Source organism: Embleya sp. NPDC056575, from assembly GCF_042793325.1.
Classification (GTDB): domain Bacteria; phylum Actinomycetota; class Actinomycetes; order Streptomycetales; family Streptomycetaceae; genus Embleya.
In genome coordinates this window covers 72,192-129,037 of record NZ_JBHTVA010000011.1, presented here as the reverse complement: position 1 = coordinate 129,037, position 56,846 = coordinate 72,192, and the positions used below count along the sequence as shown (strand labels likewise).

The following is a 56,846-nucleotide window of genomic DNA, read 5'->3' as shown; positions in this document are numbered from 1 at the left end:
CGCCGGTCGCATCGCCCGCGCCCAGGGCGCGGCCGACGATCGCCTGGGCGGCGATCGCGAGGGCGTCGAGGGCGAAGGCGAGGAAGGTCCACACCTGCCAGGCGACCTGGTGGGTGGCGATCGAGGTGTCGCCCATCCGGGTCGCCGCCACGGTGGCGCCGATCAGGATCGCGCGCAGGCTGACGGTGCGCACGAACAGCGGTGCGCCGGCGCCGGCCGACGCGCGGATGCCGGCCAGGTCGGGGCGCAGCGAGGCGCCGTGCCGACGGGCGCCGCGCACGACGGTGACGAGATAGACCGCGGCCATGCCGGTCTGGGCGATCACCGTGCCCCACGCGGATCCGGCGATCCCCCAGTGCAGGCCGTACACGAAGCCGAGGTTGAGCAGCAGGTTGGCGGTGAAGCCGAGGACCGCCACCAGGAGCGGGGTGCGGGTGTCCTGGAGGCCGCGCAGCACGCCGGTGGCGGCCAGCACGATCAGCATCGCCGGCACGCCGAGCGAGCCGATGCGCAGGTAGGTCACCGCGTGCGGGGTCGCGCTGTCGGAGGCGCCGAAGGCGGCGACGATCCACGGGGCGGTGACCAGGCCGACCACCGTCAGCGCCAGGCCGAGCAGCGCGGCGAGCCAGACGCCGTCCATGCCCTGGCGGATCGCGGCGCGCGGGTCGCCGGCGCCGAGCAGCCGGGCGACGGCGGCGGTGGTCGCGTAGGCGAGGAACACGCACAGGTTGACCAAGGTGGTCAGCATCGCGCCCGCGACGCCGAGTCCGGCCAGCTGCGGGGTGCCGAGGCGGCCGACGATCGCCGAGTCGACGAGCACGAACAGCGGCTCGGCGACGAGGGCGAAGAACGCGGGCACGGCCAGGCGCAGGATGTCGCGGTCGTGTGCCCGGGGCCGGGGGGTGGGGGCGGGCGCGGTGTCGGGTCGCGGGTCGAGCGGCTGTGGATCGAGTGATTGTGGATCGGTCGCCGGAGGGTTCGTCGGCGAGGAGGGGGTGGACGGCACCCGTCCACGGTAGTCATCCACAGGTAAGGGTCACAATGCCGTTCTGCTCATTACCGGCGAGCGCGGGGCGTACGCGGGTGCACACGTGGGGCGATAGCCGCATGATTCGCCCAACAGTTTTTCACATACACAGCCGGTGGATAGAGAAGCCGCAGGTCAGAGCCGGTTTGTGGACATGATTGCGAAGCGTTGACGGCCGACTGCGCACAGCTTGTACACAGCTGGACCCGTCCCTCTCCACAGGTTGTCCACAGTTATCCACAGGCCCTGTGTATGACCGCCTTGGCCGGTCGGGGGTCCACCCGTACGGTGAAGGGCCGCATGCCGCGTCGTGCGGCGATTCTGTCGGCCGTGTGGCGTATGAAGGACACGGTGATTGCGGTGCGATCTCGCGCGAGCCTTGTCGAAAGGAGACCCCGGGCATGAGCGTCTCCGAGTTCGAAGAGGCCCGGCCCGAACCGGCACGCGAAGGATTCGAGCGGACCCCGCCGCAGGACATCGCGGCCGAACAGTCGGTCCTCGGCGGCATGATGTTGTCCAAGGACGCGATCGCCGACGTCGTGGAGAACCTCAAGCCGGTCGACTTCTACCGGCCCGCCCACGAACTCGTCTACAACGCGATCCTGGACCTGTACGCCCGGGGCGAACCGGCCGACGCGGTCACCGTCGCCGCCGAGTTGACCAAGCGCACCGAGATCGGCCGGGTGGGCGGCGCCCCGTACCTGCACACCCTGATCTCGTCCGTGCCGACCGCGGCCAACGCCGAGTACTACGCGCGGATCGTGCGCGAACAGGCGGTGCTGCGCCGCCTGGTCGAGGCGGGCACCCGGATCGTGCAGATGGGATACGCGGCCGACGGCGAGGTCGACGACATCGTCAACAACGCCCAGGCCGAGGTCTACAAGGTCACCGAGCAGCGCACCACCGAGGACTACGCCCCGCTGGCCGACATCATGGAGGGCGCCCTCGACGAGATCGAGGCGATCGGCTCCCGCGGCGGCCAGATGTCCGGCATCCCCACCGGCTTCACCGACCTGGACTCCCTCACCAACGGCCTCCACGCCGGCCAGATGATCGTCATCGCCGCCCGCCCCGCCATGGGCAAGTCGACACTGGGATTGGACATCGCGCGCGCGTGTTCGATCAGGAATGGGCTTTCCAGTGTGATCTTCTCGTTGGAGATGGGGCGCAACGAGATCATGATGCGTCTGTTGTCGGCGGAGGCGCGGGTCGCGCTGCATCACATGCGGTCGGGGAGCATGACCGACGACGACTGGACCCGGCTGTCGCGCAAGATGGGCGAGGTCACCGCGGCGCCGATGTACATCGACGACTCGCCGAACCTGTCGATGATGGAGATCCGGGCCAAGTGCCGCCGGCTCAAGCAGAAGCACGACCTGCGCCTGGTGATCATCGACTACCTCCAGCTGATGCAGTCGGGCGGCTCGCGCCGGGCCGAGAACCGCCAGCAGGAGGTCTCCGAGATGTCGCGAAACCTCAAGCTCCTGGCCAAGGAGCTGGAGGTCCCGGTGGTCGCGATGTCCCAGCTCAACCGTGGCCCCGAGCAGCGCACCGACAAGAAGCCGATGGTCTCCGACCTTCGTGAAAGTGGTTCGATCGAGCAGGACGCCGACATGGTCATCCTGTTGCATCGTGAGGACGCGTACGAGAAGGAGTCGCCTCGGGCCGGGGAGGCGGACCTGATCGTGGCCAAGCACCGCAACGGCCCGACGGCGACGATCACCGTGGCGTTCCAGGGGCACTACTCGCGCTTCGTGGACATGGCCCAGAGCTGAGACCCGGGTCGGTCACGGGGGTGGGGTGAAGGCCCTGCGGGTGTGGATGAGGAGTTCGCGGACGGCCGGGTTGTGGGTGTGTTTCCAGACCAGGGCCAGCAGGGCCGGGGTTTGTACGTCGGTGATGGTGCGGGCGAGCAGGCGGTCGGCGTAGCGGGCGGCCATGGATTGGCTGAGGACGCCGACCGCCAGGCCGCGGGCGGCGAGGTCGGCGATCGCGTCCGCGGCGCTCGCCTCCAGCGCGATTTCGGGGTGCAGGTCGTGGGCCGCGCAGGCTCGGTCGAGGACGGTGCGCAGGCCGGTGCCCGGGGGCATGCAGGTGATCGGGTGGGCGGTCAGGTCGGACAGGGTGATCCGGGAGCGGGCCGCCAGCGGGTGGTCGGGCGGGAAGATCGCGACGAGGCGTTCGTTGATGATCGTCATCGCCTCCAGGTCCTCGGGCGTGGCGGCGGCGACTCCGATCAGGGCCAGGTCGGTGACGCCGGTGCGGACGTCGTGGGTGAGGGAGTCGGAGTTGTCCTCCTGGAGCGCGATCTCGACCCCGGGATGTGCCCGGTGGAAGGCGGCCAGGGCGTCGAACAGCGGGGTGATGGTGCAGCCGATGACCATGCCGATGGTGACCCGGCCCCGGATCAGGTCGGTCACCTCGCCGACCGCCTGACCCACCGATCCGGCGGCGGCCAGTGCGGCGCGGGCGTATTCGAGCGCGGCCTTGCCCGCCACGCTGAGCGTGACGCCGCGCGCCGAGCGCTCGAACAGCTCGGCGCCCAGTTCGCGTTCCAGCTGTCGGATCTGCGCGCTGACCCCCGACTGGCTGATGTGCACCCGCTCGGCCGCCCGGGTGAAGTTGCGCTCCTCGGCGACCGCGACGAAGTATTCGAGCTGCCTCAGTTCCATGACTGTGGATGCTAGTTCCGGGTATTCCGATCCGGCGGATTTCTGGCAGGGCCCGAGGCCGGCCGGGGCGGGTCGGCGATGGTGCCGCAGGTCGCGCCCGCTCGTGTTCGGTGTCGAGGGCCTGGTGGTGCCGTTCATCCGGGAGCCGATCGACAACGCCGGCGGCTCGCTCTGGTACGGCTTCGTCCACATCCGGGACGCGACCGGATGCCGGTCGTACCCCGCCCCTCCGACAGCCGCCGCCCGCCGGGACGCCCTCCGCCCCGGCGTGCGGCGGCGTGCGTGGCCGGGCCACCGACGGGCGGCGGGTGTACCGGGGAGGCGGCGGCGGTCCACGGGCTCCCTCCCCCGGAAGGCCGCGGACCGCTCGCTTCCCCTACGGCGGATCCCGGGGCACGGGGTCTGTTCGGGGCCCGCCGCATGGATGTGATCGTGTCCGGCCGCGCTTGGTGTGCGGTGGGTTCGTGCTTGGTCTTCGTGCCGGGTCTTCGTGCGAACCCGAGTGCGAAGACGTTCATCCCCGGGCACGAGATGTGTCTACTCCCGTTGGAGTAGGAGGTCGTGGAGGCGTCTGCGAGGGCGGTGCACGGCTGTAGTCCCGGGGGCGGAACTTGTGCTCCGGGGCCCGATTTCGTTTGAAGTGGCCGGCGCCGCCTGCCTACCGTCGAAGCTGACACCACCAGCGTTCTCTCGGTTCGTGCGGCGATCGGCGCGCCTTGTGAATCGGTTCACAAGGCGTCTTCGGGGGCCGGTCACACCGCGGGATCGCCCACGCGACCGAGGAGAGATCAATGTTCGGACGACTCGGCAGGCTCGTCGTCCACAACCCCTGGAAGGTGATCGCGGCCTGGCTGATAGCCGCGATCGCCCTCGTCATGTTCGCGCCGAAGCTGAGCGACCTGACCAACCAGGACCAGTCGAGCTTCCTGCCCGGCAAGTACGAGTCCGTACAGGCCCAAGACCTCGCCGAGAAGGCCTTTCCGCAGTCCACCGAACAGACCGCGTTGCTGGTCTTCAAGCGTGCCGACGGCAAGAACCTGACCGAGGCCGACAAGAGCACGGTCAAGGAGATCACCGGCAGGCTGGGCGCGGCCGGCGTCGAGCATGTCAGCAAGGTCGAGGCGGGCGCCGCCAAGGACCGGATCGCCCTGGGCACCGCCTACATCAAGGGCGAACAGCAGGACAAGTTCGTCAACGAGGCGCTGAAGAAGCTCCGCGACAAGGCGAAGCCGATGGTCGACAAGACCGACCTCAAGCTCGGCTTCACCGGCAGCGTGGCGATCAACGTCGACAACGAGGACGCCTTCAAGAAGGCCGAGACGATCGTCGGCGTCGTCACGATCGTGCTGATCATCGTGCTGCTCCTGGCGATCTACCGCAGTCCGATCGCGGCCCTGCTGCCGGTGATCATGGTCGCGCTGGTGTCGATGGTCGCCTCGCCCGTGATCGCCATCGTCGGCAAGGCCACGGGCCTGCAGGTGGACCAGTCGCTGAACACGATCCTGATCGTGGTGTTGTTCGGCATCGGCACCGACTACATCCTCTTCCTGCTCTTCCGCTACCGGGAACGACTGCGCGCGGGCGACGACAAGAAGGAGGCGATGATCGTCTCCGTCGAGCGGGTGGGCGAGGCCATCGCCTCGGCCGCCGGCGCCGTGGTGATCGCCTTCGGCGCGATGTTGCTCGCCACGTTCGGCTCGTTCAAGTCGATGGGCCCGGGTCTGGCCATCGCGGTGATCGTGATGGCGATCGCCGCGTTGACCCTGGTGCCCGCCGTGGTGTCGCTGATCGGCCCGAAGGTGTTCTGGCCGTCCAAGTCCTGGCAGCACCAGCCCAAGGGCACCGCCTTCCACCGGATCGGCGGCCTGGTCGGGCGCAAGCCGGTCGCGGTGGCCCTGGTCGCCGGCGTGGTCATGGTGGCCTTCGCCGCCGGCGCGCTGAACTTCAAGGCCGACTACGACCAGCTCGGTCAGCTGCCCGGGGACACCGAGTCGGCCAAGTCGATGAAGGACATGCAGCTCGACTTCGCGGCGGGCACGCTCAACCCGACGCAGATCTACCTCGAGAGCACCGACGGCAAGCCGATCGACAAGGGCGCGGCGGAGCGCTTCGCCCTGTCGTTCAAGGGCGTCGAGGGCGTCGGCGACCTGAACGAGGCCGGCGAGGACGCGAACGGTTCGCACGTCAAGGTCAGTGGCGACGGAATGTCCGCCGAGATCGCCATCGTGCTCAAGGAGAGCCCGTTCGCGAACAAGGCGCTGGACAGCATCGACCCGCTGCGCGACTTCGCGCACGCCCACCGGCCGGAGGGCACCAAGGCGATGGTGGGCGGCCAGACCGCGGCGTTCACCGACATCCGCGAGGCCACCAACCGCGACCTGTCGGTGATCTTCCCGGTCGCCGGTCTGCTGATCGCGCTGGTGCTCGGCCTGCTGCTGCGCAGCGTGGTGGCCCCGTGGTACCTGATGTTGGCGGTGGTCCTGGGCTTCATCTCGACGATCGGCGCGACGGTCTTCGTCTTCCAGACGCTGGCCGGCAACTCCGGCGTGATGTTCATGCTGCCGGTGATGATCTACATGTTCGTGGTCGCCATCGGCACCGACTACAACATCCTGATGGTCGCCCGCCTGCGCGAGGAGGCCAAGGAGGGACACGAGCCGAGGCAGGCCGCGGCGCTGGCCGTCGAGCACGCGGGTCCCTCGATCGCCGCCGCGGGTGTCATCCTGGCAGGGACGTTCGCGTCGCTCATGATGGCGGGCATCGACATGATGACCCAGATGGGCTTCGCGGTCTCGGTCGGGATCTGCATCTCGGCGTTCGTGATGTCGATGTTCCTGGTGCCCTCGGTGACCGCCCTGATCGGGCACGCCGCGTGGTGGCCGGGACACGGCGACCGGGCGACGGGGCGGGTCGGCCGGGGCGACGAGGACAGGAAACCGGTGTTCGCCGGGGACCGGTGACCCGGTAGGACCGAGGAGAGCAGATGGCCGTGGAAGGCCCCGCGCGAGTTGCCGTGCGGGGTCTTCCCGCGTCCGGGGCCGGAACCGGCACCGGCACGGGCACCCGGGCAGTCGAGTCGGTGGAGCCCTGGTTGTTGCCGCTGCCCAAGTCGTTCTCCCGGCGCCTGAGCTGTCGGCCGTGGCTGGGCGAGGTGCTGCTGGTCGCGCTGGTGCTGCTGTGTGTGATCGGCGGCGCGATCGGTTCGACCAGGCGGCAGGACACCACCGGCAGCCCGGACGCGTTCAACCTGGCCATCGGCGCGCTCACCTGCCTGGTGCTGCTGGGCCGGCTGCGCTGGCCGCTGACCGTGCTGGCGCTCACCGAGGCGGGCCAGATCTTCTACCTGGCCGCCGACGGCCTCGACGGGCCGATCCTGATGCCGACCATGGTGGCGCTGTACACCGTGGCCGCCCGCGGCCAACTGCGCCGCTCGGTGCTGATCGCCTCGGGCGTGGCCCTGCTGCACACCGCGATGCGGATAGGACTGACCCCCGACGGATTCCTGTCCCCGGAGAAGTACCTGTCCGGGATCTGGATGTACCTGCCGGTCGCGATCGGCGAGGCGGTCCGCGCGAAGCGGGCCTACTGGGCGGAGGTACAGGCCCGTCTCGCCCGCGCCGAGCAGGAGCGCGAGGACGAGGCCCGGCGCCGGGTGACCGCCGAACGTATGCGCATCGCCCGCGAGCTGCACGACGTGGTCGCGCACAGCATCGCGATGATCAACATCCAGGCCGGCGTGGCCGCGCACGTCATCGATCGCGACGTGCCGCAGGCCAAGGAGGCGCTGGTACACATCAAGGTGGCCAGCCGCGACGCGCTGGCCGAACTGCGCACCACGCTGGGCGTGCTGCGCCAGGACGGCGACAACGACCTGCCCACCGAGCCGACCCCCGGGGTGGACGACGTGGAGTCGCTGGTGGCGTCCTACCGCAACGCGGGGTTGCCGGTGCTGCTCGAGGAGTCCGGCCAGGACCGGACCCCGTCCGCGCCGGTGGGCCTGGCCCTGTACCGGATCGTCCAGGAGTCGCTGACCAACGCGATGAAGCACGCCGGCGACGGGGCCACCGCGATCGTGCGGGTGGTCTACGGGGAGCACGCGGTCGAGGTCGACGTGCTCGACGACGGTCGCGGCACCCCCGAGCCGGGGCGCGCGGGCGGCGCCGACGGCACCGGCCACGGCCTGCTCGGCATGCGGGAACGGGCGGTCGCCGTGGGCGGCTCGCTCGCGGTGGGCCCCGGCCCCAACGGCGGGTTTTCGGTACACGCGGTGCTGCCGCACCACAAGGGCGCGCCGCCGGCGCGCCGCGAAGGAGAGTCCTCATGACGGTGCGCGTGCTGATCGCGGACGACCAACTGCTGGTGCGCTCGGGCTTCAAGGTGCTGGTCGGCAGCGACCCGGAGCTGGTGGTGGTCGGCGAGGCGGCGAACGGCACCGAGGCGCTGGCGCTGGCCCGGGAGACCACCCCGGACGTGGTGCTGATGGACATCCGGATGCCCGGCATGGACGGCCTGGAGGCGACCCGGCGGATCGTGCGCGACGACGATCTCGCGGGGGTGCGGGTGCTGGTGCTGACCACGTTCGAGGTCGACGAGTACGTGTTCGAGGCGCTGCGGGCCGGGGCCAGCGGATTCCTGGTCAAGGACACCGATCCCGAGGACCTGCTCAAGGCGATCAAGACCGTCGCGTCGGGAGACGCGCTGCTCTCGCCGGGCGCCACCCGCGCCCTGGTGGCCCGCTTCCTGTCCCAGCCCGAGCCCAAGGTGGCCGCCCCGGACCGTCTGGAGGCGCTGACCGACCGCGAGCGCGAGGTGTTGTCGCTGGTCGCGGCCGGGATGAGCAACGACGAGATCGCCGAGCACCTGTTCGTCTCACCGCTGACCGCCAAGACCCACGTCAGCCGGGCGATGGTCAAGCTCGGCGCGCGCGATCGGGCGCAACTCGTGGTGATCGCCTACGAGTCGGGGATGGTTCGACCGGGACGCGGCTGACTTCCCGCGTCCCGGCGCACGTCAGCCCAGATCGCCCGCGAGCAGAGTGTGGATGCCCTCGACGTTGGCCCGCAGGAAGGCCGCGAGGTTGGCGGGCACCAGCCCGACCGAGGCCAGTCCGGCCGGGGTGAACGGCACGCGCACGATGTCGTACTCGCCGTTCGGCTCGTCCACCTCGGGCCCGTGCCGCAGCGCGGGGTCCATCGATTCGAGCCGGCAGGCGAAGAAGTGCTGGACCTTGACCCCGCCGGGCTCGGGCACGGTGTCCACGAACGCGGGCACCGGTCGGCCGATCTTGCCGCCCAACTCCTCGAACACCTCGCGCCGCAGCGCCTCGGTGACCGTGGTGTCCTCGGGCTCGACGCCGCCGCCGGGGGTGATCCAGTACGGGGAACTGCCCGGCTTCGTGCGTTTGATCAGCACCATCCGGTCCTCCTCGTCGAGGAGGATCGCGCGTGCCGTCCGCTTCACCACTGAGCGCATCGTCGTGCCTCTGCTTTCTCGCCAGGCGTTGCCCCCCGTCTGAGACTTGCTTTCCGACGGAGCGGCCGGTTTATGCCTGTCTCACCCCACGCGAAGGGATCATGCCCAGCGCGCGGCGCGCGCGATCAGCTCGCCGTGCAGGTGCGCGATGTGCGGTTGGCTCAGCGTGCCCTCGCGCACCGCGAGGAACACCGTGTGCAACGGCGGCAGTTCGGGCTCCAGGAGGGCCACCACCGCGCGCCGGTCCAGCGCCTCGGCGCACAGGTAGCGCGGCAGCACCGCGATGCCGTGCCCGGCGCGCACACACTCCAGGACGGCGCGCAGGTCGGGGACCGTCACCGCGGCGGGCGCGGTGGGCTTGGCGTCGAACACGGTGGACCAGTAGCGCCGGATCAGCGGCTGCTCCTCGGCCTCGCCGACCAGCGGCACCCCGTCCAGGGCGGCCGGGCCCTGCGCCCGGATCCGGCTCTGCGGCAGCCGCGAGGCCCAGTTCGGCGCACCGACCAGCACGTACTCCTCGTCGGTGAGCGGTGTGCCGACGATCCCCCGGGCGCGCGGGCGCACGTCGGAGATGACCAGGTCGTGCCGGGCCGCGGCGAGCCCGGCCAACAGCGTGTCGCCGGGACCCAGGGTCACCCGTAACCGCAGGCCGCGCCGGACCAGGTCGGCCAGCGACGGCAACACGCGCAGCGCGGTCAGTTCGGTGGGGCCGCCCAGGTGCACCGTGCGCCGCATCGGGTCGGTGCCGCGCAGCTCGCGGGCGGCGATCTCCTCGATCGCGTCCAGGTGCGGGGCCAGTCGGCGGGCCAGTTCGTCGGCGGGGCCGGTGGGCGCCACCCCGCGCGGCAGCCGTTCGAACAGCTGTTTGCCCACCTGCTTTTCCAGGGTGCGGATCTGCGCGGTTATCGCCGGTTGCGACAGTCCGAGCGACGCGGAGGCCCGGGTGAAGGAGCCCGCGCGGTGCACGGCCAGGAAAGTGCGCAACAGCGTCAGGTCCACGGGTCCCCCGTCTCGCGTCCCCCGACCACTCCCGAGAGCCGGGGACATCACGTGATCTTGCCCGAAGTCGCAGGTCAGCCCGGGGAGGCGGCGTCCAGGGCGCGCAGCACGTCGGCGACGAGATCCGCGGTGTCCTCGCAGCCCGCCGAGAATCTGACGAACCCCTCCGCGACATCGTTCCCGGCCCAGCGCGCACGTCGCTCGGCCATGCTGTGCACGCCGCCGAAACTGGTGGCGTCGGCGACCAGTTCGAGGGCGCCCAGGAAGCGACGAGCGGTGTCCGCGTCGGCGAGCGTGAAGCTCACCACGCAGCCGAACCGCCGCATCACACGGGTGGCCACATCGTAGGACGGATCGCCCTTCAGCGCGGGGTGGCGGACATCGGTGACCTCGGGGCGAGCGAGCAGCGCCTCGGCCACGGCCAGCGCGTTGGCGCCCTGCCGATCCACCCGCAACTGGAGGGTGGACAACGAACGATGCGCCAACCAGGCCTCCATCGGCCCGGGCACCGCACCGGTGAGCGAGCGCCAGGACCGGACCCGCTCGGCCAGGTCGGCGCTCGCGCAGGCGACGTAGCCGAGCAGCACGTCGCTGTGCCCGGTCAGCGCCTTGGTGCCGCTCGCCGCCGAGATGTCCGCACCCAGCGCGAGCGGGAGTTGGCCCAGCGGCGTGGCCAGCGTGTTGTCCACCGCCACCAGCGCGCCCCGGGCGTGTGCGAGTTCCGCCACGCGGCGGATGTCGCACACGTCCAGACCCGGGTTGCTCGGGGTCTCCAGCCACACCAGCCGGGCGCCGGGCAGGGCCTGTTCCAGTTCGTCCCCGGCGGTCGGCACGGTGCGCACCTCGACCCCGCGCGCGGCCAGGTGCGCGCCGACCGTGCGGGTGGCGGGGTAGCCGTCGGAGGGCAGCACGACCACGTCGCCCGGCCCGGTGAGGCCGAGCAGGACGGCCGAGACCGCGGCCATCCCGGACGCGAACGTCACCGTGTCGGCGGCGCCCTCCAACGTGCCGATCGCGGTCTCCAGGGCGGCCCAGGTGGGGTTGGCGTAGCGCCCGTACTGGTAGGGCCCGGCCGGTTCGCCGGGCAGGTGGTAGGTGCCGGCGAACACCGGCCCGGGCAGGAAGGGGTCGCCCGGGGCGTGGCCGGGGCTGCCCACCCGGACCGCGCGGGTCCCGTCGCTCCATTCGTCGGTCATCACGACTCCCTCGCTGCCTGTTTCACGTGAAACCTCATGCCGAGCCATCGTGGCGGACGGCCGTCAGTCGCGGTCCAGGATCATGCTCAGGAACCAGCTGACCAGGCCGATCACCAGGGCGCCGAGCAGGGCCGCCCCGAAGCCGTCGATGTGGAAGTCGAGATCGAGCTTGTTGGATATCGCCTCGGTCAGCCACAACATCAGCGCGTTGATCACGAACGTGATCAGGCCCAGGGTGAGTACGAACAGCGGCAGGGAGAGCAGCTTCACGATCGGTTTGATAATCGCGTTGACGATCCCGAAGATGAGCGCGACGAAAATTATCGTCTTGGCCCTGGTGCCGGCCGAGGCACCGTCGGCGAGATCGATTCCGGACACGAACCAGCCGGCGAACCAGATGGCCAGTGCGTTGGCGACAAGTTTGATGAGCAGGCTTTTCATATCTTGATGCTGGCACTCGGCGGGCCTCTCCCGCTCGTGCCTGGACGATAAGTCTGCTCGTGTCGGTAAGGAGTTGGTCACATGAAGGTCTTCCGCCTCGACGACCTGGACGCGGAACGCGCCTTCGAACAGGGCGCGTATCTGAGCTTTCTGCGCGAGCGGAACTTCTCGATGGGCCTGTACGCCCTGGAGCCGGGCGAGAGCGACACCCAGAAGCCGCACGGGCAGGACGAGGCGTACGTGGTGATCAGCGGCCGGGCCACGCTGACCGTGGGCGACGAGTCGACCGCCGTCGCCCGCGGCAGTGTGGTGTACGTGCCGGCGAAGGTGCCGCACCACTTCCACCGGATCACCGAACCGCTGCGCGTGCTGGTGTTCTTCTCGCCGCCGGAGGCGTGAGCGGGCGACCGGCCGTCCCCCTCCCGCAGGCGGCGCCTCCGCCCACCGACCGAGCGGTGTACGACAATCGCATCTCGGGATCCGACGACGGGAAGTACATCCGATGGCACTGCGCGACGAACTCTGGGCGTCGATCGAGGACGTCTACGCGGCGATCCTCGACCACCCCTTCATCCACGGACTCACCGACGGCACGCTGCCGCGCGAGGCGTTCCGGCACTACGTCGTGCAGGACTCGCACTACCTGCGCGACTACGCCAGGGCGCTCGCGGTGTGCGCGGCCAAGGCGCCGGACGAGGCGACGACCGTACAGTTCGCGCGGGACGCGGCCGGGGCGATCGCGGCCGAGCGGTCGCTGCACGAGGGCTTCATGATCGACTTCGGCAGCTCGGTGGCCGACGCGACGGCGACCGAGCCGGTGTTGCCCAGCACCCGCGCCTACGTCAGCTACCTGATGGCCACCGTGCACAACGGCTCGTTCGCCGAGGGCGTGGCCGCGGTGCTGCCCTGCTACTGGATCTACGCCCGGGTGGGTGACGCGCTGCTCGCCAAGGGTTCGCCCGACGAGTTGTACGGGCGGTGGATAGCCACCTACGGCGCCGAGGAGTTCCAGGAGACGGTGCGCGCGGTCCTGGATCTGGTGGACCGGATCGGCGAGGACCTGTCGGCGGGCGAACGGGCCCGGATGCTGGAACACTTCGCGACCACCGCGCGCTACGAGTGGATGTTCTGGGACGCCGCGTGGCGAGGCGAGCGCTGGCCGGTCTGAGCACGGGGTACGGCGGAGCGCGGCCCGGCGCACGTCGGGCCGCCGTCGCGCGGAGCGGAACCGGCCTTCCCGGGTAGGGCGTGTCCTCCCGGGGAATGTGCTCCCCTGGTGTGCACGTCTCGCGTGGGTTCGCGTGACTTGGGGGTTGGACGATGGAGACATGGCCGCGGTGGGCGCGCATCGGCGTTCCGGTGGTGGCGCTGGTGCTGCTGTGCTGGTTGCTGATCTGGCTGTTCTCGGCCTTCCTGATGGTCCTCGTCAAGGGTGTCGTGGGGTTGTTCGTGGTGATCGGCATGGTCGTGCTCGCGCGTACGGCGGTGGCCGGTCGGGGACCGCGCGATCCGCTGGAGTGAACCCGGCGCTGGTCGTGCGGTCGGCGGTGTGCCAGGGTGGGGGCGCACCACACGGAGATACACGGGAGCTCGGGGCACCGGGCTGAGAGGGCGCTGAGGCCGCGCCGACCGCAGAACCTGACCGGGTAATGCCGGCGTAGGGAGCCTTTCCATGACCTCGCACGACACTTCGCTGCCCGCCGCCGGCATCGCCGCCGCGCAGACGGTCACCAGCGGTCCGATTTCCCCCGCCCACCACCGCGGCTACGTCGCCGGATCGCGCGAGGACCTGCGCGTCCCGGTGCGTACGGTGCACCTGACCAACGGCGAGACGGTTCGCCTGTACGACACGTCCGGCCCGTACACCGATCCCGCCTTCGAGGTGGACGTGCGGCGCGGTCTGCCCGCGTTGCGCGAGGGGTGGATCGACGAGCGCGGCGACACCGAGCGCTACGACGGCCGGATCGCCGACCTCACCCCGGCCGGGCTCGCGGTGCCGGGCGCGGGGGTGCGTCCCCGGCGGGCCGCCGGATCCGAGGCGGTGACCCAGCTCGGCTACGCCCGGCGCGGGCTGATCACCCCGGAGATGGAGTTCGTGGCCGTCCGCGAGGGCCTGACCCCCGAGGTGGTGCGGGACGAGATCGCCGCCGGGCGGGCGGTGTTGCCCGCGAACATCAATCACCCCGAGATCGAGCCGATGGCGATCGGGAAGAACTTCCTGGTCAAGGTGAACGCGAACATCGGCAACTCGGCGGTGACCTCCTCGATCGAGGAGGAGACCGACAAGCTGGTGTGGGCGATCCGCTGGGGCGCGGACACCGTGATGGACCTGTCCACCGGCAAGGACATCCACACCACGCGCGAGTGGATCGTGCGCAATTCGCCGGTCCCGATCGGCACGGTGCCGCTGTACCAGGCGCTGGAGAAGGTGAACGGCAAGCCCGAGGAACTGACCTGGGAGCTGTACCGGGACACCGTGATCGAGCAGTGCGAGCAGGGCGTCGACTACATGACGGTGCACGCCGGTGTGCTGCTGCGCTATGTGCCGCTGACCGCGCGGCGCAAGACCGGGATCGTCTCGCGCGGCGGCTCGATCATGGCCGCGTGGTGTCTGGCGCACCACCGGGAGAACTTCCTGTACACGCACTTCGCCGAGCTGACCGAGATCCTGCGCGCGTACGACGTGACCTACTCGCTCGGCGACGGCCTGCGTCCGGGCTCGATCGCCGACGCCAACGACGCGGCGCAGTTCGCCGAGTTGGAGACGCTGGGCGAACTGGGCCGGATCTCCCGGTCGATGGACGTCCAGGTGATGATCGAGGGCCCCGGCCACGTGCCGATGCACAAGATCAAGGAGAACGTCGACCTCCAGCAGCGCATCTGCGACGAGGCGCCGTTCTACACCCTGGGCCCGCTGACCACCGACGTGGCGCCCGGCTACGACCACATCACCTCGGCGATCGGCGCGGCGATGATCGGGATGTGGGGCACCGCGATGCTCTGCTACGTGACGCCGAAGGAGCACCTGGGCCTGCCGGACCGCGACGACGTCAAGGCGGGCGTGATCGCGTACCGGATCGCCGCGCACGCGGCCGACCTGGCCAAGGGCCACCCGGGCGCGCAGGCGTGGGACGACGCGCTCTCCGACGCCCGGTTCGAGTTCCGCTGGCAGGACCAGTTCGACCTGGCGATGGACCCGGACACGGCGCGGGCCTATCACGACGCGACACTGCCGGCCGAGCCGGCGAAGACCGCCCACTTCTGCTCGATGTGCGGGCCGAAGTTCTGCTCGATGCGGATCTCCCACGACATCCGCGCCGAACACGGCGACGGCGCGGCGGTCGTGGCGGTCGACGCCGAGGCCGAGGCGGGCATGCGCGCCAAGTCGGCGGAGTTCGCCGCCTCGGGCAACCGGGTGTATCTGCCGCTGGCCGACTGAGTCGCGGCGAGGGACCGCGGATCCCGGTATCCGCGGTCCCTCGCCGGACACACGCTAGGAGATCGCCCGGAGTCGGCCGGTGCCCGACCGGCGCAGTTGCTCGAGGCTCGTCGCCGTCGCCTCGTCCGCCGGCAGGAAGACGACCAGCTGCTGGTCGTCGCAGGCGAGTTCGAGCGTCTCCCGGTTGAGTTCGAGTCGGTGGCCCGAGGGGTGGTCGAGGCGGAGTACGCCGCGTGCGGGCACCACGTGTCGGTTCAGGCGGCTGGTGAACTCGGGTCCGGCGAGGGGCCCGAGTTCGTTGGTGATCCACTGGGAGCCCTCGGCCGAGGGGGCGAGCCAGAGGTCGAAGGCCTGCTCGTCCGCGACGACGTCCCAGTCGACGAAGAAGGTCCGGGCGGCGGGGTCGGTGAACACGTAGCGGGTCAGGTTCGGGGCGTCGGCGTCGAGCAATCCGCTCGCGCCCATGACCGACGCGTATCCGGCGGTGTAGGCGAGCACGTAGCCCAGGCGGTTGCTCACCGCGGCGATGCCCGGTTCGAGGAGGCGAAGGGTCTCGCGAATGGTCGGGCGCACCTCCCGGGCCGGCGGCGTGGGCGTGGGCCGGGGATGGGCGGAGCATTCGCCGCCGCTGATCTTCGCGAGGTAGCGCAGGTGCACCCGTTCCGCGGGGTCGAGGCTGAGCGCGTCGGCGAGCGCGTTCACGATCGACACCGAGGGATTGCGGTCCCGGCCCTGTTCGATACGGGTCAGGTATTCGACGCTGATGCCGGCTCGCGCGGCGAGATCCAGGCGCCGCAGTCCCGGCGACCTGCGTCGGCCGCGGTCGGGCAGGCCCAGTGATTCCGGTTGCACGCTGTCGCGTTTGGTGCGGATGAAATCCCCCAACGGCGTACTCATGCCGCGAGCATAGGCCGCCGATCGCCGCCGGTGGAGGGCTCAGCGTGGCTCCCCTGGGGCCGGCCTGAGCGCGGTCTGGTTGCCCCCGCGGCGCGGCCGGATCGTGGTGGGCATGGAGAACAAGCCCAAGTTGCTGATCATCGTCGGAAGTGTTCGCGAGGGCCGATTCGGCCCGGTCGTGACCTCGTGGTTCACCGAACAGGTGAGTGCCCACGGCGGATTCGAGGTGGATGTCGTCGATCTGGCCGAGATCGACATCCCGTTGGCGCTGCCCGCGGCATCGCCCAAGGCCCCCGCCGACGAGTACCCCCGTCCGGCCGGGATGGCACCGCTGACGTCGGCCCTGGCGAGTGCCGACGCGATCGTGCTGGTCACGCCGGAGTACAACCACAGCTATCCCGCGTCGTTGAAGGCCGCCATCGACTGGCACTTCACCCAGTGGACGGCCAAGCCCGTGGCCTTCGTCAGCTACGGCGGCGCGGCGGGCGGCCGGCACGCGGTGCTGCACCTGGAGAACGTGCTGACGGAGCTGCACGCGGTGACCATCCGCGACGGCCTGGCCTTCCCGAACTACTTCCTCACGTGGCGGGACGACCGCCCGACCGATCCCGAGGCCGCAGGCTACGCCAAGGTCCTGCTCGACCAGTTGTCCTGGTGGGCGCACGCGCTCCGGTCGGCGCGGGAGACGACTCCGTATCCGGCATGAGGCGGGACGACGGCGGCCCGGGATCCGGGCCGCCGTCAGGCCGGTCCGGGCGGCTCCGCCTCGCCGGCGACGACGACGCCGTGTTCGTACGCGAACACCACCGCCTGAGCCCGGTCGCGCAGACCCAGTTTGGCGAACATGCCACCCACGTGGCTCTTCACGGTCGCCTCCGTGACCACGAGGTGGGCGGCGATCTCGCTGTTGGACAACCCGCGGGCGACCAGGAGCAGGGCCTCTCGTTCGCGCGGGGTCAGCGCCGCGAGGAGCCCCGGCGGGGACCGCAGCGGGTCGGTCCGGCCGGCGAAGTTCTCGATGAGGCGCCGGGTGATCGACGGCGAGAGCAGCCCCTCCCCGGCGTGGACCACGTGGATCGCCTCCACCAGGCGGGCGCGCGAGGCGTCCTTGAGCAGGAATCCCGCGGCGCCCGCGCGCAACGCGCCGAAGACATACTCGTCCAGGTCGAACGTGGTCAGGATCAGTACGCGCGGGGGCGGCGAGATCCCGGCGGCGTGCAGGCGGGCGGTGGCCTCGACGCCGTCCATGCGCGGCATCCGGATGTCCATCAGGATCACGTCCGGACGCAGCACGGTGGCCAGTTCGACGGCCTCGTCGCCGTCCTCGGCCTCGCCGACCACGTCGAAGTCGTCCCGGGTCTGCAGGAACAGGCGCAGGCCGGTGCGGATCAACTCCTGGTCGTCGACGATCAGCACGCGGATGCTTCCGGCGCTCACGCGCGATCCCCCAGGGGCAGTCGGGCCGCGACCCGGAAGCCGCCCTCCGCGCCGGGCCGGGCCTCCAGTTCGCCGCCGAGCACGCCGATCCGCTCGCGCATGCCGACCAGGCCGTGGCCGCCCGGGGCGGGTTCGGCCGCCGGCGCGCCGTCGTTGACGATCGTGACCCGCAGATGGGTGGCGCCGAAGTCGAGGGTGACCGCGACGCGGGTGGGACGGGCGTGCTTGAGCACGTTGGTCAGTGCCTCCTCGACGATGCGGTACACCGACAACTCGACGCCGCCGGCGAGCGGCCGGGAGGTGCCGGTGACCTCCAGGTGTGCGGGCAACCCGGCCTCGCCGAACGAGGCGACAAGCGTAGGCAGTCGGGCCAGTGAGGGTTGCGGGTGCATCCGCACACCCTGGTCCGGCTCGCGCAGCAGCAGCAACATCCGGCGCAACTCGACCAGGCTCTGCTCGGCGTTGCGCTCGACCCGCTCCAGCGTGTCGTCGGCCACGTCGGGCGCCACGCGCAGCACGTCGCGCGCGCCGCGTACGCCCACCAGCGTCACGGTGACCGAGTGGGCGATGATGTCGTGCAGTTCGCGGGCGATCGCGGCGCGTTCGCGCTGGGCCGCGATCACCGAGAGTTGCTCGCGCTCGCGCTCCAGGTGGGCCGCGCGTTCCTCCAGCGCGGCGGTGTAGCGGCGCCGGGTCTGCGCGTAGGTGCCCAGGGCCCACGCGATGACGGTGACCGGGAACGAGACGATGTCGGCCGCCATCAGGAACACGGCCGTCGGCACGAGGGCGGCCACCGACGCCCGCCGCTCGCGCAGTTCGGCGATGGTGAACAGGGCCACCAGCGCCGGCGCCCCGCCGGGACTGGCGCCGGTCGCCACGAGCAGCGCCTCGACGGCGCACACGGCCGGGAGCACGACGAGGGGTGCGAGTCGTCGGGCGAGCAGGAGCGCGCCACTGCCCACGATCAGGACCACCCGCAGCGGCCGGACCGCGGTCGAGTCGTCGAAGTTCAGGTTGAGTTCGACGACGAGGGCCACCACCGCGACGACGGCGTCCAGTACCGCGAAGCGGCGCGCGTGGAGCCATGCGCGCGCCGCCCGTACGGACCGGGGTATCGCGATCACGCCAGGTCACGCCGACGCTCGCCGGCGACGGCCGCGACCACCAGCACGATCGCCCAGGCGCCCAGCACCACCGCGGCGGCTCCCGGCGACAACGCCGTGCCGCGCGACGCGCGGGACAGCACCTCGGCGGCGCCGAACGGGGTGTAGGTCACCGCGGTTTCGGCGACACCGGAGATCAGCGGCAGCACCGCGAAGTTCACCAGCAACACCACGACCACCCCCACGACCGGACCGCGCACCATCGCGCCGACGGCGGCCCCCATGATCGCAGAGAGCACGAAGGCGACCAGGTTGCCCGCCGCGACCGAGGTCACCTGGCCGGGGGTGAGGTCGGCCCCCGGGTGGTCGGCGAGCAGGGGCAGGCCGAGGCCGACCGACACGGCGACCAACAGGGCGGCGATCGACAGGCCGGTCAGCGCGTAGGCGCCGATCCTGGCGAGCAGGAGTGTGCCGCGGTCGCGCCCGGCCACCAGCGCGGCCGGCGCGGCGGTGCGGTGGCGATACTCGCCGGCCGCGCCGACCAGGCCCCACACCATCAACAGGACCGGCAACCCGGCCAGGGCCTGCTCCTTCTCGCCCACCTCGTCCAGCCGACCCGAGCCGACGGCGACGATCAGCACGTTGAGCACCGCGTACCCGATGCCGCAGGCGACGAAGGTGTGCAGCGAGCGGGTGGTGAGCGTCTTGAGCAGCTCGCCCCGGAGCAGGCGGCTCACGCGCGCCGTCCTTCGGTCAGGTCGAGGAACACGTCCTCCAGGGAGGTGGTCCGCGCCGTGATCTCCTCCAGTGGGATACGTTCGCCCAGGGCCAGGCGGGCGACCTCGGCGGCCGGGAGCGCCTCGATCCACAGGCCGCCGCCGGGCGCGGGCCGGACCCGGGCGCCGGCGCCTTCGAGGAGTGTGGTCAGCCGCCCGGGCTCGGCGGTTCGTACCGAGAGCGCGCCCTGTTCGAGCTCGCCGATCGGGCCGGTGTGGATCAGCCGACCCCGGTCGATGACGACCACGTCGTCGACCGTGCGCGCGGCCTCGCCGAGCATGTGGCTGGAGAGCAGGGTGGTACGGCCGCGCGCGGCGCGTTCGCGCAGCAGCGTGCGCAGTCGGCGGATGGCCTGGGGGTCCAGGCCGTTCACCGGTTCGTCCAGGACCAGGACCTCCGGATCGCCGAGCAACGCGGCGGCCAGTCCCAGGCGTTGGCGCATACCCAGCGAGTAGGTGCCCACCCGCCGCCCGGCGGCCTGCTCCAGTCCGACGATCTCCAGCACCTCGTCGACCCGGGCGCCCGGCAGGCCGGCCAGGAGCGCGGAGGCCCGCAGGTGGGCCCGGCCGGTGCGGCCGGGATGGGCGCCGCACGGCTCGATGTGCACGCCCAGCGCGCGGGCGTCGCGGGGCACCGGACCGCCTCGGAAGGTCACGTGTCCGGCGGTGGGCCGGGCCAGTCCGACGATCGTCTTCAGCACGGTCGTCTTGCCCGCCCCGTTCGGGCCGAGGAATCCGGTCACCACCCCCGCCCGCACGGTGAAGGAGAGACGGTCGACCACGGTGGTGCGGCCGTAGCGTTTGGTCAGTTCGTGGACCGCTATCGCCGGGGTGTGTGGGGGCGTCGAAGTCATGCCGAAAGCATCGGCGCCGCCGATCTCCCGGTCTTCGGTCGAAGGACCGAACCCGATCTGCCACTTGCGGAGGAGTGTCGGGGTGGGGCGGCGCGGTCAGTGTGGGGCCGGGATCAGGACGACCTTGCCGGTGATCGTGCCCGACTCGGCCAGGGTCATCGCCTCCGCGGCCCGGGTCAGCGGGATGCGGGCGGCCACCTGGGGGGTGATGGTGCCCTCGGCGAGCAGGGCCAGGACCTCGGTCAGGTCGGCGCGCAGGCGGGCCCGGAACGCGGCCGGGCGGCGCTTGCCGGCCCAGATGTTGTAGAAGTGGGTGCGCCGGCCGTTGGGCAGCAGGTTCCACCACAGCAGGCGGGCGATCAGCCCCAGCACCGGGAGCCGGGACGAGCCGGGCCGGTCCTTGGTGGCCGCCGTTCCGTAGGAGACCAGCGTGCCGCCCCGGGCGAGCAGTCGGAACGAGTCGACGATGCCGTCCCCGCCCACGTGGTCGAACACCGCGTCGACGCCGTCGGGGGCCGACTCGCGCACCAGGGACGGCAGATCGGGCGCGCGGTAGTCGAGCGGGACGGCGCCGAGCGCGCGTACCGCGTCGTGGTGGCGCGGGGACGCGGTGCCGATCACCCGGATGCCCGCGTGCGTGGCCAGCTGGACCAGGGTCGAGCCCACGCCGCCGTTGGCGCCGTGTACCAGGATCGTCTGTCCCCGGCGCACCTTCGCCACGCGGTGCAACATCTGCCACGCGGTGATCCCGTTGACCACCACCGTCTCCGCCTCGGCCGGGTCGACCTCCTCGGGCACCTCGACCAGGTCGGCGACCGGGAGCACGATCCGGCTCGACCAGCCGCCGACCTTGGTCAGCGCGGCGAAGCGGCGGCCGACGAGGGAGGCGTTCACCCGGGGGCCCACCCGCGACACCGTGCCGACGAGGTCGTAGCCGGGCACGAACGGGAAGGGCGGCTGGTCGTAGTACTTGCCCCGGCGCATCTGCTGCTCGGCGAAGGACACCCCCGACGCCTCGACCGCGAGCAGCACCTCCCCGGGGCCCGGCTCGGCGACCGGGCGCTCGCGCACCTGCAGACCCGAGGGGTCGACGACGCCCGGGAGCACGATCTCGGTCGTGGTCTCGGCGGGGGGCCGGCCCTGGGCGTGGGGCGTGGACACGGACGTGGTCTCGATCGCACTGGTGGTCATGGCATCTCCCGGACTAGTGACTCTCAATCACCTTCGTTATAGCCTCTAACTTAGTGCATTCCTGTAGTCCGTCAAGGTTTCCCGTGAAACACGTCGACTGGGCCCTGTCCGCCGGACAGGGCCTAGATCGGCGCCGACCAGGTCACCGTCGTCCCGGACCCCTCCGGCCCCGGGCCGAAGTCCGCCCGCCCGCCCAACTCCTCGGCCCGGCCCGCCAGATTGGCCAGCCCGCTGCGCCGACCGCCCGGCGCGATGCCCACCCCGTCGTCGGTGACGGCCAGGGCGACGGCGCCGCCGGCCACCACCAGGCTCACCTCGACGCGTGACGCGTGCGCGTGGCGGGAGACGTTGGACAAGATCTCGCGCAGCGCGGCGAGAAGTTGCTCGGCGACCTCGTCCGGCACGGTCGAGTCGACCGGTCCGACGAAGGTGACCGTCGGATCGAAGCCGAGCGCGGGCGCCGCCGCGCTCGCCTCGCGCAACACCCGCCCCCGGACCCCGGTCGCCCCTTCGCGCGGCGGATTCTGCAGCGCGAAGATCGTGCCGCGCACCTCGCGAATGGTCGCGTCGAGTTCGTCCACCGCCTGATTGACCCGGGTGATCACACCCGGCACCTTGGCCAGCCGGGCCGCGCCCTGGAGCATCATCCCCGTCGCGAACAGCCGCTGGATGACCAGGTCGTGCAGGTCCCGGGCGATCCGGTCGCGATCCTCGAACACCGCCAGCCGTTCCCGATCGCGCTGCGCGCCCGCCAGCATCAGCGCGATCGCGGCCTGGCCGCCGAACGCCTGCGCCATCGAGCGCTCGGTCGCGTTGAACGGCACCGCGCCGACGCGCTTGTCCAACTCCAGCGCGCCGAGGATGCGATCGCTGGCGATCAGCGGTACGAACAGGCCCGGACCGAAGCAGCGCGACTTGGCCACCATCACGTCGGGGTCGGTGCTCATGTCCTCGATGAAGATGCTGCGCCCGGCGTTGATCGCCTCCGCGAGCGGGGTGCCCTTCTCGATCACCGTGCCGCCGAGGCCCGCCAGGTCCTCGCCGGAGGTGACCTCGATCAGGTAGGAGCCGTCGGGCTGGGGCAGGTACATCGCGGCGAAGTCCGCCTCGGCCAGGCTGCGCGCCCGCTCCGCCACCACGACCAGCGCCTCGTCCGGGTCCTGCGCGGTCAGCAGCGCCGTGGTGACGTCCGCCGAGCCCATGATCCACTTCTCCCGGCGGGCCGCGCTCTCGAACAGGCGCGCGTTCTCGATCGCGACGCCGGCCGCCGCCGCGAGTGCCCGGACCACCTGCTGGTCCTCGATGCCGAAGTCGGGTCGACCACGCTTCTCGGTGAGGTACAGATTGCCGAACACCTCGTTGCGCACCCGGATCGGCACGCCCAGGAACGAGTGCATCGCCGGATGGTTCGGCGGGAAGCCGTAGGAAACCGGATGCCGGGTCAGATCGTCGAGGAGCAGCGGCTCGGGATGGTCGATCAGCAGGCCCAGGATGCCCCGGCCGTGCGGGAGTTCGCCGATGCGTTCGCGGTCGGCCGGGTCGATGCCGACGGTGATGAAGTCGGACAGGTTGTTGTCGCCGCCGATCACGCCGAGCGCGGCGTAGCGGGCGTCGGCCAGGTCGGCCGCGGCCTCGACGATCCGGCGCAGCGTGGTGTGCAGGTCCAGGTCGGCGCCGACCGCGATCACCGCTTCGAGCAGGCCCTGGAGCCGGTCCCCGGTGGCCGTGGCCGCACCGAGCCGCTCGACCACCCCGGCGACGATGTCGTCCAGGGCGAGCGGGGTCGACGCGGGGGGTCGGTGGTCGGAGCGCTGGGTCCGCTCGGGGTCCTCCGGGCTGTCGCCGCCGTTCGCCATGGGTAGAGCGTACGGGTGTGAATCGGCCGGAAAGGTGTCAAACCGCACGGACACGCGTAAGGATCCGCGGCCGACCCGTCCCGCGCCGGCCCGGGACGTCGGGGTGGGATGTCCCGCTCAGGCGCCCGCCGCGACCGGCGCCGCCGCGTGCTCGCGGTCCAAGAGCGTGCGGAACTCCCCGGGCGCGGTGCTCAGTTCCGCCCACGTGCCGCGCTGGCGGACGCGCCCCTCGGCCAGGACCACGATCTCGTCCACCGCGTCCAGACCGGTGAGTCGGTGGGTCACCAGGAGGGTGGTCCGGCCCCGGGTGGCGTCGAGCAGGTCGGCGGTCAGCGCGTCGGCCGTGGGCAGGTCGAGGTGTTCGGCCGGCTCGTCCAGGAGCAGGATCTCGAAGTCGGCGAGCAGCGCGCGGGCGAGCGCGAGCCGTTGCCGCTGGCCGCCGGAGAGCCGGGCGCCGTGTTCGCCGACCATCGTGTCCAACCCCTCGGGCAGGCCGTCGACCCAGTCGAGGAGCCGGGCCCGGGCCAGCGCCGCCCGCATCGCCTCCTCGTCGCAGTCCGGCCGGGCCAGCCGCAGGTTCTCCCGCAGCGAGCTGTCGAAGACGTGCGCGTCCTGGGCGCACAGCCCGATCACCCGGCGCACGTCGTCCCCGGCCGCCTCGCCGAGCGGTACACCGCCCAGCGTCACCGTGCCCGCCGCCGGCTCCAGGAAGCGCAGCAGCACATTGGCCAACGTGGTCTTGCCCGACCCGCTCGGCCCGACCACCGCGAGCCGCTTGCCGGGCGTCAGGTCGAGGTCGACCCCGACCAGGGCCGGCGGTCCGTCGGGGGTCCAGCGGGCGGACAGGTCGCGCACCCGCAGCGGCCGCGGCGCGGCGGGCAGCGCGACGGGCGCGGCCGGTTCGCGCACCGGCTCCGGGGTGTCCAGCACCTCGAACACCCGTGCCGCGGCCCGCCGCGACGCCTCCAGGTGCCGGCCCGCGGCGGGCAGCACGACGGTGGCCTCGAACGCGGCCAACGGGGTGAGTACCACCAGCGCGAGCAGCACGCCGCCCAGCCGGTCGGCGTGCACCGCGGCGACGCCGACCAGGGCCGACGCCCAGACCGTCGCGCCGGCCACCAGCGCGGCCAGACCCGCGCCGACGCCGGCGCCCCGGGCCTGGCCCGCCTCGGTCGCCCGCAGCCGGGCGTCCACCTCGGCCACCTCGGCGAGTCGGGCGGGGGCACGGCCGGCGGCGATCAATTCGGGGGTGCCGCGCAGCAGGTCGACCACGGCGGCGGAGAGTTCGCCCCGTACGGCCGCGACCCGGCGCTCGGCCCGTCGGGCGACCCGGGCGGCCAGCCACGGCACCAGCACGCCGGCGGCGAGCATGCCCACCAGCAGCACCGCGCCGGCCTCCGGGAGCACCAGGGCCACGGTCAGTACCGCGCCCGCGCCGACCACCGCCGCCACACATGCGGGCAACAGCGCCCGCAGGAAGAAGTCCTGCACCGCGTCCACGTCGGCGACCAGTCGGGACAGCAGATCCCCACGACGGAAGGCGGGCAGCCCCGTCGGCGCCAACTGCTCCAGCCGCTCGTACACCCGAACCCGCAGCCGGGCCAGGATCCGAAACGCCGCGTCGTGCCCGATCAGCCGCTCGGCATACCGGAACACCGCACGCGAGACGCCGAAGGCCCGAACCCCGGTCACCGCCACCATCAGCGTCAGCACCGGCGGATGTTCGGACGCCCGCGAGATCAACCACGCCGAGGTGGCCATGAGCCCGACCGAACTACCGAGCGCGAGCGCCCCGCACAACACCGCCAGCGCAAGCCGGCCCCGCAACGGCCGGGCCAGCGCGAGCAGCCGCCGCCCGGGACCGGCCGGCGCGGGAGGCGCGTCGACCCGTACGGCGGACGAACCGCCCGAGTCCGAGGCCCCCGGCGAAGTCACCGATCCGGCCGTGCCCACCGCGTCCGCGGCCATCTCCGCCGACACCGCCGCGACGTCACCCGCCGCCTCCGCCGCGCGCATCGTGTCCACCCGAGCCCGGGCCCCGACCGCCGCGTGCGCCCCGACCGGCGACTCCCCGACGACCGAGTCCCCCGCCGACGCGCCCTCGGCGACCGAGGCACCGGAGGCACCCGCAACACCCGCCGCACCCGCCGACGAGCCCCCGACCCCCACCCCCACCACCCGATCCGCCAACGGCAACAGCGCGGGCCGGTGCGCCACCAGGATCACCGTGCGCCCCACCGCCAGCCGGCCGACCGCCTCGACGACGGCCGCCTCGCTGTCCCCGTCCAGGTTCGAGGTCGGCTCGTCGAGCAGCAGGATCGGCCGGTCGGCCAGGAACGCCCGGGCCAGCGCGAGGCGTTGCCGCTGTCCGGCGGACAGGCCCGCCCCGTCCTCGCCCAGCGGCGCGTCGAGGCCCCCCGCGCGCGCCACGAAGTCGGCCGCCCCCGCGTCGGCCAGCGCCCGGTCCACCTCGGCGTCGCTCGCGTCCGGCCGGGCCAGCCGTACATTCGCCCCGATCGTGCCCGCGAACAGGTAGGGCCGCTGCGGCACCCACGCGACCCGCGCCCGCCATGCCCGCGGATCGAGATCGGCCAGGTCCACCCCGCCCACCGTGACGCGCCCCGACGTCGGCCGCACGAAGCCGAGCAACACCGCGAGCAGGGTCGACTTCCCGCACCCGCTCGGACCGGTCAGCGCCACCGTCTCGCCGGGTCGCACCGTCAGGTCCACGTCCGCCGGCGCGGCGTCCGCGCGTCCCTCGTACCGCACCGTCACCCCGTGCAGCACCAGGTCGGCCGAGCCCGGATCCGGCACCGGCGCGGTCCCGGCCGGAGTGTCCGGCGCGGTCTCCAGCACCTCGAACACCCGTTCCGCCGCGCTGACTCCCTCGACGCTCGCGTGATACTCGGCGCCGACCTGACGCAGCGGCAGATACGCCTCCGGCGCCAGGATCAGCACCACGAGCGCGGTCTCCAGACCCAGGTCCCCGTCGACGAGGCGCAGGCCCACGCCGACCGCGACGAGCGCGACCGAGATGGTGGCGAGCAGTTCCAGGGCGAACGAGGACAGGAACGCGATCCGCAGGGTCTTGAGGGTGGCCCGGCGGTAGTCGTCGGTGATCGTCCGGATCGACGCGGCCTGGGCCTTGGCCCGCCCGAACACCTTCAGTGTCGGCAGCCCCGCGACCACGTCCAGGAAGTGCCCGGCCAGCCGGTTCAGCACGCTCCACTGCCGGTCCATGTACTTCTGCGTGGCCATCCCGATCAACGCCATGAACAGCGGGATCAGCGGGAGGGTGACCACGATCGTGGCGGCCGAGATCCAGTCGCCGAACACCACCCGCGCGAGCACCGCCACCGGCACCGTGACGGACAGGACCAACTGCGGCAGATAACGCGCGAAGTAGCCGTCCAGCGCGTCCACACCCCGGGTGGCGAGCGTGGTCAGCTCACCCGACCGCTCCCGGTTCAGCCAGGCCGGACCGAGCCGGACCACGTGCGCGAGCAGCCGCGAGCGCAACTGCGACTTCACCGCCGCCGAGGTCCGGTGCGCGACCACCTCGGTGAGCCAGGAGATCACCGAGCGGGCCGCGATCACACCGGCCAGCAGGCCCAGCTCCGGCCACAGGTCGCCGACCCCGGCGCCCTCCTCGAAGGCCGCCACGATCACCCGGGCGAGCAGTGCCGCCTGGACGAGCACGAGACCCGCGCCCGCCGTGCCCAGCACCACCGTCAGGGCCAAAAACCCCCGGGTGGCTCGGGCGTGGGTCAGCAGGCGCGGGTCAACAGGCTTCACGATCCGCTCTCTTCGGTACGTCGTCGCGTCGTCGGGTCACCGCATCGGGGCCGGCGGCGCGCCGGCCCCCGCGCCGAACCCCTACTTCCCCGCCAGATCGGCAGCCGCCGCCCCGAACGCCGGCTTGGTCGGGATGCTCTTCGTGCTGATCCGCTTGCGGAACACCCAGTACGTCCACGCCTGGTAGCAGAGCACGATCGGGGTCATGAAGGCGGCGACCCAGGTCATGATCTTCAGCGTGTAGGGCGTCGAGGACGCGTTGTGGATGGTCAGATCCCACGCCGAGTCCAGGCTGGAGGGCATCACGCTCGGGAACAGCGACAGGAACAACATCGCCACCGCGGCGATCACCGTCAGGCCCGACATCGCGAACGCCCAGCCCTCGCGCCCGATCCGGTTCATCGCCAGCGCGCCGACCAGGGCCGCGACCGCGACGATCAGCGCGACCAGGGTACGGCCGTTGCCGTGCGCGGCCTGGGTCCAGATCAGGAACGCCGCCGCGAGCACCGCGGTGACCAGGCCGAGGCGGCCGGCCAGCGCCCGCGCCCGACCCCGGATGTCGCCGTTGGTCTTGAGCGCGACGAACACCGCGCCGTGGAAGGTGAACAGCACCGTGGTGACCACGCCGCCGAGCAGGGCGTACGGGTTGAGCAGGTCGAACAGGTCGCCGACGTACTCCATATCCCCGTCGATCCTCACCCCGCGCGTGATGTTCGCGAACGCCACACCCCACAGGAACGCCGGCACCAGGGAGCCCCAGAAGATCGCCTGCTCCCAGCCGCGCTTCCAGCGGTCCTCGTCGCGCTTGGCCCGGTACTCGAACGCCACCCCGCGCAGGATCAGCGCCACCAGGATCAGCAGCAGCGGCAGGTAGAAGCCGCTGAACAAGGTCGCGTACCACTCGGGAAACGCGGCGAAGGTCGCCCCGCCCGCGGTGATCAGCCACACCTCGTTGCCGTCCCAGACCGGACCGATGGTGTTGATCAGCACCCGGCGCTCGGTCTCGTTCCGGGCCAGCACCTTCGTCAGGATGCCGACGCCGAAGTCGAAGCCCTCGAGGAAGAAGTAGCCGACCCAGAGCACGGCGATCAGCAGGAACCAGAATTCGTTGAGTCCCATGACCCTCTCCCTCTCCCCTAGTACGCGAAGGCGAGCGGCCGGTCGGCGTCCTCGCCCCCGCCCGACGGATCGTCGGGGTGCTTGTCCGAGGCCGGCTTGATCGGTTCGGGGCCGGCCTTGACGTAGCGCCGGATCAGGCCGAGTTCGACCACCGCGAGCGCGCCGTAGAGCAGGGTGAACACGATCAGCGAGGTGAGCACCTCACCCGTGGACACGCTCGGCGACACCCCCGCCTCCGTCTTGAGCACCCCGAACACCAGCCACGGCTGGCGACCCATCTCGGTGAAGATCCAGCCGAACGAGTTGGCCGCGAACGGGAACGCGATGGTCCACAGGCCGACCCGGTACACCCACGGGTTGCTCGGCAGCTCCCGCTTGCGCCGGGTCAGCCACAGCCCGACCAGGCCGATGCCCGCGGTGACCATGCCCACGCCGATCATCAGCCGGAACGACCAGTAGGTGACGAAGATGTTGGGCCGGTAGTCACCGGGGCCGTACTTGACCACCGACTGCTCCTGGAGGTCGTTGATCCCCGGCAACTCGGCGTTGAAGTCGTTCTTGGCCAGGAAGGACAGCGCGCCGGGGACCTCTATCGCGACCTTGTTGTGACCCTTTTGCACGTCGCCGTAGGAAAAGATCGAGAACGGCGCCGGCTTGGAGGTCTCCCACAGCGCCTCGGCCGAGGCCATCTTCATCGGCTGCTGGTCGTACATCAGCTTGCCCTGCATGTCACCGGTGAGCGCGAGGCCGACGCCGGCGAGTACCGAGACCCACAGGCCGAGCCGCAGCGAGGGACGAAAGACCGCGACCTCGTTGCGCTTGCGCAGGTGCCAGCAGCTGATCCCGATCAGGAAGCCGCCGGCGACCAGGAACGCGGCCGGGAGGATGTGCAGGAACGCGGCGATCGCGGTGTTGTTGGTGAGCACCGCCATGAAGTCGGTCAGCTCGGCGCGGCCGGTCTCCGGGTTGATCCGGTAGCCGACCGGGTGCTGCATCCACGAGTTGGCGGCGAGGATGAAGTAGGCCGACAGGATCGTGCCGATCGCGGCGGCCCAGATGGTGGCCAGGTGGATCTTCTTCGGCAGGCGGTCCCAGCCGAAGATCCACAACCCCAGGAAGGTCGACTCCAGGAAGAACGCGACCAGCGCCTCGATCGCCAGCGGGGCGCCGAAGATGTCGCCGACGAAGCGCGAGTAGTCGGACCAGTTCATCCCGAACTGGAACTCCTGCACGATGCCGGTCACCAGGCCGAGCGCGAAGTTGATCAGGAAGAGCTTGCCCCAGAACTTGGTGGCCCGGAGGTAGTGCTCCTTGCCGGTACGCACCCACGCGGTCTGCAGGCAGGCGACGAGGATGGACAAACCCATCGTCAGTGGCACGAAGAGGAAGTGGTAGACGGTCGTGATGCCGAACTGCCACCGGGCTACGTCGAGTGTTTCGACGGCGAGGTCCATGGGCCCCTCATTCCTCCTGATCGCCGGTCGTGTCCCGCTCGCGAGCGCGCGGGGCACGTTTGGTTCACGATGCACACGCCGCCCCCGCGCCCCTCGCCGACACTCCGCCGGACGAACCCGGATGAACCGGGATGGATGCGCGGATTCGATGGGCACGACTTTGTGAATGGGTTCACAAAGTCGAGCTTGTGCATCCGTTCACAAACACTAGCGAGCCCCTCCGGGCACCCTGGAGGGGGGTGCCCGAAGGGGCTCATTTCGGCTCTCGGGCGCTACTTCTCCATGAATCGCGCCGCCTGCTCCAGGAAGATCGTGTTCGCCTCGGTCTCGCCGATCGTGATCCGGCAACCCTCGCCCTCGAACGGGCGCACCGTGACCCCGGCCGCCTCGCACATCGCGGCGAATTCGCCGGTGCGCTCGCCGAGCCGCAGCCAGACGAAGTTGGCCTGCGAGTCGAACACCGTCCAGCCCTGGCCGATCAGCGTCTCCAGCACCCGGGTCCGCTCCTGGACCAACGCCTCGACCCGCTCCAGGAGTTCGGCCTCGGCGCCGACCGAGGCGATCGCCGCCACCTGGGCGAGCCGGTTCACCGCGAACGGCATCCCGGTCTTGCGCAGCTCGTCGGCCGCCGGCTCGTGCGCGATGGCGAAGCCCACCCGCAGGCCGGCCAGCCCGTACGCCTTGGAGAACGTGCGCAGCACCACCACGTTCGGCCGCTCGCGGTACAGCTCGACCCCGTCCGGCACCCGCTCGTCCCGGATGAACTCGCGGTACGCCTCGTCCAGCACGACCACCACGTGGCGCGGCACCCGGTCCAGGAACCGCTCCAGCTCGGCGCGGTGGATGACCGTGCCGGTCGGGTTGTTCGGGTTGCATACGAAGACCAGCCGGGTCCGCTCGGTGATCGCGGCGGCCATCGCGTCCAGGTCGTGGCTCTCGTCGGCGAGCAGCGGGACCATCACCGGCGTCGCCCCGGCGAGCAGCACGAGCATCGGGTAGGCCTCGAACGAGCGCCACGCGAAGACGACCTCGTCGCCCTCGCCGGCCGTCGCGTTCACCAACTGCTGGGCCACGGTCACCGAACCGTTGCCCACCACGATGTGCGACGCGGGCACCCCGAACCGCTCCGCCAGCGTCTCGGCCACCTCCGCGTTCGCCGGGTCCGGGTAGCGATTTATCTCGCCGACGGCGTCCGCCACCACCTTGTGCACGCTGGGCAGCGGCGGGTACGGGTTCTCGTTGGACGAGAGCTTGTACGCCGGTAGACCCTCGGCCTGCGCGGGCGGTCGACCCGCCTTGTAGGCGGGCACCGCCGCCAGGGCGGCCCGGAACCGGGGGGTGGTGCCGTCGTCGGTGCCTGGGGCGTTGTGCTCGGTCACGCCCGTCCTCCTCGCATACTGGTCGGGGTGCCTGGGCGCACGTCCCGGTCGTCTCACTCTATGATCCGCCGGCCCCGGAGGGGATTCCCGGACGGAGGGCGCCCTTCGCCGAACGTTCAGGGGCAGGTATGGGGCGATACGTTTCTTCGTAAAGCAATGACATGAACCCGGCCAGGGCGGCCCATTCGCCCTAGTGTCGTGACGATGACAGCGCCAGATGTACCGCGTGTGGGGCGGCGGATCCGGGTGGGCATCCGGGACGTCGCAGCGGCTGCCGGGGTGTCGATCACGACCGTCTCCGACGCGCTCAACGGCAAGGGCCGACTGCCCGACACGACCCGTGTGCACGTGCGCGAGGTCGCCGATCGGCTGGGCTACCGCCCGTCGGCCGCCGCGCGCACCCTGCGCACCGGCCGGTCGGGGTTGCTCGGGCTGACCACGACCATGCGCTCGACCGAGCCGTTCGCGCTCACCGAGTTCGCCTGGTTCGCCGAGCTGGTGCGCTCGGCCACCGCGACCGCGCTCGACCTGGGCTACGCGCTCGTCGTGCTGCCCGCGTCCTCGCCGCACGACGTCTGGGGCAACGTCGCGCTCGACGGCACCATCGTCGTCGACCCCGCCGACGACGATCCGCTCGTGCACGAGCTGCTGCGTCGGGGCGTGCCCGTGGTCAGCGGCGGCCATCCCGGCTCCACCCCGGTCTACGGCTGGGTGGACAACGACCACGTGGCGGCCGTGCGTTCGGTACTCGACCACCTCGCCGACGCGGGCGCCGAGCGGATCGGCCTGCTCGCCGCCGCCGACGGACCCGGCGCCGACAAGGGGGTCGCGGGCTATCGGGCGTGGTGCGCGGACCGGGGTGTGCCGGCGATCACCGAGGAGTACGAGGCCCGCACCCCCGGCGCGGGTCGGGCCGCCGCCGCCCGCCTGCTCGACCGGGGGCCCGACGCGGTGTTCGGCCTGCACGAGGGCTGCGCGGCCGAGCTGTTGGACGCGGCCCGCGAGCGTGCCCTGCGGGTGCCCGACGATCTGCTCCTGGCCTGCTGCGGCGAGGGGGCCGACCCGTCGGTGACCTCGCTGAGCCTGCAACCGGCCCTGGCCGGCGCCTGGGCGGTGGAACTGCTCGTCGGGGTGATCGAGGACGCCGGGGCGGGGCCGCTGCTGCCCGCCCAGCGCACCGTGCCCACCCGGCTCTCCATCCGGGATTCCTCCACGCGCCGCTGACCGGTGTGTTCGCCCCGATCCGCCGCCCGGTGCCCGGCCACACCCGGGGGTGGGGGCGCCGGGGCACACGGTCGCGGGTCCACGCACAATTGAGCGTGGTCCGTTCCACCGTGCCCGCACGAGAGATACGGTCCAGGAATCATCCGAATCGGACCGGGTGAGCCGCAGCCGAACCCGGCTGTTGTGCGTCTTGGTTCACAACGGGTGTCGGAACCGCCGCCGTACGGTGGTGCCGATCTGAAGAAAGGACCCTTCTGGTGAGCAACGTCTCGGCTACACCGGCCCCCACGGGCGCCGCGGCGGAGCAGGACGCCCCGCTGTACGTGGTCGGCGACGTCCACGGTCATCTGGAGGAGCTGAAGGCGGCCCTGCGTGCCCGGGACCTGATCGACGAGGACGCGCACTGGAGCGGCGGACGCTCGCGCCTGTGGTTCCTCGGCGACTTCACCGACCGCGGCCCCGACGGCATCGGCGTGGTCGAACTGGCCATGTCGCTGGCCCGCGAGTCGGCCGAGGCCGGCGGCAGCACCCGGATGTTGCTCGGCAACCACGAGATCCTGCTCCTGGGCGTGTTCCGCTTCGGCGATCACCCGGTGCCGGTCGCGGGCGGCTCGACCACCTTCCGTGAGATCTGGCTGCGCAACGGCGGCATGCAGTCCGACCTGGAGCGCTTCACCGAAGAGCAGGCCGAGTGGCTGGCCGGGCAGCCGGTGGCCGCGGTGGTCGACGGGCACCTGCTGATCCACTCCGACAGCAACGCCTACCTCGAATACGGCGACACCATCGAGGAGGTGGACGGCGCCGTCGCGGACATACTGCGCGAGCCGGACCCGCTCTCGTGGTGGGACCTGTTCCGCAACCTGACCCGGCGCGGCGCGTTCATGGGCGAGGTCGGCCCGTACGCGGCGGCCGATCTGCTCAGCGAACTGGGCGGGCGGCGGATCGTGCACGGCCACACCCCGATCCCGTACCAGACGGGCGAGGACCCCTCGACGATCGCCGGACCGCGCGTGTACGCGGACGGTCAGGTGGTCAACCTGGACGGCGGGATCTACCTCGGCGGCCCGTGCCTGGTCGCGCGGTTGCCGCTGACCACCCCCGAACCGGGCGTGCTGCCCAGCGCGTTGGAGGAGACGCAGGGTCGGGTGTACGACCTGGGCGAACTGGCCGCCGACCCCGGGGACGAGTGACCGTCGTAGGGAACTCCCTGCCCAAAAGGCGGAGGTGCACCCTATCATCAATAGGTATCCGCCTCGACACCGTCAGGTGCTTTTGCGGGTCGTTGATCCACCGACAGCTTGCACGGGTCCCCTGACGGGCCCGGCGGACGCGGGAAACGCCCGCGCGGCCTCATTCGGGGGATCCGATGCAACACTGGTTTGGAAGTGACGAGCACCGCCGCCAGTACGAGCAGTTCGTCGACGACGCACTGCACCTGGAGGAAACCCTCTCCGGTCTCGCGGCGGTACCCAACCTGAACGTCGAGCAACTGCGGACGGCCACGTTGGACGCGACCCCGTCGATCGCCGAGACGGCGCGCGACGAATACGACCGGTACGAACGTACGGAGCAGCGCTTCGAGTCGGGCATCCGACCGGACTTCGGCGCCTCGATGATCGAGGCCGGCGAGAGCTTCGGCTGGTTCGCCCTCGCCACGGCGATGGCGGTGATCGTGGCCGGCATCTCGGCGGTCGTCTTCTTGATCGTGGGCTACGTGCTGTTGCCGCTCACGATGGACGACCCGGGCATGCAGCACACGATGCAACTCGCCTCGATCGCGGCGATCGGCATCTCGCTCGGGGCGGCGGCGATCGGGGGACTCGCCATGCTCGCGGTGGCGGCGCGCAACCGGGCGCGGCCGACCGGGGAGGTCGAGGTGTACCTGGCGCGCGAGGAATGGCGCCGGGCGATCCTGCACCGCGGCATTCTGCCGTTCATGCGCTCGCGCCTGCGCGAGGCCTCGGACGAGGGCACCACGCTCCTGGGCTGACACCGCCGGCACCGGTCCGCCCGCCCACCCGCCTCGGGTGGGCGGGTCGGATCGCGCCGGCGGCACCGAGTCGGGCAACCGGGCCACACAATGGGCGACATGGTCGGCAAACGCGGCAAGGTCACCGGGGGAATCGGCCCCGGTCTGGTGGGCGAGGTCATGATCGAGGTACGCGGTGGTGTGGAGGCGTTCCTCGCGTACTCCGCGCTGCCCGGGGAGGAGCACGCCGTGGGGGAGCTGGTGGTGATCGTGGAGTATCTGCCGCCGCGCACGGTGTACGTGGCGTCGGCCTTCGGCTGAGCCGCGGATCGGTGCGGCCCGGCTTCGAGACGGGCGGCAACCGCCCCTGGGGAGCTCCCTCTTGGCGGCTTTGTGCCCGGCGAGGACACTCCGAGTCAGGCCGAAGGGGGAATGCTCCGTGCTCTACACCGTGCTCATCGTGCTCGGTCTGCTCATCGTGCTGGTCGTGGTCTTCAAACTCATGTGGCGCGTCGCCGAGCCCAACGAGGCGCTGGTCATCTCCGGTTCCCGGCATCACACCGAGGGACTCGGCGAGGGCATGGGGTTTCGGATCGTCACCGGGCGCGGCACGCTCGTCCTGCCGTTCGTGCAGGCCGTACGCAAGCTCTCCCTCGACCTGAACGAGGCCGAGCTCAGCGTCGAATGTGTGACCACGCAGGGCATCCCGCTGCGGGTGCAGAGTGTGGTCATCTTCAAGATCGGCGACGACTACGTCTCGATCGCCAACGCGGCCAGGCGCTTTTTGGACCAGCAGAAGCAGATGGAGTCCCGGGTCCGCAAGGTGCTGGCCGGCCATCTGCGCTCGATCGTCGGCGGGCTGACCGTCGAGGACATGATCCGGGACCGGGAGAAGCTCACCGCGCACGTGCGCGCGGCGTCGGGGTCGGACATGGAAAAGCTCGGGCTGATCGTGGACAGCCTGCAGATCCAGGAGATCGAGGACCCGACGGGCTACATCAAGAACATGGCCGCGCCGCACACCGCGGCGGTGGTCCGCGACGCGCGGATCGCCGAGGCGCTGGCCACCCGCAAGGCCACCGAGGCCGAGCAGGAGGCCAAGGCGCGGATGGCCCAGGCCACCCGGGACAGCGAGATCCAGCAGGCCGGCTACCAGGCCGAGCGGGACGAGGCGACCGCGCGCGCGGCGCAGGCGGGTCCGCTGGCCGACGCCGCCGCCAAGCAGGAGGTGGTGGTCCAGGAGACCCGGGTCGCCGAGCTGGAGGCCATGCGGCGCGAGCAACAGCTCCAGGCGGATGTCCGCAAGCCGGCCGACGCGAAGGCGTACGAGATCCGCACCCGGGCCCAGGCCGAGCGCGACGCGCGGATCTCGGCGGCCGAGGCGAACGCCCGCGAGACCGAACTGGCCGCGATCGCGGACGCGGAGGCGACCAAGGTACGCGGTCTGGCCGCCGCCGAGGCCACGCTGGCCACCGGCAAGGCGCAGGCCGAGGCGGCCAAGGCCAAGGGCCTCGCCGAGGCGGCGGCGATCGCGGCCCGCGCGGCGGCGCTCGCGGAGAACCAGGAGGCCGTGGTCGCCCAGCAACTCGCGGAGAACTGGCCGGAGATCGTCCGCGCCGGCGCCGAGGCATTCGGCAACGTCGACCACATGGTCCTGCTCAACGGCGGCGACGGCCTCGGCGACCTCTTCGCCAAGGCCCTCACCATGGGCGGCACGGGCCTGGGCATAGCCCGCCGGCTCCTGTCCGACACCAACGGCACCGCCCCCAAGCCCGACCCGCATCCGACCGACTCGGTCCGCATCGAGGTCGAAATCGACGAGTCCCCCACCCTCGAACCCCTCACCAAGTCCTCGGAGAACTGACTCGCACGCCCACACGGCCGGACCCCGAGATCGGGGCCGGCCGTCAGTGTGCAGGCAACACCGACGTATCGAGGGTGAACTCCTCGATCAGGGCAAGGTGCTCCGGATTCGTCCGTCCTCCGGGAGCTCGGCCCGCGCCCGTGCTCGCGGCGTCACCGGCTACCGGCGCTTCTCGGCCTTTTGGCGGGCCACGTACGCGGCGGCCTGGGTGCGGCGTTCCATGCCGAGTTTGGCCAGGAGGCTGGAGACGTAGTTCTTGACCGTCTTCTCGGCCAGGTGCATCTCGACGCCGATCTGGCGGTTGGTCATGCCCTCGCCGATCAGGTTCAGGATCCGGCGCTCCTGATCGCTGAGCGCGGCCACGCGTTCGTCGCCGCTGTCGCCGCCGCGCAGCCGTTCCAGCACGCGGGCGGTGGCCGCCGGGTCGAGCAGGGACCTGCCCGCGGCCACGTCGCGGACCGCGCCGACCAGGTCCGAGCCGCGGATGTCCTTGAGCACGTAGCCCGACGCGCCCGCCATGATCGCGTCGAACAGCGCCTCGTCGTCGGAGAACGAGGTGAGCATCAGACAGCGCACGTCGGGCAGTTGCGAGCGGATCTCGCGGCACACCTCGACCCCGCTGCCGTCCGGCAGCCGGACGTCGAGCACCGCGACCCGCGGCCGGGTCGCCGGGATGCGCACCAGTGCCTCGGCGGCGGTGCCCGCCTCGCCGACCACGTCGATGTCCGCCTCGATCGACAACAACTCGTGCACGCCCCGGCGTACCACTTCGTGATCATCGAGGAGAAATACCCGGATGCTTCCCTGATCAGTCACTTGTACAGGTTCCCACGCACTCTCGGCGGTCGCTCTGTGACGCCGCCGCACGGGGGGTTCGGGTCCGACACGCCGGCCATTTGTCGGAGAACCACAAAGGGGGCCGCCACGTTCGGGCCGGTCGCCACTACGTCCCGGCCGGACTGGTGGGTAACGTTGCGGTGTGCGGTTTCCGAACCGCATGCCTGTGCGCAGGCACCTCCCGGATTCACTCGGGAATTCCTAGGAAATCCTAGGAAGTACAGCCACCAATCGCCGTGTCTGCACATCAAGGTAGCCGCGCACACCCCGCGCGGAACCGGGCCCGGCGATCCGGACCCGGTCCACGGCGACCCCGCGGACCGGACAGACGGAGGAGAGAACGTGGCAGTGGACAGTACGGACGGGACATTGTTTCCGCCCGATTCCGGAGCCGGTCCCGAGCTGATCCAGTTGCTCACCCCGGAGGGCGAGCGGGTCGAGCATCCGGATTACGCGGTCGACCTCTCGGACGACGAATACCTGGCGCTGTACCGCGACCTGGTACTGGTGCGCCGCTTCGACGCCGAGGCCACCGCCCTCCAGCGGCAGGGCGAGTTGGGCCTGTGGGCCTCCCTGCTCGGCCAGGAGGCCGCGCAGATCGGTTCGGGGCGCGCGCTGCGTTCGACCGACTATGTGTTTCCCACGTACCGTGAACACGGCGTCGCATGGTGTCGCGGTGTCGATCCGCTGAATCTGCTCGGGATGTTCCGCGGCGTCAACAACGGCGGTTGGGATCCACGCGAGAACAATTTCCATCTCTACACGATCGTCATCGGCGCACAGAGCCTGCACGGCGTCGGATACGCGATGGGTATGCAGCGTGACGGAACCGATGGAGCGGTCGTCACCTATTTCGGCGACGGCGCCTCCAGCCAGGGCGACGTCAACGAGGCATTCACCTTCGCGGCCGTGTTCAACGCCCCCGTGGTGTTCTTCTGCCAGAACAATCAGTGGGCGATCTCCGAACCCACCGAACGCCAGATGAAGGTGCCGCTGTATCGGCGCGCCGCCGGATTCGGCTTTCCCGGAGTTCGGGTCGACGGTAACGACGTGCTCGCGTGCCTCGCGGTGACCAGGGCGGCCCTGGACCGGGCCCGGCGCGGCGAGGGCCCGATGCTGATCGAGGCGTTCACCTACCGCATGGGCGCGCACACCACCTCCGACGACCCGACCCGCTATCGGTTGAGCGCGGAACTCGAGGAGTGGAAGCTCAAGGACCCGATCGAACGCCTCAAGGCGTTCCTGCACAAGCAGGGCATCGGCGACGCCGACTTCTTCGCCGATCTGGAGGCGGAGAGCGAGGAATTGGGCAAGCGCGTGCGCAATGGCGTGCGCACCATGCCGGACCCGGATCCGGCCTCCATGTTCGCGAACGTCTATGCCGAGCCGCACCCGCTCGTGGAACGGGAACGGGCCGAGTTCGAGGCTTATCACGCGTCCTTCGTCGACGCCGGGGAGGACGGGCACTGATGGCTCCCGCACAGTCGACGGGTACGACCCGTCAGATGTCGATGGTGCAGGCGCTCAACACGGGACTGCGCAGGTCCCTGGAGAGCGACCCCAAGGTTTTGATCATGGGCGAGGACATCGGCAAGCTCGGTGGTGTCTTCCGGGTCACCGACGGCCTGCAGAAGGACTTCGGCGAGGACCGGGTGGTGGACACCCCGCTGGCCGAGTCCGGCATCGTGGGCACCGCGATCGGCCTCGCCCTCGCGGGCTACCGGCCGGTCGTGGAGATCCAGTTCGACGGTTTCGTCTTCCCCGCCTACGACCAGATCGTCACCCAGCTCGCCAAGATGCACGCCCGCTCCCTGGGCTACGTGCGGCTGCCGATCGTCATCCGCATCCCGTTCGGCGGCGGCATCGGCGCGGTCGAGCACCACAGCGAGTCGCCCGAGGCGTACTTCGCGCACACTGCGGGCCTGCGCGTGGTGGCGTGCTCGAACCCGGTCGACGCCTACTGGATGATCCAGCAGGCGATCGCCTCCGACGACCCCGTGATCTTCCTGGAGCCCAAGCGGCGCTACTGGACCAAGGCCGAGGTGGACACCGCCGCGACCCCGGGACCGCTGTACGACTCCCGCGTGGTGCGCTCCGGCGACGCGTGCACCGTGCTCGCCTACGGCCCGATGGTGGCCACCTGCCTGGAGGCCGCCGCCGCGGCCGCCGAGGAGGGGCGCGAGCTGGAGGTGATCGACCTGCGCTCGGTGTCCCCGCTGGACTTCGACGCGATCGAGGAGTCGGTCAAGCGCACCGGACACTTGGTGGTCGTCCACGAGGCCCCGTCGTTCCTGGGCATCGGCGCGGAGGTGGCCGCGACCATCACCGAGCGCTGCTTCTACCACCTTCAGGCACCGGTGTTGCGGGTCGGCGGCTATCACACGCCCTACCCGCCGTCCCGCGTCGAGGAGGAATACCTCCCCGACCTCGACCGTGTGCTCGATGCCGTCGACCGCTCCCTGGCCTGGTGAGGAACCCCGTGTCCGAGGTGAAGAAGTTCCTGATGCCCGACGTCGGCGAGGGCCTGGAGGAGGCCGACATCGTCGTCTGGCACGTCAAGGCCGGCGACGAGGTGCACGACGGCCAGGTCATGGTCGAGGTGGAGACGGCGAAGGCGCTGGTCGAGCTGCCGTGTCCGTACGACGGGGTGGTGACCGAACTGCTGGCCGCCGAGGGCGACACGGTCGCGGTCGGCGCGCCGATCATCGCGGTCGCGCCCGCGGGCACCGCCGTGGCCCCGGCGGAGCCGGAGCGGGAGCAGGCCCTCGCGGCCGACCTCGTCCCGGAGCCGGTCGCCGAGGCGCCGGCCCCGACCGCCGAGCCGGCCCCGGCAGAGGAGAAGGGCAAGGAGACCCGCACGGCGGTGCTCGTCGGCTACGGCGTACGCACCAGCAGCGGCAAACGGCGACCCCGCAGGTCCGACGCCGCGGCGCCGACGAACGGAGCGCCCCGCCCCGCCCCGGCCGGCGGCTCCCTCGCCCTCGCCAAGCCGCCGGTCCGCAAGCTGGCCCGGGACCTGGGCGTGGACCTCGCGTCGGTACAGCCCTCCGGCCCCGGCGGCACCGTCACCCGCGAGGACGTGCACGCCGCCGCCCGCCCGGCGCCGGCGCCCGCGGCGCAGCCATTCCAGGCGACCGGACCGGGCGAGACGATCGCCGGCGAGCGGCGCGTCCCGGTCAAGGGGGTGCGCAAGGCGACCGCGCAGGCGATGGTGGCCAGCGCGTTCTCCGCGCCGCACGTCACCGAGTGGGTGACGGTGGACGTGACCCGTACCGTCAAACTCGTGCGCAAGCTGCGCGAGCTGCCCGACTTCGCGGGCACCAAGGTGAGCCCACTGCTCCTGGTCGCCCGGGCGCTGCTGGTGGCGATCGCCCGGCACCCGGAGATCAACGCCTCCTGGGACGAGGCGAACCAGGAGATCGTCGTCCGGGACCGGATCAACCTGGGCATCGCTGCGGCCACCCCGCGCGGTCTGATCGTGCCGAACATCAAGGACGCGGGCGGCAAGAGCCTGACCGCGCTCGCCGGCGCGCTCACCGAATTGGTGGCCACCGCGCGGGAGGGCCGCACCTCGCCCGCCGACCTGGCCCGCGGCACGGTCACCATCACCAACGTGGGCGTGTTCGGGGTGGACGGCGGTACACCGATCCTCAACCCGGGCGAGGCCGCGATCCTGGCGGTGGGCGCGATCCGGGAGCAGCCGTGGGTGCACAAGGGCAAGGTCAAGCCCCGGCAGGTGACCACGCTGTCGTTGTCGTTCGACCACCGCATGGTGGACGGCGAGTTGGGCTCGCGTGTGCTGGCCGACGTGGCGCAGATGCTGGAGCGGCCGAAGCTGCTGTTCGTACGCGGCTGATCCGCGGGTTGCGGAAGTTCGTCCGGCCGGGCCCTGTTCGGGGCCCGGCCGGACGTATGTCCGACGGCGTCCGATAATGTATGTGTACTGTGAAGCCAACTGCGGACCCAGTGCCCACCCGGCTCGGCGGCCGAATCGCCTGGATCATGTGGGCGGTGGCGGCCTCGGTGTACGTCGTCGCGGTGTTCCATCGCAGCAGCCTCGGGGTCGCCGGGATCGAGGCCCAGGAGCGTTTCCACGTCTCCGCGTCGCAGCTCTCCCTCTTCCCGATGTTGCAACTGCTCGTCTACGCGGGCCTGCAGATACCCGTCGGCGCGCTCACCGACCGGTTCGGCGCCAAGCGGGTGCTCGGGTGCGGTCTGGTGCTGATGACGGCGGGGCAGTTCACCTTCGCCTTCGCGCACGGTTTCCCGGGCGCGGTGCTCGCCCGGGTCCTGGTCGGCATGGGCGACGCGATGACCTTCGTGAGCGTGTTGCGCGTGGTGGCGGTGTGGTTCCCGCCGAACCGGGTCGCGGTGCTGACCCAGTTGACCGCGCTGCTCGGCATGGCCGGCAACCTGGCCGGCGCCACCCCGCTCGCCGGGGCGCTGCACACGTTCGGCTGGAGCCGCACCTTCGCCGTCTCGGCCGGGGTCGGCGTGCTGGTCCTGGTGGTGCTCCTGTTCGTACTGCGCGACAACCCCGGCGCCGCGGTGCGCACCCGGCCGGCGGGCGGTCCCGGCATGTGGTCCCAGGTCCGCGCCGCGTGGGCGGAGCCCGGCACCCGGCTCGGCCTGTGGGCGCACTGGGCGTGCGGCTGCCTGCCGCAGGTGTTCCTGATGCTCTGGGGCTTCCCGTTCCTGGTCGAGGGCCAGGGCCTGTCCAAGGGCGCCGCGAGCGCGCTGCTCACCGTCGCGATCGTGATCAACATGCTCGCGTGTCTGGTGGTCGGCCCGCTGGTGACCCGCCGCCCGGGCAGTCGGCTCGTGTTGTGCGTGGGACAGCCCGTGCTCGCCGTCGCGGCCTGGGCGGCGGTACTGATCCCGAGCGAACCCTCGCCGCTGTGGCTCCTGGTCCTGCTGGCCCTGGTGATCGGGCCCGGCGGCGCGCTGTCCCTGGTCGGCATGGAGTTCGCCCGGGCGGGCAATCCGCCGCAGCGTCTGGGCACCGTGTCCGGCATCGTCAACGTCGGCGGATTCGCCGCCGCCACCCTGTGCCTGTTCGCCATCGGCCTGGTCCTGGACCTGGTCGAGCCCGGCGGCGGCGAGCACGGCCTGAACGCGTACCGCGTGGCGATGGCGGTGCAGGCCGTGCCGCTGCTCCTGGGCGTCGTACAGGTGCTGCGCTACGCCCGCAAGGCCGCGGGCCGCGAACGGCGGCCCGAACCGGTGTGCGTGGTGGCCCGGCGTATACCCGAGCGCGAGAGCGTGTCCGACATGGGCTGAGGCCGCGCCCGATCGTCACACCGCACTCGGAACACCCTCGCGCGCGGGCGACGGTTCAGGGGGTGACGGCCATGCTGCCCAGGATGCGCCGCGCGAGGTCGGGGTCGCCCTCGATCCGCACCTCGGCCCGGTTCGGCGCGACCCGACCGCACATCAACCGCACGAACGTCTCCCAGTCGGTGCCGATCGACACCAGCGGCCCCAGCGGGACCCGGCCGTCGAGCCGGCCCCGGCCGTTCTCGTCCACCGTGACCGTGCGCATGAACTCCACCGGCCCGGTCACGTCGAACACCACGGACGCGCCCGCCGGCGCCTTGGCGTCCTTGGCCACCACCCGGGCCAGCCCGGCGAGCAGGAAGTCGCGGGTGATCAGCGCGGCCGGCGAGTCCAGGTTGCCGGGCTCCCCGATCGCGCGCCGCACGTCCTGCTCGTGCACCCACACGTCGAACACCCGCTGGGTGAGCAGGAAGCGGTACGGGACGCTGCGGCCCATGATGCCGCGCACCTCGTCCTCCGGCGCCCGCTCGCACTCGTCGAGCATCCGGCGCCGGCGCAGGATCACATACTCCAGCTCGCCGGTCATCTCCGGCGAGGTGTGGCAGCGCCGCACGTCCACCGGTATCTCGGTGTAGCGGCTGAACTCGTCGTGCACATGCCGTAGATCGCGCGGCAGCGTGTGGATCGGCCGCGGATCGCCGAGCAGTTCCAGTTCGATGCCGATCACGTGGGACACCACGTCCCGGACCGACCAGCCCGGGCACTCGGTCGGGCTGCTCCACCGGCCCTCGGTCAGGGTGGAGACCAGATCTTTGAGGGAGCGCACCGAGTGCTCCCAGGCGTCGACGTGCGTTTTCAGGTCGATGGTCACGTACTACCTCTCGTCGCTGCGTCACCGGTCGAATGGAGGGGAGCGACCGTTGCTTTGACGTGGTCCGGGATCCTGGCAGGCACGTTACGCTGCCAAAGATCCTGCGGTCAGCCCGTTCGCGGGAAGCAAGCGGTGTAGGTGAGGGGAAAGTGCGCGTTTCGCTCGTACAACTCGACGTCGACCCGGCGGTGCCCGCCCGCGAGCGCCTGGCCGAGGTGACCGCCCTGGTCCGCGGCCGACGCGGCGACCACCTCGTGGTGCTGCCCGAACTGTGGCTGCACACGGGTTGGGTCTACGACGACTGGGAGACGGACGCCGAGGGGGTGCGCGGTCCGGCGGCCCAGGCGATGGGCCGCGCGGCCCGCGACGCCGGCGTCTGGCTGCACGCCGGCAGCATCATCGAACGCGGTCCGGACGACAACCTCTACAACACGTCGCTGGTCTTCGACCCCGACGGCGCGTTGCGCGGCACCTACCGCAAGATCCACCGCTTCGGCTTCACCGGCGGCGAGGCCGCGCTGATCTCGCGTGGCACCGAGACCGCGCAGGTCCGCATGCCGTGGGCCGAGGTGGGCCTGGCGACGTGCTACGACCTGCGCTTCCCGGAGCTGTTCCGGCGCATCCTGGACGCGGGCGCGGAGGTGCTGGTGCTGCCCGCCGCGTGGCCGGCGCGGCGGGTCGAGCACTGGCGCGTGTTGTCCCGCGCCCGCGCGATCGAGAACCAGATGTTCGTGCTCGCCTGCAACGTCACCGGCGAGCAGGGTGGTCAGGCGATGGGCGGGCACAGCATGGTGATCGACCCGTGGGGCGAGATCGTCGCCGAGGCGGGGACCGAACAGACCGTGCTGACCGCCGAGATCGACCCCGCGCTGGTCGCCAAGACCCGCGAGGACTTCCCGGTCCTGCAGAACCGGGTGTTCTGAGCCGCGTGTCTCGTCGGGGCCGGCCCCGCGGCGCCGTGCCGCGGGACCGGCTCACAGATGGATGTTCCTCACCTCTTTGCCCGCCGCGTCGTACGCCTTGAGCTTGTACGCGGGGGCCGCCTTGCGCGCGGTCACCACCAGGACGTAGACCCGCGTCTCGGGGTCGATCCGCACGGGGTGGATCACCACGGGGTCGCTGTGTCCCTGCCAGGTGACCTCCAGGTAGGCCACGTCGGGGGAGACCTCGGCCTGGATCGCCGCCACGTACAGATTCCTCTCGCCGTCGAGTCGGCCGAAGGAGCCGCCGCCGCCGAACCGGTTGCGGTCGTTGGCCTTGTCCCGCGCGGTTCGTCCCGGGCGCACGTCGCACGCCTTCCCGAACCCGCTGTCGAACTGCTTCCGGACCTCCTCGAAGCAGGTGCGCTCGGGACCCTCCGCCCAGGCGCGGTACGTCCACGTCTTCCCGGCCACCACACCCGTGCCCACGATGTCGGGAGTGGCGCCGGGCGGCCGGGTGCCCGGGTCGACCGAGACGATGTCGTTGGACCTGCCCTCCGCGTCCAGCACGCCCCCCGCGATCACCGCGCCGCCACCGCCCAGCACCAGCGCGGTCACCGTCGCCGCGCCGAACGTGAGCCCGCGCCACCGGCGCTCGTGCGAGCCGCGGATCGCCGCGTCGGCCGTCGGCGGAGTCAACCGCGCCGCCTCGATCTCTGCCATGAACGCCTCCCTCAGTGCGGTGCCGTCGTCGGCCATGGCCGCACCTCCGTATCCGAAGTCGAGGGGGTTTCCGTCTGATAAGGGATCAGATCGGCGAGTTGAGGATCCTTGCGAAGTTGGGCGAGTCCCCTGAACGTCTGGCTTCGCACCGTACCGACCGCACACCCGAGGATCTGCGCGACCTCGGACTCCGGACGGTCCTCCCAGTAGCGCAGCACCACCGCCGCCCGTCGACCGGCCGGCAACCGGCCCAACGCGGCCATCAGCACGCTGCGTTCGGCCACCGCGCCGGTCGAGTCGGGCCCGGCCCGATCCGGCAGCCGGTCGGTGAGGAAGTGCGTCACCCGGCGGACCCGGACCCGGGACAGATGCGTGTTCACCATGATCCGCCGCACGTAGGCGTCGGGGCTCTGCGCCGCGAACACGCGGGCCCAGGACGTATACGCCTTGGTCAGCGTGGCCTGAGCCAGGTCCTCGGCCTCGTCGCGATCGCCGCACAGCAGGTACGCGGTGCGCACCAGGGCCGTCCGCCGGGCCTCGACGAAGACGCGGAACTCGTCTTCTTCCCGTTGGGATCTCAACCGTGCCCCCCTTCACCCGAACAGACGTGTGGGGGCGGGCGGTTCTATGCCGAACCCGCCGAACCGTCGACGGGTCGGCGGTTCGGCGGGCTCCGCGCGGGCTCAGTCCTCGTCGTCGCTCAACCGGTCCACGCACACCGCGATCGCGATGATCAACGCATGATCCCAGCCGGGTGCGATGTCGATGCCGTAGGTGTCCCGCACCCGCAGCCACTTGCGGGTGATCTGGGCGACCGGCCCGTTCGGTCCGGAGATCCCGTACTCGTGGTGGAACATGTCGCCGCGCACCGTGAGTTCGGTCCCGACCGCGAGTTCCACCGTGAACGCCTCGTGCAGCGGGGTGAACATCTTCTTGCGCACCGTGGCGACCGTCTCGCCGGTCGCGTCCTGCACCTTCATCGAATGATGGATGCTGACGATCTTCTTCTTCACGGTCGCCAACACCGTGCCGGCGGAATCCTTGAGCTCCAGCCGGTCGTGCAGGGTCAGTGCCTTGCCGTCGACCAGATAGACCTTCTCGCCGCTCTCGGTGGTGACCCAGAAGTCGTCGCCGATCGCGAACATCTTCTCCCGCACGAGATAGCGGCCGGGCGGAATCCCCGGGTAGAGCTGGGTGCCGCCGTCGTACTCGTCCCCGAACACTGGTGCCTCCACGGTCGCCTCGCCTTGTCGGCAGACTGCCCGATATGGCGGCGTTCAGTCGTCTTCGGCACGCCGGCGTGCGGCGGTACGGATACACCCGGTTGGGTGGGGTGCGGCCCGTACCCGCGCGGGCCGGCGGCTCGTGGCCGAGGCGGATGGTTCACTTCGAATCATGAGCAGCACCGCGCGTCGAGCCAGGGTCCGGGCCCCCGAGTTGTCCGGTTCCGGAGGCTGGATCAACACCGCCGGCCCCGGCCCGACGCTGGCCGGGCTGCGCGGGCGGATCGTGGTGCTGGACTTCTGGACCTCCGCCTGCGTGAACTGCCACCACGTGCTGGCCGAGTTGCGCGGCCTGGAGGAGCGCCACCGCGACGTGCTGACCGTGATCGGCGTGCACTCGCCCAAGTTCGAACACGAGGCGGAGCACGGCACGGTGGTGTGCGCGGTACAGCGGCACGAGGTGTGCCACCCGGTCCTGGACGACCCGGAACTGAGCACCTGGAAGCAGTACGCGGTGCACGCGTGGCCGACCCTGGTGGTCGTCGATCCCGAGGGCTACGTGGTCGCGCAACTGTCCGGCGAGGGCCACGCGAGCGAGATCGAGACGCTGATCGCCGACCTGGTCGCCGAGCACGACGGCAAGGGCACGCTGCGCCGGTCCGCCGAGGAGGTCGACCGGCCCGAGACCCCGCGCACCGACCTGCGCTTCCCGGGCCAGGTGCTCCGGCTGCCGTCGGGGGCGCTTTTGGTCGCCGACACCGGCCACCACTCGCTCGCCGAACTCTCCGACGACGGGCGCACGGTACTGCGCCGGATCGGGACCGGTCGGCGCGGCCTGCTCGACGGCGGGCCCCGCCACGCGATGCTGGCCGAGCCGCACGGCATGGCGCTGCTGCCGCCCGAGGTGGCCGCACACGTGCGCTACGACGTGGTGGTCGCCGACACCGCCAACCACGCGCTGCGCGGCGTCTCGCTGGCCACCGGGTCGATCCGGACCGTCGCGGGCACCGGCCGGCAGCGCCGCCGCGGCGCGGAGGACCACGGCGCGGCCCGCACGATCGACCTCTCCAGCCCGTGGGACGTGGCGTGGTTCGGCGGCCGGATCATCGTGGCGATGGCCGGGGTCCACCAGCTCTGGGAGTTCGACCCGGTGGGCGAGGGGGTCGGGGTGCTGGCCGGCACCACCGACGAGGGCATGGAGGACGGCCCGGTGGACACCGCCTGCCTCGCCCAGCCCTCGGGTCTGGCGGTCTCCCCCGACGGCCACACGTTGTGGCTGGTGGACGCGGAGAGTTCGGCGCTGCGCCGGCTCGTGGACGGCGGCATCGAGACGGTGGTCGGGCGCGGCCTGTTCGACTTCGGCCTGCGCGACGGCCCGGCCGAGCACGCGCTGTTCCAACACCCGCTGGGCGTGGACACCTTGCCGGACGGCTCGGTGGTGGTCGCGGACACCTACAACGGCGCGGTGCGGCGCTACGACCCCTCGGACGGGTTCGTCTCGACCCTGCTCACCGGTCTGGAGGAGCCGGCCGCGGTGGCGGTGGTGGCCGACCTGGACGAGGACCTGTACCTGACCGTGGTCGAGTCCTCGGCCCACCGGGTCCGCAAATTCCGCCTCCCGCACACGTAGCCGGACAGGGCCCGGCCGCGGGCCCGGGGAGCGGTCGCGCGTCGCGGCGGCTCCCCGGGCCCGCGTGCTCAGCCCTCCAGGAACGCCGCGGCGGCCGCGGCGAGCAGGAACGGGTCGTCGGCGCCGCAGAGTTCGCGCGAGGAGTGCATCGACAGGCACGCCGCGCCGACGTCCACGGTCTCGATGCCGAGGCGGGTCGCGGTGATCGGGCCGATCGTGGTGCCGCACGGAAGGGAGTTGATCCCCACGAAGACCTGCGCCGGCACCCCCGCACGCTCGCACGCGGCGGTCCACACGGCCCGACCGCGCGCGTCGGTGGCGTAGCGCTGATTGGCGTTGACCTTGAGGATCGGGCCGCCGTTGGGCACGGGGTGGTGGCCCGGCTCGTGCCGACCGACGTAGTTCGGGTGTACCGCGTGCCCGACGTCGCTGGAGAGGTGGAACGAGTCGGCGAACGCCCGCGCGCGGTCGTCGAGCGAGCCGCCGCGCGTGCTCACGATCCGGGTCAGCACCGTCTCCAGGAGCGGCCCGCCCGCGCCGGTGGTGGAGTCGCTGCCGGTCTCCTCGTGGTCGAACGCGCCGAGCACCGGGATGTGCGCCGCCCCGTCGTGCGCGGCGGCGAGCAGCGCGGCCAGCCCCGCGTGCACCGACAGCAGGTTGTCCAGGCGCGGCGCGGCGAGCAGTTCGCGATCGCGGCCGAGGTAGCTCGGCTTTTGTACATCGTGGACCATCAGGTCCCACCCGGTGACGTCGCCGGCGGGCACCCCGGCCTCCTGGGCCACGAACCGGATCAGCGCGCCCTCGTCGACCGGGCCGAGCCCCCAGATCGGGGTCATGTGCTGTTGCTTGTCCAGTTGCAACCCGGCCTCGTTGACCGCGCGGTCCAGGTGGATCGCCAACTGCGGCACCCGCAGCAGCGGCCGGTCGACGAAGACCAGGCGCTCGCGGCCGTCGCGCAGCACGATCCGGCCGGACAGGCCGAGGTCGCGGTCCAGCCAGGAGTTCAGCAGCGGACCGCCGTACACCTCGACGGCGATCTGCCGCCAGCCGGCCGCGCCGGTGTCGGGCAGCGGCTTGACCCGCAGCGTCGGCGAGTCGGTGTGCGCGCCGACGATCCGGAAGCCGCGCGTGCTCTCGGCGCCCTCCGGCACGTACCAGGCCACGATCGCGCCGCCGCGCAGCACGTAGCGCCCGCCCGCCTCGCCGTCCCACGCGGCCGTCTCCTCGAGCCGCCGAAAGCCCGCCGCCTCCAGCCGCTCGGCCACGTTCGCGGCCGCGTGGTAGGGGGACGGGCTGGCGCCGATGAACGCGATCAGATCATCGGTGTGACTCCGGTCGAAGCGCGGCGAGGGCATGCATACTCCAAGGTGCGCGGCCCGCTCGGCCGCGAGGATCGTGGCGGTTGTCCGTCGACGAGACTACGCCCCACACTCGGCGCGGCCCGGAGCGGCGACCCGGTGGGCGCGGTTCAGCCGAAGCTCACCCGGTCGAGCCAGAACGCGAGCAGGTCGGCGTCGCCGAGGATCTCGACGTCCGCCTCGGCGGGGGTGCGCCGCTTGTAGGTGACCAGCAACAACTCGACCAGCGGCCCGCGCAGCGCCACCGCGGCCTTCTCGTGCGCCCGCCGCCAGGTGATCGTGTCGCCGGTGAGGTCGAGCACCCACTCCGCGTCCGCGACGTCGGTGGCGTGCAGGTGCACGGTGCGGCCCGGGCCGAGCAGTTCGCGCATCCGGGGGTGGACCTCGAAGTGCATGGGCAGCGCGCCGAGTTCCATCCATTCGTCGAGCGCGTCCGCCGCGACCTCGTGGTCCAGGACGTAGTCCGCGCCGAGCGCGAGCGTCGCGTCGGCCCGGTGCAGCGCGCTCTCGTGGGTGAAGCGCCGGGCGTAGAACGCGGTGGTGCCGCCGGTGACCGGCGTCCACAGCGCCGCGTCGGGCCCGGCCTCGCGCAACGCCTCCGCCAACGCCGCGGCCCCCTCGGCCAGCCACGGTCCGAGCACGGCGGGATCCTCGTGGGTATACGCGGCCAGGTCGCGGAAATCCTGATCGGCGACCGGCTCGGCGGCCCGGCTCCGGACCGTCTTCGCCGCCCAGCGCTGCCCGCCGCCCAGATGCCGCACCAACTGTCCGACGTTCCACCCGGGACAGGACGGCACGGGCACGGTCAGGTCGGCTCCCTCGATGGTGGCCCGAAGCAGATCGGTCTGCGCGACGATCTCGGCGCAGTGGCGGTCGTGGCTCAGCGAAGTCATGGCCTCACGGTAGAGGCCCGAGGCGATCGTCGAGGCCGACGGCGACCTTCTCGGGGGAGGGGACGACGCCCCCGACACGGCGAGGCGCCGCCTCTCGCCCGGGAGCGGGAGACGGCGCCTCGTGGAGTGCGAGCGGCCCGACTAGAAGGCCGCCTCCGGGAGGTCCATCAGGGAGTTGTCGATCTGCTCGACCATCAGCCGCTGCGGGGTGAGCAGCGGCAGGATCTCCCGCGCGAAGTGCTTCGCGGCGGCGACCTTGCCCTGGTAGAACGCCTCGTCGCGACCGGGCGTACCGGCCAGCTTGGCCAGCGCCACCGACGCTTGGCGCAGCAGCAGCCACGAGACCACCAGGTCGCCGGCGGCGAGCAGCAGGCGGGTGGTGTTCTGGCCGACCTTGTAGATCGAGTCGATCTCCTGCTCGGACGCCATCAGCTGGTTGATCATCGCGGCGACCATGCCCTGGACGTCCTCGGCGGCGGTCGCGAGCAGCTTGACCTCGGCGGCCAGGTCGCCCTCGGCGTGCGCGGCGATGAACTCCTGGATCTCGCCGGCCACCACGGTCAGCGCCTTGCCCTGGTCGCGGACGATCTTCCGGAAGAAGAAGTCCTGACCCTGGATCGCGGTGGTGCCCTCGTAGAGGGTGTCGATCTTGGCGTCGCGGATGTACTGCTCGATCGGGTATTCCTGCAGGAAGCCCGATCCGCCGAAGGTCTGCAGCGACTGGGCGAGCTGCTCGTAGGACTTCTCCGAGCCGTAGCCCTTGACGATCGGCAGCAGCAGGTCGTTGACCCGGTCCGCGGTCTCGTCCGTGCCGCCGGCCAGTGCGGCGCCCTCGATCCGGTCCTGCCACGAGGACGTGTACACCACCAGCGCGCGCATGCCCTCGACGTACGCCTTCTGGGTGAGCAGCGAGCGGCGCACGTCCGGGTGGTGCGTGATGGACACGCGCGGCGCGGCCTTGTTCGTCATCTGCGCGAGGTCGGCGCCCTGGAAGCGCTCCTTCGCGTACTCCAGTGCGTTGAGGTAGCCGGTGGACAGCGTGGCGATGGCCTTCGTGCCGACCATCATCCGGGCGTACTCGATGATCTTGAACATCTGCGCGATGCCGCTGTGCACCTCGCCGACCAGGGTGCCGACGGCCGGGACGCCGTGCTCGCCGAAGGTGAGCTCGCAGGTCGTGGAGACCTTGAGGCCCATCTTGTGCTCGACGTTGGTGACGAAGGCGCCGTTGCGCTCGCCGAGCTCGCCGGTCTCCGGGTCGAAGTGGAACTTCGGCACCACGAACAGCGACAGGCCCTTGGTGCCGGGACCCGCACCCTCCGGGCGCGCGAGCACCAGGTGGATGATGTTCTCGGTCATGTCCTGGTCACCGGAGGTGATGAAGCGCTTGACGCCCTGGATGTGCCAGGTGCCGTCCTCCTGCCGCACCGCCTTGGTCCGACCCGCGCCGACGTCGGAACCGGCGTCGGGCTCGGTCAGCACCATCGTGGAGCCCCACTGGCGGTCGACCATGAAGCCGGCGACCTTGCGCTGCTCCTCGGTGCCGAGCGTGTGCAGCACCTGGGCGAAGTCGGGGCCCGCCGCGTACATCCACAGCGCCGGGTTGGCGCCGAGCACCAGCTCGGCCACCGACCAGCGCAGCGAACGCGGGCAGTTGGTGCCGCCCATGCTCTCCGGGAGCGCCAGGCGCCACCACTCGGAGTCCATGTAGGCCTTGTACGACTTCTTGAACGCCTCGGGCAGCGTGGCCGAGTGCGTCGCCGGATCGAACACGGGTGGGTTGCGGTCGCCCTCCGCGAAGGAATCGGCGAGGTCGTTCACGGCGAGGCGCTCGACCTCGGACAGGATCGACCTGGCTGTCTCGACGTCCATGTCCGCGAACGGACCCGTGCCATAGACCTGCTCGCGCCCGAAGACCTCGAACAGGTTGAACTCCAGGTCGCGGAGATTCGACTTGTAGTGACCCATGACAGGCTCCGCCCGTGGTTGCGTCCGGTGTACTGCGCTGACTGAAACTGCTCGACGGCTCGACAGCTCGACCCGAGGAATCGAGCGAGCGACCGAGGCGATCCGAAACCCAGTGTACTGGTCGGTAACATAATGATCGTACCCATGGGTAACTTTTTCAATCCCCGAGAGGTTCCCATCGGGTTACCACCAGGTACTCATGACCGTCTCGGCCGAGGGCTCAAACCCGGGCCGCGGACCCGCTAGCCTCGTGGTGTGTACGGCTACGCAACCGAGGAACCCCAGGCCCGGGCGGAGGCGCCGGCGCTCACCGACGCCGTGCGCGCGTTCGCCACGGGCGTCATGAACGGCGAGGACTTCCAGTCCATCTTCATCGCGTCGAAGGTCTTCTGCCCGAGGGGGGATCGCCCGGGCTTCCTGGCCCTGCACAACACCCCCGAGCCGGTGATCCCGATGTTCAGCTCCCTCGCCGAACTCAAGAAGTACGCCGGCGAGGAGTCCAGACACTTCACCGTCACCGGCGCCGAGGTGCTCGACCTGCTGCCCAACGGCTACGGCTTCGTGCTCGACCTCGACGGCGAGCACCGGGTGATGTTCGACGCCAAGGCCATAGAGCAGATGATCGCCTTCGCGATGCGGCGGATGTACGGCTGACGGCGGATCCGCGAACGGCCGAACGCGCCGGCGTCATCCTCGATGACGGCCGGCGCGTCCGGGTCGGTGGTGCGATCAGGCCGGGCGGTGTCCGTGGTTGGCCCGGTGCTTGCGACGGGACTTGCGCTTGCGGGTCTTCTTCGACATCGCGCCCCCTTGCTCGTCCGTGTTCGCGGTGTCGCATGCCTACCCGGGCGCGGACCGGATCCATGCGTACGAGTCGGCGGGGAGTGTTCGGGTCAGCGGGGGTTCGCCCTTCCGTGGCGCAGCAGTTCGCCGCTGTGCACGCCGGTGGGCTCGTCGTTTTCGACCGTGACCCGGCCGTTGACCAGGATGTGCCGGTAGCCCTTCGCGTCGATCACCGTGCGCAGTTGGCCGCCGGGCAGGTCGTGGACGAACTTCGGATCGCCGTAGGCCAGTTCGTCGTAGTCGTAGACGATGATGTCGGCCGCGGCACCGACGCTCAGCACGCCGCGGTCGGTGAAGCCCGCACACCGGGCGGGCAGTCCGGACAACCGCCAGTGGGCCTGCTCCAGTGAGGTCCAGGCGTGCCTGCGGACGTACTCGACGATGTACTCGGTGCCGTACATGCCCGCGCTCAGCGTCTTGAGGTGCGCGCCGCCGTCGGACAGGCCGGGCAACAGGTATTCGTAGTCCACGAGTTCCTTCAGGCCCTCCAACGTGGCGTTGAACTGGCCGGTGTGCACCTCGGTGGTCAGCCCGTCGGCGATGGTGACGTCGCACAACACGTCCACCGGGTGCCGGTCGAGCCGCGCGCCGATCTCCTTGAACGACAGGCCCTCGTACCGCTTGTACTCCTCGGTGAAGGTGCGGTGCAGCTTCATGTCCGGGTACAGGTGGTAGAACAGCGGGTCGAATTCCCGCAGTTCGGCGCGGATCGCCGGGTCGTTCAGCAGCGCGATCTTGGCCTCCAGGGTCTCGGCCGCGAAGATCGTGGCCACCGGCGGGCGGGTGGACACGCCGCCGTACAGGAAGCTGAACGGCACCGGGACGTCGGTGGTCATCGCCTGGCCGTAGATCGGGATGCCGCGCTCCTGGCAACTGCGCAGCCACTCGATCTTGCGCCGGTACAGGCCGCCGCTGCGCGAGTTGGCGATCACCGCGTTCCAGATCAGCGGCCGGCCGCTGACCTCGACGAGGTGTTCGTACTCCTCCTCGGTGATCTGCGTGCCGGACACCTGCATGAAGCCGCGGCCCTGCCCGGCCAGCGCCTCGGCCAGGGTCAGTCGGGTCTGCGGCCACATGATGTCGGTGGGCATCGGCGTACCGTCGAAGTCGCCCTGCATCAGCCGGCCGTTCGGGTTGCCCGGCTCGCCCAGGCACTGCGCCGACCAGCCGCCCGCGCCGGCGTCCATCGCCTCGGTCAACAGGCGGGCCAATTCCGCGTGTTCGGCGTCGGTGGGCAGCGCGCCCGCCTTCGCCCGATCCAGGCCGAGCACCCAGATCAGCAGCGGGTTGACCGGAACATAGGGCAGTACGTTGACCGCCTTGGGGGTGCGCTCGACGCTGTCCAGGTATTCGGGGAAGGTGACCCAGTCCCAGGGCATGCCCTCGCGCAGGGTCTCGGTGGGGATGTCCTCGACGGCGGTCATCGACAACATCGCGCGATCGCGCATGTCCTCGCGCACCGGGGCGAAGCCGAAGCCGCAGTTGCCGGTGACCACGGAGGTCACCCCGTGCGGGCCGGACGTGGTCAGGTACGGGTCCCAGAAGACCTGGCCGTCGTAGTGCGTGTGCAGGTCGATGAAGCCGGGCGCGACGATCAGTCCGGTCGCGTCGATCACCCGATCCGCGTCCTCGGCGCGGACGCGCCCGATCGCGGTGATCACGCCGTCGGTGATCGCGACGTCCGCGCGAACGCGCGGGTTGCCGGAACCGTCGACGACGATGCCGCCCTTGATGACCAGGTCGTGGTTCGCCATGGCGTTCGTACCTTCCCTCGGCATAGTCCTTGATCCGGTTAATTAAAATGTGTGTTTAATACGAGGAGTCGAAGGAGTCAAGGGATTCCGCGGGGGAGTCGGCGCGGCTCAGTCGCCGGCGAGGGCGCCGGCGACGATCGCCGTGAGGTGGTCGTCGAACGCCTCCGGGCCGAGCAGAGCGGTCGGGGCGATGCCGTCCGGGCGCGGCGGCATGTCGTGCCGGGCGGCGCGCGCCGCGCACAACATGCCGACCATCTGGGTGACCAGGAAGGTGCGGGCCTGGAGCGCGGTCGCCGGCAGGTCGGGGCGGGCCGCGGCCACCGCGTCCACCACGTCCCGCACGTCCTCGCCGCCGAGCAGCGGGGTCACCGGCGAGGTCGTGTCGCGCAGCAGTTCCACCGAGATCTGGAGGTAGGCCCGGTCGGCCGGCGAGCCGTTCAGCAACTCGGTGATCGGCAGCACGATCGCGCGGGCGAACCCGGACAACCGCTCCGGCCGCTCGCGGGCCGCGGCGAGCAGCGCCTGGCGGCGGGCGTACACGACGGGCACGTGCTGCTCGACGATCGCCCGCAACAAACCCTCCCGCCCGCCGAAGTGGTAGTGGATCGCGCCGGCGTTGCGCTGCCCCGCCGCGCGGGTGATGTCCTGCAACGGCACATCGAGACCGTGCCGCGCGAACAGGATCTCGGCGGCCTCGACGATGCGGCGCCTGGTGGGGCCGGAGTCACGGGGCATGGGCGCAGCATAGGGCCTGGTCGGGGCCTGGCCTCCGACCCGAATGGCGGCACTGTCAAGTGCCTGTTTGGCGAGGTTTCGATACGTTTTGAACCTAATGGGACCTTCGCCCCTGTTCGCGTACCTCGGTACGGGTGACCATGGATCGCGTTGGTCGTCGGCCCATCCCCTCCTGTGCGACAACGAAAGGTCCCGATACATGCCTGCCCTGGCGCTTCCCGCTCGTCGAGCAGTTCCGGTGGCAGTGGGCCTCTACGTGGCCGTCCTGGTGAGTCGGGCGTTCGCCCCGGACTACCTGGACATGCACGCGGTGCTGATCGCGGTCCCGGCGGTGGTGGCGATGGCCTACCGCCCGTGGTTGACCGCGACGGCCGGGGCGGTGGCGCTGGCGACCCGGCTCCTGCTGAACCCGCACGTGTACGGCGGTGGCGGGGACAAGTCCACCACCGGCGTCTCGGCCGCCATCCTGATCGTGACGCTGTTCGGGTGCTGGGTCGGCTGGGAGCGGCGGCGCCAGGACGCCCGGCTGCATCGTGTGCAGTCGGTGGCGGAGGTGGCCCAGCGGGCGCTGCTGCGGCCGGTGCCCCGGGCGATCGGCCGGTTCGGCTTCGCGGTGCGCTATCGGGCGGCGGCGGAGGAGGCGTCGATCGGCGGCGACCTGTACGAAGTGCTGGAAACCCCGTACGGGGTGCGGGTGCTGCTCGGCGACGTGCGCGGCAAGGGGCTCGAGGCGGTCGACATGGCGGCCCGTACGCTCGGCGCGTTCCGCGAGGCGGCCTACGACGCGCCGACCCTGGCGGAGGTCGGTGCCCGGGTGGATCGCAGCCTGAACCGGCAGCTGGGCGCCGAGGACTTCGTGACCGCCGTGATGGTCGAGCTGTGTCCCGGCGAGGGCACGATGCAGGTGCTGGCGTGCGGCCATCCCTCGCCGCTGCTGGTGCGCGGCGGCACGGTGGGCGAGGTGATCGGCGAGGCGGGTCTGCCGCTGGGCATGGGCCTGCTGCCGGCGGCCACGGCGCGCGCGGTGGAGGCGGTCCCGTTCCGGCCGGGCGACGTGCTGCTGATGCACACGGACGGGGTGACGGAGGCCCGGGACACGTCCGGTGTGTTCTACCCGCTGGGCCGACATCTGGCGACCTACGCGCACAACGACGCCGCCGGGATGCTGGACGCCGTCGAGCAGGCCCTGATCGCCCACGTGGGCGGCAAGCTGGAGGACGACGCGGCGATGCTGGCGGTGACCCTGACCGGCCCGCTGCTGAAGGTGGTCAAGCCGGCCCGCGCCCTGGAGCCGACCCACCAGTCCGCGTAACCCGCGCGGTCGGCCCGCGGCCCCCGCCGCCGATCCGCAGCCGGGCAGCACACCCCGGAAGAGGCGCCGGACCGGCGTCTCCCGGGCGTCGCACAGGCCCCTCGCGAGCCGGCGCGAAGCGCCCAAAAGGAAGAGACCCGCTCTCCTCGCCGAAGAGCGGGTCCCTATTCGCGGTCTCCGCAGGTCGAACCCTCATACGACCTGCTCGTTCGTGGGTCGAACCCTCATACGACCCACCATCCGCGGTCCGTGCCCCTGGCGCACCTCAGGGCAGAGCGCGCCAGGGGACGTTTTCGCTACCCGCGCAGCCCCGAGGCTTCGCGGGCGAGCTGTTCCAC

The 56,846-nt window shown here is 71.3% G+C and carries 49 protein-coding genes, 1 pseudogene and 1 riboswitch (2 of these 51 cut by a window edge); of the genes and pseudogenes, 22 read left to right on the top strand and 28 right to left on the bottom strand.

Annotated elements, in window-relative coordinates:
* Window positions 1-874, bottom strand: the 5' portion of a protein-coding gene (locus tag ACFRCG_RS11320) for an MATE family efflux transporter (protein WP_380030628.1). It extends 410 nt beyond the left edge of the window; only the first 874 of its 1,284 coding nucleotides appear in the window; the start codon lies at window positions 872-874; the stop codon falls past the left edge of the window.
* A gap of 554 nt (window positions 875-1,428) precedes the next feature.
* Between ACFRCG_RS11320 and dnaB the strand changes: the two genes are divergently transcribed.
* Window positions 1,429-2,802, top strand: coding sequence for a replicative DNA helicase (dnaB, locus tag ACFRCG_RS11315; RefSeq protein WP_126640284.1), 1,374 nt, complete (start codon window positions 1,429-1,431; stop codon window positions 2,800-2,802).
* 12 nt (window positions 2,803-2,814) lie between these two features.
* Here dnaB and ACFRCG_RS11310 read toward each other — a convergent pair whose 3' ends face one another.
* A complete protein-coding gene (locus ACFRCG_RS11310; RefSeq protein WP_380030580.1) occupies window positions 2,815-3,699 on the bottom strand; it encodes a LysR family transcriptional regulator in 885 nt (294 codons plus the stop codon).
* A 791-nt stretch (window positions 3,700-4,490) separates the two neighbouring features.
* Here ACFRCG_RS11310 and ACFRCG_RS11305 point away from each other — a divergent pair.
* The 3 genes from ACFRCG_RS11305 to ACFRCG_RS11295 are packed head-to-tail and all read left to right on the top strand — an operon-like array spanning window position 4,491 to window position 8,688.
* Complete coding sequence (locus ACFRCG_RS11305; protein WP_380030579.1) at window positions 4,491-6,659, top strand: MMPL family transporter; 2,169 nt, start codon at window positions 4,491-4,493, stop codon at window positions 6,657-6,659.
* A 23-nt stretch (window positions 6,660-6,682) separates the two neighbouring features.
* The gene (locus tag ACFRCG_RS11300) at window positions 6,683-8,023 is read left to right on the top strand and encodes a sensor histidine kinase (protein ID WP_380030578.1); all 1,341 of its coding nucleotides are present in this window, start codon (window positions 6,683-6,685) and stop codon (window positions 8,021-8,023) included.
* Window positions 8,020-8,688 carry a response regulator transcription factor gene (locus ACFRCG_RS11295; RefSeq protein WP_078976274.1) on the top strand — a complete coding sequence of 223 codons (669 nt, stop codon included), beginning with the start codon at window positions 8,020-8,022 and terminating at the stop codon, window positions 8,686-8,688. Before ACFRCG_RS11300 ends, ACFRCG_RS11295 begins: the two co-directional genes overlap by 4 nt.
* 21 nt (window positions 8,689-8,709) lie before the next feature.
* Here ACFRCG_RS11295 and ACFRCG_RS11290 read toward each other — a convergent pair whose 3' ends face one another.
* The 4 genes from ACFRCG_RS11290 to ACFRCG_RS11275 all read right to left on the bottom strand — a co-directional run bounded on the left by ACFRCG_RS11290 (window position 8,710) and on the right by ACFRCG_RS11275 (window position 11,807).
* Complete coding sequence (locus ACFRCG_RS11290; RefSeq protein ID WP_380030576.1) at window positions 8,710-9,171, bottom strand: NUDIX domain-containing protein; 462 nt, start codon at window positions 9,169-9,171, stop codon at window positions 8,710-8,712.
* Between the two features lie 99 nt (window positions 9,172-9,270).
* Window positions 9,271-10,170 carry a LysR family transcriptional regulator gene (locus ACFRCG_RS11285; protein WP_380003346.1) on the bottom strand — a complete coding sequence of 300 codons (900 nt, stop codon included), beginning with the start codon at window positions 10,168-10,170 and terminating at the stop codon, window positions 9,271-9,273.
* Window positions 10,171-10,244: 74 nt separating this feature from the next.
* Window positions 10,245-11,366: a cystathionine gamma-lyase gene (locus tag ACFRCG_RS11280; RefSeq protein ID WP_380030575.1), complete on the bottom strand. Its 1,122-nt coding sequence runs from the start codon at window positions 11,364-11,366 to the stop codon at window positions 10,245-10,247.
* Window positions 11,367-11,429: 63 nt separating this feature from the next.
* The gene (locus ACFRCG_RS11275) at window positions 11,430-11,807 is read right to left on the bottom strand and encodes a phage holin family protein (RefSeq protein WP_126640292.1); all 378 of its coding nucleotides are present in this window, start codon (window positions 11,805-11,807) and stop codon (window positions 11,430-11,432) included.
* Between the two features lie 81 nt (window positions 11,808-11,888).
* Here ACFRCG_RS11275 and ACFRCG_RS11270 point away from each other — a divergent pair, with 81 nt between their 5' ends.
* The 4 genes from ACFRCG_RS11270 (at window position 11,889) to thiC (ending at window position 15,246) form a co-directional block, all read left to right on the top strand.
* Window positions 11,889-12,206 carry a cupin domain-containing protein gene (locus tag ACFRCG_RS11270; protein ID WP_380030574.1) on the top strand — a complete coding sequence of 106 codons (318 nt, stop codon included), beginning with the start codon at window positions 11,889-11,891 and terminating at the stop codon, window positions 12,204-12,206.
* A gap of 103 nt (window positions 12,207-12,309) precedes the next feature.
* Window positions 12,310-12,975: a thiaminase II gene (gene tenA, locus ACFRCG_RS11265; protein ID WP_380030572.1), complete on the top strand. Its 666-nt coding sequence runs from the start codon at window positions 12,310-12,312 to the stop codon at window positions 12,973-12,975.
* Between the two features lie 152 nt (window positions 12,976-13,127).
* Entirely contained in the window at window positions 13,128-13,328 is a 201-nt protein-coding gene (locus ACFRCG_RS11260; protein WP_380003348.1) for a hypothetical protein, read from the top strand.
* A 51-nt stretch (window positions 13,329-13,379) separates the two neighbouring features.
* Window positions 13,380-13,488, top strand: a riboswitch (TPP riboswitch).
* Window positions 13,480-15,246: a phosphomethylpyrimidine synthase ThiC gene (gene thiC, locus ACFRCG_RS11255; protein WP_380030571.1), complete on the top strand. Its 1,767-nt coding sequence runs from the start codon at window positions 13,480-13,482 to the stop codon at window positions 15,244-15,246. Its footprint overlaps the riboswitch before it by 9 nt.
* 54 nt (window positions 15,247-15,300) lie before the next feature.
* Here thiC and ACFRCG_RS11250 read toward each other — a convergent pair whose 3' ends face one another.
* The gene (locus tag ACFRCG_RS11250) at window positions 15,301-16,143 is read right to left on the bottom strand and encodes a helix-turn-helix domain-containing protein (protein WP_380030570.1); all 843 of its coding nucleotides are present in this window, start codon (window positions 16,141-16,143) and stop codon (window positions 15,301-15,303) included.
* 112 nt (window positions 16,144-16,255) lie between these two features.
* Here ACFRCG_RS11250 and ACFRCG_RS11245 point away from each other — a divergent pair, with 112 nt between their 5' ends.
* Window positions 16,256-16,849: an NADPH-dependent FMN reductase gene (locus tag ACFRCG_RS11245; protein WP_380030569.1), complete on the top strand. Its 594-nt coding sequence runs from the start codon at window positions 16,256-16,258 to the stop codon at window positions 16,847-16,849.
* Between the two features lie 35 nt (window positions 16,850-16,884).
* On the opposite strand, the gene ACFRCG_RS11240 is transcribed toward ACFRCG_RS11245, so the two are convergent.
* From ACFRCG_RS11240 to hisC, 10 genes are all read right to left on the bottom strand, one after another.
* A complete protein-coding gene (locus tag ACFRCG_RS11240; protein ID WP_380030568.1) occupies window positions 16,885-17,580 on the bottom strand; it encodes a response regulator in 696 nt (231 codons plus the stop codon).
* Window positions 17,577-18,704, bottom strand: a complete 1,128-nt coding sequence (locus ACFRCG_RS11235; protein ID WP_380030567.1) for a sensor histidine kinase — start codon at window positions 18,702-18,704, stop codon at window positions 17,577-17,579. The genes ACFRCG_RS11240 and ACFRCG_RS11235 overlap by 4 nt, the downstream gene beginning before the upstream one ends.
* A complete protein-coding gene (locus tag ACFRCG_RS11230; RefSeq protein ID WP_380030566.1) occupies window positions 18,701-19,420 on the bottom strand; it encodes an ABC transporter permease in 720 nt (239 codons plus the stop codon). The genes ACFRCG_RS11235 and ACFRCG_RS11230 overlap by 4 nt, the downstream gene beginning before the upstream one ends.
* Window positions 19,417-20,313, bottom strand: a complete 897-nt coding sequence (locus ACFRCG_RS11225; protein WP_380030565.1) for an ABC transporter ATP-binding protein — start codon at window positions 20,311-20,313, stop codon at window positions 19,417-19,419. Before ACFRCG_RS11225 ends, ACFRCG_RS11230 begins: the two co-directional genes overlap by 4 nt.
* Window positions 20,314-20,409: 96 nt before the next feature.
* Complete coding sequence (locus tag ACFRCG_RS11220) at window positions 20,410-21,504, bottom strand: medium chain dehydrogenase/reductase family protein (RefSeq protein WP_380030564.1); 1,095 nt, start codon at window positions 21,502-21,504, stop codon at window positions 20,410-20,412.
* Between the two features lie 122 nt (window positions 21,505-21,626).
* Entirely contained in the window at window positions 21,627-23,360 is a 1,734-nt protein-coding gene (locus ACFRCG_RS11215; protein WP_380030563.1) for a GAF domain-containing protein, read from the bottom strand.
* Window positions 23,361-23,477: 117 nt separating this feature from the next.
* Window positions 23,478-27,155 (bottom strand): thiol reductant ABC exporter subunit CydD, encoded by a 3,678-nt coding sequence (gene cydD / locus ACFRCG_RS11210; protein WP_380030561.1) that lies wholly within the window; start codon window positions 27,153-27,155, stop codon window positions 23,478-23,480.
* 81 nt (window positions 27,156-27,236) lie between these two features.
* Window positions 27,237-28,274: a cytochrome d ubiquinol oxidase subunit II gene (gene cydB / locus ACFRCG_RS11205; protein ID WP_380030559.1), complete on the bottom strand. Its 1,038-nt coding sequence runs from the start codon at window positions 28,272-28,274 to the stop codon at window positions 27,237-27,239.
* Window positions 28,275-28,291: 17 nt separating this feature from the next.
* Complete coding sequence (locus tag ACFRCG_RS11200) at window positions 28,292-29,728, bottom strand: cytochrome ubiquinol oxidase subunit I (protein WP_380030558.1); 1,437 nt, start codon at window positions 29,726-29,728, stop codon at window positions 28,292-28,294.
* Window positions 29,729-30,000: 272 nt separating this feature from the next.
* Window positions 30,001-31,107 (bottom strand): histidinol-phosphate transaminase, encoded by a 1,107-nt coding sequence (gene hisC, locus ACFRCG_RS11195; RefSeq protein ID WP_380030557.1) that lies wholly within the window; start codon window positions 31,105-31,107, stop codon window positions 30,001-30,003.
* Window positions 31,108-31,311: 204 nt separating this feature from the next.
* On the opposite strand from hisC, the gene ACFRCG_RS11190 reads away from it, so the two are divergent.
* The 5 genes from ACFRCG_RS11190 to ACFRCG_RS11170 all read left to right on the top strand — a co-directional run bounded on the left by ACFRCG_RS11190 (window position 31,312) and on the right by ACFRCG_RS11170 (window position 36,164).
* Window positions 31,312-32,331, top strand: a complete 1,020-nt coding sequence (locus tag ACFRCG_RS11190) for a LacI family DNA-binding transcriptional regulator (RefSeq protein WP_380030556.1) — start codon at window positions 31,312-31,314, stop codon at window positions 32,329-32,331.
* 257 nt (window positions 32,332-32,588) lie between these two features.
* Window positions 32,589-33,521 carry a metallophosphoesterase family protein gene (locus ACFRCG_RS11185; protein ID WP_380030554.1) on the top strand — a complete coding sequence of 311 codons (933 nt, stop codon included), beginning with the start codon at window positions 32,589-32,591 and terminating at the stop codon, window positions 33,519-33,521.
* Between the two features lie 176 nt (window positions 33,522-33,697).
* Window positions 33,698-34,321 (top strand): hypothetical protein, encoded by a 624-nt coding sequence (locus tag ACFRCG_RS11180; RefSeq protein ID WP_078976257.1) that lies wholly within the window; start codon window positions 33,698-33,700, stop codon window positions 34,319-34,321.
* Window positions 34,322-34,411: 90 nt separating this feature from the next.
* Window positions 34,412-34,621, top strand: coding sequence for a hypothetical protein (locus ACFRCG_RS11175; RefSeq protein WP_126640305.1), 210 nt, complete (start codon window positions 34,412-34,414; stop codon window positions 34,619-34,621).
* 181 nt (window positions 34,622-34,802) lie between these two features.
* Window positions 34,803-36,164, top strand: a complete 1,362-nt coding sequence (locus ACFRCG_RS11170; protein WP_380030627.1) for a flotillin family protein — start codon at window positions 34,803-34,805, stop codon at window positions 36,162-36,164.
* Between the two features lie 159 nt (window positions 36,165-36,323).
* On the opposite strand, the gene ACFRCG_RS11165 is transcribed toward ACFRCG_RS11170, so the two are convergent.
* A complete protein-coding gene (locus ACFRCG_RS11165) occupies window positions 36,324-36,980 on the bottom strand; it encodes a response regulator (protein WP_380030553.1) in 657 nt (218 codons plus the stop codon).
* A gap of 363 nt (window positions 36,981-37,343) precedes the next feature.
* Here ACFRCG_RS11165 and pdhA point away from each other — a divergent pair, with 363 nt between their 5' ends.
* The 4 genes from pdhA (at window position 37,344) to ACFRCG_RS11145 (ending at window position 42,281) form a co-directional block, all read left to right on the top strand.
* Entirely contained in the window at window positions 37,344-38,471 is a 1,128-nt protein-coding gene (gene pdhA, locus ACFRCG_RS11160; protein ID WP_380030552.1) for a pyruvate dehydrogenase (acetyl-transferring) E1 component subunit alpha, read from the top strand.
* Window positions 38,471-39,472: an alpha-ketoacid dehydrogenase subunit beta gene (locus ACFRCG_RS11155; protein WP_380030551.1), complete on the top strand. Its 1,002-nt coding sequence runs from the start codon at window positions 38,471-38,473 to the stop codon at window positions 39,470-39,472. Before pdhA ends, ACFRCG_RS11155 begins: the two co-directional genes overlap by 1 nt.
* A 32-nt stretch (window positions 39,473-39,504) precedes the next feature.
* Window positions 39,505-40,857 carry a dihydrolipoamide acetyltransferase family protein gene (locus tag ACFRCG_RS11150; RefSeq protein ID WP_380030626.1) on the top strand — a complete coding sequence of 451 codons (1,353 nt, stop codon included), beginning with the start codon at window positions 39,505-39,507 and terminating at the stop codon, window positions 40,855-40,857.
* A 146-nt stretch (window positions 40,858-41,003) separates the two neighbouring features.
* Window positions 41,004-42,281, top strand: coding sequence for a nitrate/nitrite transporter (locus tag ACFRCG_RS11145; protein WP_380030625.1), 1,278 nt, complete (start codon window positions 41,004-41,006; stop codon window positions 42,279-42,281).
* 55 nt (window positions 42,282-42,336) lie between these two features.
* Here the strand turns inward: ACFRCG_RS11145 and ACFRCG_RS11140 are convergent, their stop codons facing one another.
* Window positions 42,337-43,149, bottom strand: coding sequence for a maleylpyruvate isomerase family mycothiol-dependent enzyme (locus tag ACFRCG_RS11140; protein ID WP_380030550.1), 813 nt, complete (start codon window positions 43,147-43,149; stop codon window positions 42,337-42,339).
* Window positions 43,150-43,298: 149 nt separating this feature from the next.
* Here ACFRCG_RS11140 and ACFRCG_RS11135 point away from each other — a divergent pair, with 149 nt between their 5' ends.
* Window positions 43,299-44,072 (top strand): carbon-nitrogen family hydrolase, encoded by a 774-nt coding sequence (locus ACFRCG_RS11135; protein ID WP_380030549.1) that lies wholly within the window; start codon window positions 43,299-43,301, stop codon window positions 44,070-44,072.
* A 51-nt stretch (window positions 44,073-44,123) separates the two neighbouring features.
* On the opposite strand, the gene ACFRCG_RS11130 is transcribed toward ACFRCG_RS11135, so the two are convergent.
* The 3 genes from ACFRCG_RS11130 to ACFRCG_RS11120 form a co-directional block, all read right to left on the bottom strand.
* A complete protein-coding gene (locus ACFRCG_RS11130) occupies window positions 44,124-44,828 on the bottom strand; it encodes a hypothetical protein (RefSeq protein WP_380030548.1) in 705 nt (234 codons plus the stop codon).
* Window positions 44,804-45,373 (bottom strand): SigE family RNA polymerase sigma factor, encoded by a 570-nt coding sequence (locus ACFRCG_RS11125; protein ID WP_380030547.1) that lies wholly within the window; start codon window positions 45,371-45,373, stop codon window positions 44,804-44,806. The genes ACFRCG_RS11130 and ACFRCG_RS11125 overlap by 25 nt, the downstream gene beginning before the upstream one ends.
* A gap of 102 nt (window positions 45,374-45,475) precedes the next feature.
* Complete coding sequence (locus ACFRCG_RS11120) at window positions 45,476-46,027, bottom strand: LURP-one-related/scramblase family protein (RefSeq protein WP_380030546.1); 552 nt, start codon at window positions 46,025-46,027, stop codon at window positions 45,476-45,478.
* Between the two features lie 160 nt (window positions 46,028-46,187).
* On the opposite strand from ACFRCG_RS11120, the pseudogene ACFRCG_RS11115 reads away from it, so the two are divergent.
* Window positions 46,188-47,636, top strand: a pseudogene (locus ACFRCG_RS11115) (thioredoxin-like domain-containing protein); the annotation flags it as partial.
* A 77-nt stretch (window positions 47,637-47,713) separates the two neighbouring features.
* On the opposite strand, the gene ACFRCG_RS11110 reads toward ACFRCG_RS11115, so the two are convergent.
* The 3 genes from ACFRCG_RS11110 to ACFRCG_RS11100 form a co-directional block, all read right to left on the bottom strand.
* Window positions 47,714-49,000, bottom strand: a complete 1,287-nt coding sequence (locus tag ACFRCG_RS11110) for a M18 family aminopeptidase (RefSeq protein WP_380030545.1) — start codon at window positions 48,998-49,000, stop codon at window positions 47,714-47,716.
* A 113-nt stretch (window positions 49,001-49,113) separates the two neighbouring features.
* Window positions 49,114-49,896 carry a maleylpyruvate isomerase family mycothiol-dependent enzyme gene (locus tag ACFRCG_RS11105; RefSeq protein WP_380030544.1) on the bottom strand — a complete coding sequence of 261 codons (783 nt, stop codon included), beginning with the start codon at window positions 49,894-49,896 and terminating at the stop codon, window positions 49,114-49,116.
* A 141-nt stretch (window positions 49,897-50,037) separates the two neighbouring features.
* Complete coding sequence (locus tag ACFRCG_RS11100) at window positions 50,038-51,864, bottom strand: acyl-CoA dehydrogenase (RefSeq protein WP_380030543.1); 1,827 nt, start codon at window positions 51,862-51,864, stop codon at window positions 50,038-50,040.
* 255 nt (window positions 51,865-52,119) lie between these two features.
* Here ACFRCG_RS11100 and ACFRCG_RS11095 point away from each other — a divergent pair, with 255 nt between their 5' ends.
* Window positions 52,120-52,518 carry an SseB family protein gene (locus ACFRCG_RS11095; protein ID WP_078976240.1) on the top strand — a complete coding sequence of 133 codons (399 nt, stop codon included), beginning with the start codon at window positions 52,120-52,122 and terminating at the stop codon, window positions 52,516-52,518.
* 239 nt (window positions 52,519-52,757) lie between these two features.
* Here ACFRCG_RS11095 and ACFRCG_RS11090 read toward each other — a convergent pair whose 3' ends face one another.
* Complete coding sequence (locus tag ACFRCG_RS11090; RefSeq protein WP_380030542.1) at window positions 52,758-54,461, bottom strand: amidohydrolase family protein; 1,704 nt, start codon at window positions 54,459-54,461, stop codon at window positions 52,758-52,760.
* A gap of 108 nt (window positions 54,462-54,569) precedes the next feature.
* Window positions 54,570-55,196 carry a TetR/AcrR family transcriptional regulator gene (locus ACFRCG_RS11085; RefSeq protein WP_380030541.1) on the bottom strand — a complete coding sequence of 209 codons (627 nt, stop codon included), beginning with the start codon at window positions 55,194-55,196 and terminating at the stop codon, window positions 54,570-54,572.
* Window positions 55,197-55,434: 238 nt separating this feature from the next.
* On the opposite strand from ACFRCG_RS11085, the gene ACFRCG_RS11080 reads away from it, so the two are divergent.
* Window positions 55,435-56,508, top strand: coding sequence for a PP2C family protein-serine/threonine phosphatase (locus ACFRCG_RS11080; RefSeq protein WP_380030539.1), 1,074 nt, complete (start codon window positions 55,435-55,437; stop codon window positions 56,506-56,508).
* A 296-nt stretch (window positions 56,509-56,804) separates the two neighbouring features.
* Here the strand turns inward: ACFRCG_RS11080 and eda are convergent, their stop codons facing one another.
* Window positions 56,805-56,846 carry the final stretch of a bifunctional 4-hydroxy-2-oxoglutarate aldolase/2-dehydro-3-deoxy-phosphogluconate aldolase gene (gene eda / locus ACFRCG_RS11075; protein ID WP_380030538.1) on the bottom strand. 579 nt of this gene lie beyond the right edge of the window, so 42 of the gene's 621 nt are visible here — the last part of the coding sequence; its start codon lies beyond the right edge, outside the window; it ends in the stop codon at window positions 56,805-56,807.

Bases quoted from the DNA above. Each gene is read 5' to 3' on its own strand.
- dnaB (WP_126640284.1), top strand. From the start codon at position 1,429: ATGAGCGTCTCCGAGTTCGAAGAGGCCCGGCCCGAACCGGCACGCGAA.
- ACFRCG_RS11085 (WP_380030541.1), bottom strand. From the start codon at position 55,196: ATGCCCCGTGACTCCGGCCCCACCAGGCGCCGCATCGTCGAGGCCGCC.
- ACFRCG_RS11200 (WP_380030558.1), bottom strand. From the start codon at position 29,728: ATGGACCTCGCCGTCGAAACACTCGACGTAGCCCGGTGGCAGTTCGGC.
- ACFRCG_RS11300 (WP_380030578.1), top strand. From the start codon at position 6,683: ATGGCCGTGGAAGGCCCCGCGCGAGTTGCCGTGCGGGGTCTTCCCGCG.
- ACFRCG_RS11170 (WP_380030627.1), top strand. From the start codon at position 34,803: ATGTGGCGCGTCGCCGAGCCCAACGAGGCGCTGGTCATCTCCGGTTCC.
- ACFRCG_RS11270 (WP_380030574.1), top strand. From the start codon at position 11,889: ATGAAGGTCTTCCGCCTCGACGACCTGGACGCGGAACGCGCCTTCGAA.
- ACFRCG_RS11295 (WP_078976274.1), top strand. From the start codon at position 8,020: ATGACGGTGCGCGTGCTGATCGCGGACGACCAACTGCTGGTGCGCTCG.
- ACFRCG_RS11220 (WP_380030564.1), bottom strand. From the start codon at position 21,504: ATGACCACCAGTGCGATCGAGACCACGTCCGTGTCCACGCCCCACGCC.
- ACFRCG_RS11100 (WP_380030543.1), bottom strand. From the start codon at position 51,864: ATGGGTCACTACAAGTCGAATCTCCGCGACCTGGAGTTCAACCTGTTC.
- thiC (WP_380030571.1), top strand. From the start codon at position 13,480: ATGACCTCGCACGACACTTCGCTGCCCGCCGCCGGCATCGCCGCCGCG.
- ACFRCG_RS11190 (WP_380030556.1), top strand. From the start codon at position 31,312: ATGACAGCGCCAGATGTACCGCGTGTGGGGCGGCGGATCCGGGTGGGC.
- cydB (WP_380030559.1), bottom strand. From the start codon at position 28,274: ATGGGACTCAACGAATTCTGGTTCCTGCTGATCGCCGTGCTCTGGGTC.
- ACFRCG_RS11090 (WP_380030542.1), bottom strand. From the start codon at position 54,461: ATGGCGAACCACGACCTGGTCATCAAGGGCGGCATCGTCGTCGACGGT.
- tenA (WP_380030572.1), top strand. From the start codon at position 12,310: ATGGCACTGCGCGACGAACTCTGGGCGTCGATCGAGGACGTCTACGCG.
- ACFRCG_RS11275 (WP_126640292.1), bottom strand. From the start codon at position 11,807: ATGAAAAGCCTGCTCATCAAACTTGTCGCCAACGCACTGGCCATCTGG.
- ACFRCG_RS11150 (WP_380030626.1), top strand. From the start codon at position 39,505: ATGCCCGACGTCGGCGAGGGCCTGGAGGAGGCCGACATCGTCGTCTGG.
- ACFRCG_RS11310 (WP_380030580.1), bottom strand. From the start codon at position 3,699: ATGGAACTGAGGCAGCTCGAATACTTCGTCGCGGTCGCCGAGGAGCGC.
- ACFRCG_RS11260 (WP_380003348.1), top strand. From the start codon at position 13,128: ATGGAGACATGGCCGCGGTGGGCGCGCATCGGCGTTCCGGTGGTGGCG.
- ACFRCG_RS11290 (WP_380030576.1), bottom strand. From the start codon at position 9,171: ATGCGCTCAGTGGTGAAGCGGACGGCACGCGCGATCCTCCTCGACGAG.
- ACFRCG_RS11155 (WP_380030551.1), top strand. From the start codon at position 38,471: ATGGCTCCCGCACAGTCGACGGGTACGACCCGTCAGATGTCGATGGTG.
- ACFRCG_RS11250 (WP_380030570.1), bottom strand. From the start codon at position 16,143: ATGAGTACGCCGTTGGGGGATTTCATCCGCACCAAACGCGACAGCGTG.
- ACFRCG_RS11145 (WP_380030625.1), top strand. From the start codon at position 41,004: ATGTGGGCGGTGGCGGCCTCGGTGTACGTCGTCGCGGTGTTCCATCGC.
- ACFRCG_RS11110 (WP_380030545.1), bottom strand. From the start codon at position 49,000: ATGCCCTCGCCGCGCTTCGACCGGAGTCACACCGATGATCTGATCGCG.
- ACFRCG_RS11215 (WP_380030563.1), bottom strand. From the start codon at position 23,360: ATGGCGAACGGCGGCGACAGCCCGGAGGACCCCGAGCGGACCCAGCGC.
- ACFRCG_RS11130 (WP_380030548.1), bottom strand. From the start codon at position 44,828: ATGGCCGACGACGGCACCGCACTGAGGGAGGCGTTCATGGCAGAGATC.
- ACFRCG_RS11180 (WP_078976257.1), top strand. From the start codon at position 33,698: ATGCAACACTGGTTTGGAAGTGACGAGCACCGCCGCCAGTACGAGCAG.
- ACFRCG_RS11105 (WP_380030544.1), bottom strand. From the start codon at position 49,896: ATGACTTCGCTGAGCCACGACCGCCACTGCGCCGAGATCGTCGCGCAG.
- ACFRCG_RS11305 (WP_380030579.1), top strand. From the start codon at position 4,491: ATGTTCGGACGACTCGGCAGGCTCGTCGTCCACAACCCCTGGAAGGTG.
- ACFRCG_RS11280 (WP_380030575.1), bottom strand. From the start codon at position 11,366: ATGACCGACGAATGGAGCGACGGGACCCGCGCGGTCCGGGTGGGCAGC.
- ACFRCG_RS11245 (WP_380030569.1), top strand. From the start codon at position 16,256: ATGGAGAACAAGCCCAAGTTGCTGATCATCGTCGGAAGTGTTCGCGAG.
- ACFRCG_RS11225 (WP_380030565.1), bottom strand. From the start codon at position 20,313: ATGACTTCGACGCCCCCACACACCCCGGCGATAGCGGTCCACGAACTG.
- ACFRCG_RS11175 (WP_126640305.1), top strand. From the start codon at position 34,412: ATGGGCGACATGGTCGGCAAACGCGGCAAGGTCACCGGGGGAATCGGC.